The organism is Verrucomicrobiota bacterium, from assembly GCA_019247695.1.
GTDB lineage: Bacteria > Verrucomicrobiota > Verrucomicrobiia > Chthoniobacterales > JAFAMB01 > JAFBAP01.
Genome location: JAFBAP010000115.1, coordinates 1 through 57671, shown reverse-complemented (window position 1 = coordinate 57671; position 57671 = coordinate 1). Strand labels below are relative to the sequence as shown.

Here is a 57671-nt window from a genome sequence, read left to right as displayed (position 1 = left end):
GATGGCGAACCGCCCGTTGGCGCCGGCGCAGCGCCCAGAAAACCACCCCGTGCAGGCCACCGATGACGATCATCGCGGCCATGGCAGCCTGCCACGGCTGACTGAAGGTGGGCTGTAACAACATAAGCGTGCCCCCGATGAAGGCGGTACCGAAACTGCAAAGCCAAACCTCTGCGGTGTCGAGGGAGGGCTTTAATGGGGAACGAACTGAACTGGTCGATCCTTGCATACCAATCTTTGTACTTTTCCTATTTTGTATAAATACTGTAACAAAAAGGTCGAGTGTTCAAGTGATTTGGAAGGCCAGTTAAAAAAAAATTTTTGCGCCCGCCGGGCGGTGCGATTCCCCTCTCGAGGTGTCAACCTTCGAGATTGAAGCCGGCGTGGACGATCTTTGCACCTTCCTCAACCCGGTTTTCATCGACGATGACCGAAATTTTGATCTCGGAGGTGCTGATCATCTGGATATTGATGCCCGCCTTGGCCAGCATGTCGAACATCCGTGCAGCGACGCCCGTATGCGAGCGCATCCCGATGCCGACGACGCTTAGCTTGGCGATCCCGCCCTGGGCGGTGAAACCGCGTGCCCCGATTTCGGTGACCACCGGACCGAGAAAGCTCGTGATTTTTGGAACCTCGTCGGCGTGCGTGGTGAAAGAAATGTCCGTGGTGCCTTCCGCCGAAACATTTTGCACGATCATGTCAACGTTGACGTTGTGGGAAGCGATCTCCGAAAAGATCCGGGAGGCGATTCCGGGCTCGTCGGGTACGTGGCTGATCGTGACCTTGGCCTGCCGGCGATCAACGCTCACGCCGCGGATCACCACCTTTTCCATGCTGCTGGTTTCCTCTTTCACGATGGTGCCTGGCTGATGGTTGAAACTGCTTCGGACTTCAAAAATAACCCCGAATTTTTTTGCAAACTCGACGGAGCGGGACTGCATGACCTTCGATCCGAGGCTGGCCATCTCGAGCATCTCGTCGTAAGAAATCTCGGGGATTTTGCGTGCGGATTTTACGATGCGCGGATCGCAGGTGTAAACGCCGTCGACGTCGGTGAAAATCTGGCAAAGATCCGCCTTGAGCGCTGCGGCGAGGGCAATGGCCGTCAAATCCGAGCCTCCTCGGCCCAGGGTGGTGATCTTTCCCTCCAGACTCTGGCCCTGAAATCCGGCCACGATCACGATTTGCCCTGCCTCCAGCAGCGAAAGGATGCGTTCGGGCGAGATGTTGGCGATCTTGGCTTTGGTGTGGACTCCGTCGGTTACGATTCCGGCTTGCGCGCCGGTGAGGGAGGCGGCGGTTCCGCCGAGCCCGTTGATGGCCATGGCCGTAAGGGCGATCGTCGTCTGCTCGCCGGTGGCAAGCAGGACGTCCATCTCCCGTTCCGTCGGATGCGGCGCGACCTGCCGGGCCAGTTTGATCAGGTTGTCGGTAACGCCGGACATGGCCGAGACGACCGCCACGACGCAGTTGCCGGCGCGCTGGGTGGCCAGAATGCGTTCCGCAACTTTGACGATTCGATCCGGGTTCCCGACCGATGTACCGCCGTATTTTTGAACGATGAGGCTCACCGGCATCTCTCCAGAATTCGTAATACCGCGGCCTTGTCTGCGGCCGCCGGGTACGGCTGGAAACCGGCCGAAAGAATCGTGGCCACGTCCTTGAGACCGTGGCCCGTGACGGTGCAGACCACCGTGGCGCCGGGCGGCAACTGGTGAAACGGGCAGCGCTGGCACCGTCCCGGTGAACAGCAGCGCAGCAACCCGGCGACCGAGGCGGCGCTGGCCGGCTCCACGAACACACCTTCTTCGGCCGCCAGCCACCGTTGGGCCTGCAGAATCTGTTCGTCGGAGACGATGTCGATCGCCCCGCGGGAATCTTGGATGGCTCCGGTTGCGCCGGTCCAGCTCGCCGGATTGCCGATCCGGATAGCCGAGGCGGCGGTTTCCGGCTGCGGCACGACCCGTTCGTAGTAGATCGGCGCGGCGCCGGCCGCCTGGAAGCCGGTCATCCTGGGGAGTTTTTGAGCGCGGCCCGCCCGCTGGTACTCCTGGTATCCGAGCCAGTACGCGGTGATGTTCCCGGCGTTACCGACCGGCAAGAGGTGCAGGTCCGGGGCGTCACCGAGCGCGTCTACAATCTCAAAAGCCGCGGTTTTCTGACCGGCGATCCGGTTGGGGTTGATCGAGTTGACGATCGCGGTGCCAGGTTCCTGAGCGAGCTCGCGGACGAGGCGCAAACAATCGTCGAAATTGCCGTCCACCTCAATGACGGTTGCTCCGTAGATGTAAGCCTGGGCGAGCTTGCCCGGCGCGATCTTCCCGCGCGGCAGCAGTACGGCACACACCAGGCCGGCCCGGGCAGCGTACGCGGCAGCTGAAGCTGAGGTGTTTCCGGTGGACGCGCAGACGATCAGCCGGGCACCGGCCTCCACGGCCTTGCTCATTGCGACCGTCATCCCGCGGTCTTTAAAGGAACCCGTCGGATTCAGCCCTTCAAATTTAAGATAAACCTGGCAGTCTGCGCCCAGAAGCGCGCTCAATTTCGGCGAATGGATGAGCGGAGTGGACCCCTCCCCCAGTGAGATGACCGGGGTGGCGGTGGTGACCGGCAGAAACTCGCGGAACCGGTGGATCACTCCGCCGGTGGCGGTCGCCGGAGAGGCTGGTGTGCAAACGGCTGTGGTCATGACAGAACCCAAAACAAAACGGGTTCGGCTTTGACGCAACTTAAGGCTGCAATTTTTGCCACCGCATCCTGCATTTGGCCGAAAGGCGCGTCGTGGATGATGAGCACCAGCGGCACGGCCGACTTTTCGTGGCTTTCCGGTTGGATGACCGAGGAGATGCCGATCTGGTGCTGGCCCAAAATACCGGCGATCTGGGCAAGGACCCCGGGGCGGTCATCCACGGTCAGCCGCAGGTAAAATCCGGAGCTCACGGAGCGGATCGGGCGGCATTTGCCGTAAAGGGTGTGCTGAGTAAACCCGAAGGCTTTTCCCCGCGTGTTCAACCAGACGGCAGCCTGGGAAAGGTCGCTGATGACGGAGCTTGCCGTCGGATCCTGGCCGGCGCCGCGTCCATAGAACAACGTCTCGCCGACGACGTCACCCCGGACCATGAGCGCGTTAAACACGCCGTTAACCGAAGCGAGAACGTGCTGCTTCGGGACGAGCGTCGGGTGAACCCGCACCTCGATGGACGCATCTGCGTGTGCACGGATGGTAGCGACCAGTTTGATCCGGTAACCCAGACCGTCAGCGAAGCGAATATCGATGGCCGACACTTTTGTGATGCCTTCGACGTAAACGTCTGCCGCCGTGATCCAGAAACCGTAGGCGAGCGACGCCAGAATGATCGCCTTGTGCGCAGCATCCCACCCGCTGATGTCGAGCGTAGGGTCGGCCTCGGCGTAGCCCTCTTTCATCGCCTCTTCCAGCGCCGGCGGGAAATCAATGGCCGCTTCGGTCATTCGCGTCAGGATGTAATTGCTGGTGCCGTTCAGAATGGCATGGATGGCCTGGATGTGATTACCGATGAATCCCTCACGAATCGAGATGATGATCGGAATCCCGCCGGCGACCGCGGCCTCAAAAAAAACCGGCACACCAAGTTCGGCCGCCGCCTCGAACAGCTTTGCGCCGTGCTCAGCCAGCAGCGCCTTGTTGCCGGTAACCACCGGTTTTTTGGCCTTCAGAGCACGCAGACATAAATCGTAAGCCACGTCGACGCCCCCGATAAGCTCGACGACGATTTGCACGTTCGGATCGTCCACCAGGGCATTCAGATCCGTGGTAAGCAGCTTGGGCGAGACCGTGATGGCTCGGGCCCGTACGGGATTACGAACCGCGATACGTTCGACCTGCAGGTCGAGGCCCAGACGCTCCGAGATCAGGACGCGATTCTGCCCGAGATGCCGGTAAACGCCGCTGCCTACCGTACCGAGGCCTGCCAAACCGATGCCGATCTGCCGCATAAAAAAGAGGGCGACTCTCGCGAAACCAAGCGCCGCTGTAAAGGCAATATTTCAAAGGGCATCGAAAGCCCGGGAGCAGCGATCTTCGATCCCTCCCGGCTGTCCGGCACCACCCGGCAGACCATCCTCTGCCGGTGAATGAAAGGTGAATTGGAGTGGAACAACGGTCAACAATGGCGAACAAGCGTGCCCGGGCCGGATTTGTTCTTGGATTCACCCGGCCCGCTAAGGAGTTGTTCACACGGTTATTCGACCGTCAAAGCGGCTTCCAGAGCGGCTTGGCGGCAAATCGGCTGAGTCATTCACACCCTTAAGATGAAGAAGTCTTGGGTGGCTAAACACAAAACTTCTTTCATCAGGATGTGAGTAACCCGGTACTGGTAACGGGTAATTCGTAACGGGTTACTGGTTGCTGGTGCCGGGAAACGATCTGACGCCGGCGTGCAGGTGAACGCTTGATCCGATCGGAGTTCCCTCTCCCACCCGCACCAGTTACCCGCCACGCGTTACTCAGGGGTCCCCTCTCCCATCCGGAACACGCTGCGGGTTACTCGGCGCTCAATGCCTTGCCGGCACCAGTTACGAGTTACCCGCTACCCGTTTCGCGTCACTCAAATGTGGATCGCCAGGTTGAACGCTGCGCCGGTTGCTTCATGGACGGCTTCGCTTAGCGTCGGGTGCGCGTGGATGGTGGCCTCGATTTCCTCGTAAGTTGCCTCCAACGACATCGCCAGGGTTAACTCCGCGATCAATTCGGTCGCCTCCGGGCCGATGATGTGCGCCCCCAGGATCTCGCCGTGCGGTTCGCCGATGATCAGCTTGACGTACCCTTCCGATTCACCAACCGCCAGCGCCTTCCCGCTCGCCGAGAACGGGAACTTGCCGATCCTGTATTTGAGCCCTTTATCCTTGGCGGCTCGCTCCGTCAGACCGGCACTGGCCACCTGGGGCTGGCAATACGTGCAGCCCGGGAAGAGCGTAACTTTCTTCGGGCGATGGTCGGTGAACAGGCCCTCAACCGCCTGGATCGCTTCCCAGCTGGCCACGTGGGCCAGCCAAGGCGGCCCGATGACGTCGCCCGCGGCGTAGATGCCGGGAACGGTGGTCTGATAACGGTCGTCCACCTGAATGTAGCCCCGTTTATCGCGATTGATCTGTTCCGGCATCTTCGGAACCAGCGGAATCACCCCGATGGCGACGATGGTGCAGTCGGCTTCCAGCGTCTGAGCCTTGGCACCTTCGATGCCGATTCTCACGCGTTTTCCGTCGCTCTCAGTTTTGGTAACCTTGGTATTGGTGAAAATCTTGATGCCCTGTTTGGTCAGCGCCTTTTCAAGCGTCTTGCTGATCTCTTCGTCCTCCACAGGGAGAACGTTCGGCAGCATTTCCACCAGCGTTACGTCGGTGCCGTAAGCATTGTAGAAGTAGGCAAACTCAACGCCGATCGCCCCTGCCCCGATGATGATCATTCGTTCCGGACGCGGATCCAGGATCATCGCATCGTGGCTGGTCACCACGGTTTTTCCATCCACGGCCAACCCCGGCAGCTCACGCGCAACCGCCCCGGTGGCGATCAGGATGGCTTGGCCTTCGATGTTCTGGGCCTTGCCGTCGGCACCGCGGTAGCTGACCTTGCCCGGGCCATCGACAACCGCTTCACCCCGCAGATAATCGATCTTGTTCTTTTTAAACAGGAACTCGACTCCCCCTGCCAGTTTGTCGGCTACGCCCCGGCTTCGTCCGATCACCTTCTGCCAGTCGAAGGACAGGTTGTCGAATTTGAAGCCGTAATCCCCTGCCCGGTGCCGGAGGACGTGGTAAATCTCGGCGTTTCGCAGTAACGACTTGGTCGGGATACATCCCCAATTGAGGCAGGTGCCTCCCGCGCGTTCTTTTTCAACACAGGCGACCTTCTTTCCCAGTTGCGCCGCGCGGATCGCGCCGACATAACCGGCGGGTCCGCCGCCGACCACAATCAGATCGTATTTCATAGGTGTACCACGTCAGACCAACAGCAGGACCGGGTTCTCGAGTAATTTCTTGAGTTCGGCGAGGAACTGTGCGCCGATCGCACCGTCCACCACGCGGTGGTCGCAGCTGATGCCCACGGTAATCCGCTGGCCGGCCCGGATCGTACCGTCGCCGCCGACGACCGGTTTCTTCACGATGGTCCCGACCGAAACGATCAGCGATTGCGGCGGATTGATGATCGCGAAGAACTGCTCCACCCCGTAGCCGCCCAGGTTGGAAACGGTGATCGTTCCGCCCTGGTAGTCCTCAGGTTTAAGCTTTTTCGATCGCGCCTTGCCCGCCAGATCTTTGATTTCGGAGCTGATCCGGCCGATCGATTTGGTCTGCGCCTGCCGGATCACCGGGGTGACCAGCCCATCTTCAACCGCCACGGCGCAGGCCAGCTGAACGTTCGCAAACTGGACAACGGCGTCGCCGTCAAAGCTGGCATTGGCTTGCGGTACCTTGGTGGCGGCCTGTGCTGTCGCTTTGAGGAAAAAGTCGTTGACCGTCAGCTTCGGCTGGCCCGCAGCTTCCAGCGTTGCGTTCAGTTCCTGGCGGAGTTTCACCATCGGCTCCGCATCAATGTCGGCCTGCAGGTAGAAATGCGGAATGGTCGTCTTTGCCTCAAGCAGGCGCGTGGCAATCGCGCGCCGCATGCCGGTCAACGGGATCCGTTTGTCTTCCGGCGCCGCCGCAACCGGCTGAGGGGCCGCACTTGGGGCTTTGGCCGGGGCCGGAGCGGCAGCGGGCGGAGCCGCTTCGGGCTGCTTTGCCTTGGCCGGGGCTCGCTCGCCGGCCTGGCGCACGTCGGCCTGCACGATCCGGCCACCCGGACCCGTACCGCTGATCGTGCTCAAATCGACCTTGAGTTCAGCGGCGAGTTTCTTGGCCAAAGGCGACGCCTTGACCCGTTGTTCGTCCTCGGCGCCGGCGGCTTTCGCCGGTGCCTGGCCGCCGTCGGTGGTCCCGACTTTCTCCTCCTCGCGGCTGCGCTTTTCCTCGCGCTGGTCCTCGGCGCCGGCCGCCTGAGCCCCTTGCGCGGAGGCAGGCGGTTGCCCGGCTTCGCCCCCCTTCGGGACAGCCCCTGCGGGCGCCGCTTTTTCCGCTTTCTGTGCAGGACCGGGTTCGCCGGACGGTTTCCCCTCCCCGGGCGCGAGAAGAAGGGCAAGTTTCTGCCCGATCTCAACCTTTTGGCCTTCCTGGACAAACACTTCGCTCAGGATTCCCTCGTCAAAAGCCTCCATCTCCATGGTGGCTTTGTCGGTTTCGACTTCGGCGAGAATGTCGCCGATCTCAACTTGGTCTCCAACGTTTTTCACCCAGCGGACCAATGTGCCTTCGGTCATGGTGTCGCTGAGTTTTGGCATCTCAATCGTGATTGGCATGGCGGGGGTTTAGCTGGCGCTAGCAGATTTGGAGGACTTTGGCGATTACGCGTTGTGACTCGGGCAGTTGGCGGCGTTCGACCGGCGGGCTGTAAAAGGCGGGTGCGTCGATCGTCGAGACGCGGCCGATTGGGGCGTCCAGGTCGTCGAAGGCCTTCTCTTGAATCATGGAAGCCAGCTGGGCGTCTACTCCGCAAAATGGCCGATTCTCCTCGACCAGGACGGCCCGGTGCGTCTTGCGTACCGACGACAGGACCGCTTCTTCATCCAAGGGGCGAATGGAGCGCAGATCGACCACCTCGGCATCGATATCATACTCAGCCGCAAGTAGTTCCGCCGCCTTCAAACAGGTCAGGACGGGACGGCCGTGCGCGATCAGGCTGACGTCCTTGCCTGCGCGTTTTACGTCGGCCTTGCCCAAAGGAATGAGGTAATCTTTTTCGTCCGGCACTTCCCACTTCTCCCCGTAAAGGAGCGTGTTTTCCATGAACATGACCGGATCGTTGTCACGGATGGCGGTTTTGATCAACCCTTTGGCGTCCGCGGCCGTGGCGGGCACCACCACCTTCAAGCCCGGCATGTTCGCCAGCATGTTTTCAGGCGTGTGAGAATGGGTGGCGCCTACGCTGGTGCCGCCGTTGGCCGGACCCCGAATCACGATGGGCACATTGATCAGCCCGCCCGACATGTACCGGACGCAGCCGGCGTTGTTGATGATCTGGTCGAAAGCGACATAAGCGAAGCTCCAGAACATGAGTTCCATTACCGGCCGCAGGCCCAGCATCGATGCGCCGATCCCCATGCCGATAAAGCCGGCCTCGCTGATCGGTGTGTCGACCAGCCGTTTGTCACCCCATTTTTTCCAGAGGCCTTCGGTCACTTTGTAAGCGCCGTTATACTGGGCAACTTCCTCGCCCAGGATCACAACGTTCTCGTCCCGGGCGAGCTCTTCGTCGAGGCCCGCGCGCAACGCTTCACGATAGGTCAGTAACGCCATGTTCTTCTATCTATGTCCGGATCAGGTGTTAAAGAAATAGGCGCCGTGCTTGGCGGCCTCCGTCTGGTGATCAACTTCGTAATACACGTTCTTTTGAATTTCTTCCTCTGACGGGAACGGGCTCTGCTCGGCGAATACCGCCGCGTGGTTGGCCTCTTCGCGAGCCTGGCGGTCGATTTCCTCGTAATCGGCCTCCGTAATCAGCCCTTCCTGCTCCAGGTGCCGCCGCCAGATCTGGATCGGATCGTGCTGCGTCTTGTACCGGTCGATCTCCTCGGGCGTCCGGTACTTTTTCGCGTTGGCATCCGCCACCGAATGGCCGTAGTACCGGTAAGTCCGGACCTCAAGCATCGTGGGCTCGGAACGTTCGTGGGCCCGCTCAATCGCCGGCAGGGTCTTGGCCCGTACCTCATAGATGTCTTCGCCTTCGAAGACGTCCCAGGCGATGTCGTACGCTTCGGCCCGTTGCGCCAGGCTGCCGCGATAAGCCGAAGAGCGCTTCAGGCTGGTGCCCATGGAGTAACCATTATTCTCGATGATGTAGATGACCGGGAGTTTAAACAACGCCGCCAGGTTCAACGACTCATGGAACGGTCCCTGGTTGATCGCGCCGTCCCCGAGATAACAGAGGCAACAGCCTTTCAGGCCTTTGTATTTAAGGGCGTAGGCAATTCCGAGCCCCAGGGGGGTCTGGCCGCCCACGATGCCGTGGCCGCCCCAGAAACGTTTGTCCGGGGCAAAGAAGTGCATGGAACCGCCTTTGCCTCTGGAGCAACCGGTGATCTTGCCGAAAAGTTCAGCCATGCATTCTTCCATGGTCATTCCCATGCAAAGCGCGTGGCCGTGATCGCGGTAGGCGGTGATGACGTGGCCATTCTCGCCTAATAACGAGGTCGTTCCGACGGCAACGGCTTCCTGGCCGGAATAAAGGTGCAGGAACCCGCCCATTTTACCAAGGTTATAATACTTGAGCGACGTCTGCTCGAAGCGCCGGATGCGGCACAAATCACGGAGGAACTTAATTTTTTGCTCCTTTGAGAGGCCTTGGTTGATCGCGGCGTCTGCATGTACGGAAGAGTCGGCCAGGGTATCCATGGTAAGGTCAGTAGGTTAAATGCTCGGCGTAAACGTGAGGGTTTTCGGAGGGAACCAGAAGGTACGGTGAAAAGCCGGAATTGCCAGGGTCCGAAGCCCGGAGCCGGGGATCAACGGGGCGGGGGGAAGGCTGGTGGCTCGAAACATGACGCCGAAATTGTGCAACGGGGCAGGGCGGAAATCAACGCGAGACCCACATTTCCCGCGCCGGAATCGGGCTTCATCCGGGGCAACACAAAACAAAGATGTTTTTTGGGCTGCCATGCCCGCACGATCCATTGTTCCACGTGGAACAAAAGGCGGGCACGGCGGCACGGGGCGGGCACAACGACGGAGTTCACGCGGTCACACCACGGGCACAGCGACTTGGCGGGCACGGCGACTGAGTTCACACGGCGACCACGGCGAACCACGGCGAACACGGCGGGAAGAGGAGAGGGTTCGGAGGTCGGGGTTCGGAGTTCGGAGCGGCAGCCTTGGGGGCAAGCTGCCGACGTCAAGACCCGGGTTGGTGGATCGCTCTCTCCTCCGCCGGCGTGTTCCACGGAAAGGCGGACCCAGGTATACGACGCCTCCGAACCCCAAACCCCGAGCTCCGAACCCCGACCTCCGGACCCTTCCTCTTCCCGCCGTGGTCGCCGTGGTTCGCCGTGGTCGCAGTGTGAACTCAGTCGCCGTGCCCGCCGTGTGAGGGTTTTGCGCTTCCGGACGGGATGGGGCATGTTCAACGCGTGTTTAGGTTTCCGAAATCGTACGACGTCATCATCATCGGTGCCGGCCATGCCGGGCTGGAAGCGGCGGCAGCGGCGGCCCGGCTCGAATGCCGGACGCTGATGCTCACGCAGAACCTGGACACCATCGGCCAGATGTCGTGCAACCCGGCCATTGGCGGCCTGGCCAAAGGGCACATGGTCAGGGAAATCGATGCCCTGGGCGGCTGGATGGGGGAGAACACGGATGCGACCGGGATCCAGTTCCGGATGTTGAACTCCAACAAAGGGCCGAGCGTCCGCGCGCCGCGGGCACAGTGCGACAAAAAAGCTTATCAGTTCCGGATGAAAGCGCTGGCCGAGCGGCAGCCCGGGCTCGACCTGTACCAAGCAAACGCGAGCGAGATCCTGGTCGAGGACGGCCAGGCCGCCGGGGTGCGCACCAACCTGGCGGTGGAGTTCCGGGCCCGCGCAGTCGTGGTAACTACGGGTACTTTCATGCGGGGCCTTCTCCACGTCGGTATGCAAAATCAGGCCGGCGGCAGGATGGGGGATGCGCCGTCGACGCTGAGTGATGCTTTACGCGCCCTGGGGTTCGAGCTTGGCCGGTTCAAGACCGGTACCCCTTGCCGGCTGAACGCCCGCTCAATCGATTTCAGCCGCTGCGAACGCCAGGATGGCGACCTGCCGCCGCCGCCGTTCTCGTTCCTGGACGAAGTGGGAAACGAGGTGGACGAGCTTTTCACCCTGAACTGGCGCCGGGCCGGAATGTTCCATGTGGAACAATTGCCGTGCTGGATCACGTACACTCGGCCGGCCACGCACGACCTGATCCGCGCGAACCTTCACCAGTCGCCGATGTATTCAGGCAAAATCCAAGGCGTCGGCCCCCGATACTGCCCGTCGATCGAAGACAAGGTGGTACGTTTTGCCGACAAAACGCAGCACCAGCTGTTCCTCGAACCCGAAGGGCGCCACACCCACGAATACTACGTTAACGGGCTTTCCACCAGCCTGCCGTTCCCGGTCCAGCACGCGTTCCTCCGGACGATTGCCGGGCTTGAAGAGGCCGAGATTATCCGGCCGGGATACGCCGTTGAGTACGATTACTGCCCTCCGACGCAGGTGCAGCTCACGCTGGAGACCAAACTGGTGCCCGGCCTTTATTTTGCCGGCCAGATCAACGGCACCTCCGGCTACGAGGAAGCCGCTGCCCAAGGCCTGATCGCCGGGATTAATGCGGCCCTCAAGGTCCAGGGTAGATCCCCATTCACCCTGCGGCGGTCCGACGCGTACATCGGTGTCCTGGTCGATGACCTCACCGCGAAAGGAACCCAGGAACCGTACCGCATGTTCACCAGCCGGGCCGAGTATCGCTTGCTGCTGCGGCAGGACAACGCCGACCTGCGGCTGACCCCGCGCGCCTGGGAAGCCGGGCTCGTCCCGGCCGCCCGCTACGAAGCGGTCCGGCGCAAGCTCGCCGCCGTCGAAGAAGCCCAGGAACTGGCCCGGAAAACCCGCATCGGCGAGCACCGGCTGGACCAGTTGCTGAAACGGCCCGATTTTGACGTTGACGCCGTTCCCGACGACCTCCTCAAACGGTTTGGCCGCGAGGCTTGGCTCCAGGTCGAGACCGACCTGAAGTACGCCGGTTATATAAAGCGCCAGACGGATTCCATTGCGCGTTCCGAAAAGAACGAAGGTCGCGCGATCCCGGCTTGGGTCGACTACGGATCCGTTCGCGGACTTCGGGCTGAAGCCCGTCAGAAACTTACCGCCGTGCGGCCCGGTACGTTCGGGCAGGCCGCCAGGGTCAGCGGAATCACGCCTGCCGACATGGCCCTCCTGGCAGTCTACCTCGAAAAAAGCGGCGGCTAGCGTCACACGGCGGGCACGGCGGGTTGGGCGGGCACAACGACTGAGTTCACACGGCGACCACGGAGAGCCACGGCGACCACGGCGGGAAGAGGGAGAAGGGGAAAGGGTTCGGAGTTCGGAGGCGTCGTAGGACCAGGTGCGACTTCCCCCGAGGGTCAGGCGCACCCAGCGGAAAGCAGAATCATCCGCAGAACACGCAGAAGCACGCAGAAAAAAGAATCCCAAACGCTGGACTTGACACCGCCCATGCTGCCGCTCCGAACTCCGAACCCTTTCCCCTTCTCCCTCTTCCCGCCGTGGTCGCCGTGGTCCGCCGTGGTCCGCCGTGGTCGCCGTGTGAACTCAGTCGTTGTGCCCGCCCAACTCGCCGTGTGGCGGTGGAAAAAAAACGTTTGACCAATTATTAGGGGGCTAATAATTAAGTACCTAAATAAATGCCCGGCCAAGTTCCCATCATCAGGCATGTGCCGCGTTATGAGGTGCTACAGGACGCAGCCCACCATTACCCCGGGCTTGACCCGTCCAGCTGCTACGCGTTCCTGCACCTGTTAAAAATTGCGGACGAAATCCTCACCCTTGACGCCGATTTCCTTGCCCAAATGGGAAGCCGTCAGGGCCGGTTTAATCTGATGATGATGGTCGCGCATTGCGCCCATTGCTTTCCGGCAGCGGCCGACCTTGCCGAATGCACCGGCGTTTCGCGGGCCACGATTACCGGGCTCCTCGACGGACTCGAGCGCGACGCCTTGGTTGAACGGCTGAGCGATCCCGAAGATCGCCGCGTCGTCCGGGTCAAGCTGACGTCACAGGGGGAAGCCCTGCTCGAGCGCGTTCGTCCCGCCTATTTCCGCTGGCTTGCCCGAATTCTGGAACCGTTGGCGTTATCTGAACGCGAGCACCTGGTCTACCTCCTGCAAAAGGTTCAGGCCCGGATCACGGAATTGTCGGAGGAACTCCACCGCGAGAAGGTCACCGCCTGATTCCGCTTCCACCCGTATGAAACGCCTTCTAATCTTGATGCTCGTGGCGGGGCTGATCCTGGCGCTGGCCCTCAACCGGCAGAGGCTGTTTCCCACGGAGCGAAACACGTCGAGCCATCCGGCAGGGGATTCGACGGCACCGGCCCTCGCCGCCAGGGGCGCCCCTTTGCAAGTTCAAGTGGCCAGGGCCGAAAAGCTCCGGTGGCAACCGTTTCTCGAAACCGTCGGCAGCATCACTGCCGTAAACGGGGTGACGGTCAGCACGGACCTGGGCGGCAGGGTGGTGGAGATCGGTTTTGACTCCGGTTCGGAAGTCCGTAACGGCGCGTTGCTCGTCCAGCTCGATATCGAGCGGGAGAAAGCGCAACTGGCGCAGGCGGAAGCGAGGCGTGACCTGAGCCGGCTCAACCTTGAGCGCGAGCGTGACCTGCTGAGCCGGCACACGGTTTCGCAATCCGAATACGACTCGGCCGAAGCTGATCTCCGCCAGAACGACGGGGCGGTTGATGAACAGCAGGCAATCATCGCGCGAAAAACGATCCGGGCGCGGTTTGACGGCCTGGCCGGTATCCGGCAGGTCAACGTCGGCCAGTACCTTAACCCGGGCCAGCCGGTCGTCACGCTGCAGAGCGTTGATCCGGTTTACGTCGATTTTGAATTGCCGCAGGAGCAACTAAGCAAGGTCGCGACCGGGCTTGGGGTTGAAGTCATCCTGGACGCCTACCCCGAAGCGTTCCGGGGCACCGTTACCGCCATCAATTCGGAGGTGGAGTCGGACTCGCGCACCTTCAAGGTACGCGCCACGCTGCCGAATCCGGACCGCAAACTGCGTCCCGGTATGTTTGCCAAGGTCAACGTGCAGTCGGGGACCGAACGGGACGTCGTCACCGTGCCGTTGAGTGCCGTTAAATATGCGCCGTACGGCGATTCTGTTTTCGTCGTGAACCGCCCCCAGGAGGGTGGTGCGCCGGGCCAGAGTTTGGAACAGCATTTTGTCAAGTTAGGCCAGATCCGGGGTGACCGGGTGGCCGTCATCTCGGGCGTCCACGCCGGGGATGAAGTGGTCATGGCCGAGGTCTTCCGGCTCCGCAACGGGGCCGCGGTGACCGTGCGCCGGCCTGACGCCGGCGGCACCGGGACCACACCCGCATCTGTACCGGCCGGCGCATCAACCTCGCATTCCTCTTAGCGGCATGAAGCGGTTAATCCTCGCCTTTTTTATCATGTTTCTGGTGATGGGCCTGCTCATCGGCGGGCTGGCCTATTTCAAGGTCAACCAGATCATGGGGTTTATCAGGCTGGCGCAATCAGGCGCGTTTGCACCGCCGCCGACGGCGGTATCCACGCTGGTGATCGGCAAAAGCGCCTGGACCACCAACCTTCGCGCGATGGGCTGGGTCTCGCCCGTCAACGGTGTGACGTTGAGCACCGACCTTGAGGGCATCGTCGACAAGATCGCGTTTGCGTCGGGGACGCGGTTACGCAAAGGCGACCTTTTAGTGCAGGTGGACGTCAGCCAGGAGGAAGCGCAGCTGGCCCAGGCGGTAGCGCACCGCGACCTTGCGCGCCTCACGTTGCAACGCGACCAGGGCCTGCTCGCGCAGCGCACCATCGCCAAATCGGAATACGATTCGGCGGAAGCTGACTACCGCCAGGCGCAGGCCACCGTGGACCTTTACAAGGCCACCATCGATAAGAAAACGATTCGCGCGCCCTTTGACGGGGTTGCCGGCATCCGCCGGGTTGACGTCGGCCAGTACATCGCGCCGGGTGCGCCCGTCGTATCGTTTCACTCGTTTAATCCTGTGTACGTGAACTTTTCAGTGCCGCAGCAGAATCTCGGCCAGGTCAGGTTGGACCAGGACGTCGCCGTTCGGGTCAACGCGTTTCCGGATGAAACGTTCAAGGGAACCGTTACGGCCATCAATTCTCTGGTCGACCCCGGCTCACGCAACGTCCAGGTGCAGGCCACCGTTCGCAGTGACGAAGAAAAGCTGCGCCCGGGAACGTTCGTCAACGTCAGCCTCACGCTTAAGGCTGAGCCGGAGGTGATCGCCGTGCCTGCTTCGGCCGTCGATTACAGCATCAGCGGGACGGCGGTGTACGTCCTTACGGAGGCCAAGGACAAGGCGGGCAAACCTGTGCATGCTGTGAGGCGGCAGGTGGTGACGCTGGGCGACAGCAGAGGCGACCAGATTGCCGTCACGGCCGGCCTGAAGCCGGGAGACGAGGTCGTCACTGCCGGGGTATTCCGGTTGCGCGACGGGGGCAGCGTCGTCGTCAACAATTCCATTCAACCCGAAAACGAGCCCGCCCCCGCGCCCGCGGACAGTTAGGCGACCAGGACCCCGCAGAAGCCAAACCGGCCGGCGTTGAGCCGATCCACACCGACCCAGAGCCCATGAATTTCACCGACCTTTTCATCAAGCGACCGGTGGTCGCAACGGTGGTCAACCTCATCATCCTGCTCGCCGGCTACGCATCCTGGCGCACCCTCAGCGTCCGCCAGTACCCGCGCAGCGATATTTCCGTCATCACCGTCAAGACCGTTTACGTGGGCGCGGATGCAGACCTGGTTCAGGGGTTTGTCACTACCCCGCTCGAGCAGGCGATTGCCGCCGTCGACGGGATCGACTACATGGAATCGCAGAGCGCCCCGGGGCTGAGCACGATTTCGGTCCAGCTGAAAATCAATTACGACCCGTTCAAAGCCCTGACGCAGGTCCAAGCCAAGGTTAACCAGGTCAGGAACGATCTGCCGCCGGAGGCTGAACTACCCACCATCGACATCACTTCGACCGACAACCAGTTCGCGTCGATGTACCTGAGTTTCTATTCCAACGACCTCGACCGCAACCAGATCAGCGATTACCTTGCGCGGGTCGTCCAGCCGAAACTTTCGGCGATCAGCGGCGTTCAGCAGGCGCAGATCCTGGGTGAGCGGAAATTTGCCATGCGGGTCTGGCTCAAGCCTGACCGGATGGGCGCGCTGGGGGTGGCGCCCAGCGACGTCCAGAAAAAGTTAGGTCAAAACAACTACCTGTCCGCCATCGGTTCAACCAAAGGGTCGATGGTGGCGGTGAACCTCAAAGCCAACACCGACCTGCGCAGTGCCGAGGAGTTCCGCGACCTGGTCATTAAACAGTCGGGTAACGCCATCGTGCGGCTGCGCGATGTCGCCGACGTTGAGTTGGGTGCGGAAAGCTACGAGTCGGACGTGCGCTTTTCCGGCAGCACGGCCACGTTCATGGGAATCTACGTTTTGCCTACCGCCAACTCCCTCGAGGTGATCAGGAACGTGCGGGCGGCGTTGCCGGAAATCGAGCGCCAGTTGCCCGTCGGGATGAAGCTCGGGGTGCCGTACGACTCCACTGACTACATCCAGAATGCGTTGCATGAAGTGACCAAGACGCTGACCGAAACCGTCTGCATCGTCATTCTGGTTATCTTCCTGTTTATGGGATCGTTGCGCAGCGTCCTGATCCCGGTCGTCGCGATTCCGCTTTCCTTGATCGGCGCGCTTTTCCTGATGCTCGCGTTCGGCTTCACGCTGAACCTGCTTACTTTGCTGGCCATCGTGCTGGCGGTCGGCCTGGTTGTCGACGATGCAATCGTGGTGGTGGAAAACGTTGAGCGCCACCTGCGGGAAGGTTTAAGCCCGCTGGACGCGGCCTACAAAGGCGCCGGCGAACTGTTCGGCCCGATCGTCGCGATGACGATTACCCTCGCGGCCGTTTACGCCCCGATCGGTATCCAGGGCGGGTTGACGGGGGCTTTGTTTCGGGAGTTTGCGTTCACCCTGGCCGGTGCCGTGGCCGTTTCGGGCTTCGTGGCATTGACGCTTTCACCCATGATGTCGTCCCGCCTGCTCAAGGCGAACCTGACTGAGAAAGGTTTCGCCGGCTGGGTCAATCATCGGTTCGAATCCCTCAAAAAGTTCTACCGCTACGTCCTGCAGGGAACGCTGACCATCCGGCCGGTGATCCTCACGGCGGCCGGGATCGTCATCGTGCTGATCGTGCCATTCTATTTCCTCTCGCAGCGCGAACTGGCTCCGCGCGAAGATCAGGGCGTAATCTTCGGGCTCGTCCAGACCTCACCGAATTCGACCATCGATCAAAACATACTTTTTTCGAAGGAAGTTAATCACGTATTCAAGAGTTTTCCCGAAACGGCGCAGACCTTCCAGATCATTCTGCCCGGCAGCCAGGGCTTCGGATTTTCGGGCATGGTCACCAAACCATGGAACCAGCGGGAACGCACCACGCAAAACATGCTGCCGGAAGTAACCAAAAAATTATCGGTTATTCCCGGCGTCCGCATCGTGACGACGACGCCTCCACCGTTGCCGGGCGGGGCCAATTTTCCGATTGAGTTTGTGATCGCGTCGACGGTGGAGCCGCGGGAGCTGCTCGAGTTTGCCAACCAGTTGGTCGCGGCGGCCGTGCAGAGCGGCAAATTCTTCTTTGCCGACAGCGACCTGAAGATTGATGAACCGCAGGCGAAGGTGCTGTTTGACCGGGACAAAGTCGCGTCGATGGGATTGAACCTGGGCAGCGTCGGCGGTGACCTCGCGTGGCTGCTCGGCGGCAATTATGTTAACCGGTTCAGCATTGAAGGGCGCAGCTACAAGGTAATCCCGCAGGTGAAACGGGTGGAACGTCTCACTCCCGATCAACTCAAGGACGTCTACGTGAGCGGACCCAACGGCCAGTTGGTGCAGCTTGCCACGTTCGCAAAGGTGCAAACGGAAGTGGTGCCTCGGTCCCTGAACCGGTTCAACCAGCTTAACTCGGTCAAGATCCAGGGCGCGGTCCAGGCAGGCATGGAAGATCAGGCGCTCAAAATCCTGGAGCAGGAAGCAGCGAAGATTTTACCCAACGGTTACACCATTGATTACAGCGGCGAATCCCGCCAGTTGCGCCGTGAAGGCGGCGCTTTCATGACCACTTTCTTCCTCGCGCTGATCCTGATCTACCTGGTTCTGGCAGCCCAGTTCGAGAGCTTCCGGGATCCGCTGATCATCCTTTTGGGTTCCGTCCCGTTGGCGCTTTCAGGGGCGCTGGTCTTCAGCTTCCTCGGCTTCACCACCATCAACATTTACAGCCAGGTCGGCCTCATCACCTTGGTGGGTTTGATCGCGAAAAACGGCATCCTGATTGTCGAATTTGCGAACAAACAGCAGGAGGAAGGCCTGGCCAAAGAAGAAGCGCTGGTCGAAGCGGCATCGACGCGGCTGCGCCCGATCCTGATGACGTCGGTGGCTACCGTGATGGGCCATTTCCCCCTGGTGCTGGCGCACGGGCCCGGCGCCGGGGCGCGTAACAGCATCGGCGTCATGCTCGTCTCCGGCATGGTCATCGGAACCTTCTTCACGCTGTTTGTGGTTCCGTCCATCTACATGTTGCTCGGAAGAAATTACCGCAAGGGCGGGTCTGCCGAAGGCGAGAACCCGGCGACGGAAATAGAAAGAAATTTGCAACCCGAGCTTGTCTGACCGGCAGTCGATACGCTTTAATGCGCCCTGAAGTCGATCGACCAGTCCTGTCGACCCGCTTGCAATTAACCATACATGAAGGGCCCTGGATGTGCTTTCGACGACTCTCCGCAAAACGGGGCGGGGAGAAGCCGGAAGTGCGCCAGGAAGCGGCGCGCCAGGAGGACGTCCGGGACGGCCAAATTTCGATTTGGCCGTTCTTGACTTCTATCCGCTTCGGGCTTCGGACATTCCGGCGGGCTGCCGTCACTTAACGGTGGCAAGGTAGTACAACCAGCCATCCCGTAACCGGCTTAAATCTGACCCGGCGGCGACCTCGCAGCCGTCCAGGCGGAAAATCCTGATGTTCTCAAACCCCAGGGCCTCCAGTTGTTCCACCTGTTTACAGGGTTTGATGTAGTACGTCCTCAGGCTGAAGGCGTGAGCTTCGTCTCGTATCCAGGCATAATCCCCCTTGGTATGCCGTGCCCGGTCACCATTAAGAATCCGCAACCACAGGAATTGATAGAACGCGGAGGCCGCACGAGAAGGGTTTTTATCTAACCTGATCTTGAACAGATCGCCGTACAGGAGGTTATGGGTCGAGAAACTTACCAGGCCGCCTTTTCGGCACACGCGCTTCATCTCCTGCAGGGTCTTGAGCCTTTCGTCGTGCGATGCTGAATAATCGATGCAGTTAAAGCTTGCCAGGACAAAATCGAAATAGCCGCTGCGAAACGCACTCAGGTCCTTGGCCTCACCTACCTTGAACGACACGTTTGGGGGTAGAGGATGAAACCGTTGCCAACAGGCTTTAATCATGTTTCCGGCGTAATCAATGCCGAGATATTCCTGCACGAGTGGTGCGAAGTGGAGCGTCGTCCGGCCGCCGCCGACTCCGATGTCCAGCATTTTGCCGTTTTTTATCACTTCCGCCGCGAGGTTCAGGATGGTTTGTTCCGGCGGATGAAGGTAATTGGCGGAGGCGTACTCTTCAACCACATGCCGTGCATTGTATGCTTCCCGGTTGGAGAGCCAGAACCGTGGAATCAAGCGGTCCAGGCGGGTGAGCACGCGGTAAAGTCCCGTTTGGCGCAGTTTCATGTCGTTGTTTGAAGGGCCGCGGCACGAACGCGGGAGCGCGTGCTACCCTCCGGCTCAGCGTTCGGGACCGGCCGGACCCCGCGACGTTCACCGGCTGAAAAGCTCCGGGGGGCGCGGGATCAGCTCACCGGCAGGTCAAACGGCAAGTCGATCGCAAACGGTTCGCACCGGCGCGTCGCCCCAGGGCTGCCAATCGGTGGTTCGACAAACGCCGGCAGCGGCGCAACGAGGTTGGTGCACAACGGGCGGACGCGTTCGATAATCTCGTCGGTGATACGAACCCCATGGTCGTAAGCCGCCGTCATCGTCTCGAACTTGGCGTCGAGGTTATCAACAAAATGAAGCGCCAAAGCTTCCGGCGTCTTTGGTTCAACCGGCGAGCCGAACCCTTTCTCTCCATGGTGGGCCGCGATGACGTGAATGAGGTGCAGGTGTACCACCTCTGAATCCGGCGCGAGGCTGCGCCACCGGTCGTATTCGTCGCTGCTCCGGAGCCGGTTCCAAAGCCGGTTGACCACCTCGATCCCGATTGCGATGTGGCCGAGCAGTTCGCCGCGCGTATCATAGGCCATCACCAGGCTGTCCTTCGGAAAACAGTTTTCCCACATCTTGCCGCAATCGTGGAACAGCACGCCGCCGTATAACAGGTCGGCATTCAGCTTTGGGTACGCCTGAACCAGGGCTTTCGACGTGCGCAGCATCTGGGCCACATGTTCCACCAGCCCGCCGCGGCGCGCGTGGTGATAATGGCGGGCGGCGGCCGTGCGCCGGAAACGTTCACCGTATTCGGCCAGGAAAAGCTCACCCATCCGGCGCAGCCGGGGGTCTTTAAGACGGGCCACCGTGTGTTCGATCTCCCGAAAATCTTCCGCCTGTTTTTGGCGTTGCGCCGCGGGTCCCTCCACCACTTCGGCAACGTCCGGGGGTCCCAGCTCCCGCGTGACGTAATTGCGCACTTCCAGCCCGAAGTGCGGGTTCACGCTGAACTCGCCGGCCAAACCGACGAAGGTGCCGATCGGAGCCGTGAGCAGAAACTGGTAGCTTTCGTGGTCTTGCCAGACGCGAAAGGTGAACAGCCCGGTGCCGTCCCGGAGCTGCATCTCCAGGTAAGGCTTGGAGTCACGCGTCTGTTTCTGAGTCCGTTGTTCAACCTGCCCCAGCACCTCCCCTTGGAGCTTTTCATTGACCGTCTGCTTGCGGATTTCGGCCAGGGTAAAACGCGGTGTGCCCATTGCCGGCCATGTTAGCCGATTGCGGAAATGAGGGAAGTCGGAACAATGCCACAAATGGAAGAGAGTAACGGGTAACGAGTAGCGAGTAACGAATGGCGGGTGTCGGGTGTAAATGCCGCTGAGGGGTGACTTCGACGGCTCGTGCTCATGGCGTTGATTCCATACCGCCGGGAAGGACGGGCGGGGGGCGTCGAGGCCTCCAATTCATTCGTGGCGGTTATTCCTGGGCTGACGCGCGGCACTCTCTACCGGGAACAACTTCGGCTTGTGGTCTTCCATGCGACACCCGTTACCCGTTACCCGACACTCTCTTCCATTTGTGGCATTCGCTCGACACCCGCCACCCGGTACTCGATGTTCCCGGCCATGGACACGATCAACGTTGGCATTGTCGGTCTTGGCTGGCCGGGTGAACGGCACGCCGAGGGCGTACAACGATGTGGCCTGGGTCATCTTTACGCCATCTGCGACCTCAACGATAAGCGCCGCCAGACATTTCAGGAAAAGTACAAGCCGGAAAAGGCCTTTTCCAATTACGAAGAGATGCTGGCCGACCCGCAGTTGCACGCCGTCGTTGTGGCGCTGCCCAACGCGCTGCATTTCCCGGCGACGCTGAAAGCGCTGCACGCGGGCAAGCACGTCCTCTGCGAGAAGCCGCCGACGCTCAACGCAGGCCAGATGCGCGAGCTGCACCATGAGGCGGAGCGTCGCGGGCTGACCTACTGTTTCGGCCGGCAAATGCGTTTTTCGGGTGCGATGCAAGCGGCGCGTCATGCCGTCGCTGAGCGCCGGCTCGGTGAGATTTATTACGCCAACACCAAGTGGGTTCGTTCCCGAGGTACGCCCGGTGGGATTGACGGCTGGTTTACGGATCGTTCCCGGGCCGGGGGCGGCGCGTTGATCGACCTCGGCGTGCACGCCATCGATGCGGCCTGGTACGTGATGGGCACCCCGAAGCCGCGCTCCGTGACGGCGCAGACGTTCCAAAAGTTCCCGCAACTGGTAAAATCGGCCGTCTTTGACGTTGAGGACAGCGCTTACGGCCTGATCCGATTCGAATCAGGCGCCCTGGTTAATTTCGAGGTGGCTTGGGCGGCGAACCTGACGGACGAGATCCCGATGGGTAAATGGGGGCGCCAGGAACTTTTCCAGACCACCCTTTACGGCCCGAAAGGCACGCTCCGCATCATCGACGTCTTTCAATTGCACCCCGAGGTTAAACGGCCGCCCTTGTCCCTTTTCGAAGATCGGGACGGAGCGCTGGTATCGGTTGATTTGCCGTTTGAAGACGTGCCGCACCAGTTCACGCCGCAGATGAAGAACTTCCTGCAAGCCGTTCGCGGCGACGCCCCGCCGATCAACAGTTCCCTTCAGGCCGTCCAGCTCATGGAAATTCTCGACGCGGTCTACCATTCCAGCCAGACCGGCCGCGAGGTGGTGTTCGGGATAGACGATAAGGACCGGTGAGCCGCGGACTTCTTCAGAAGGCAAAACTTTCTATTCTCTGACGCCGCAGGACAGCCAGGCTTGCCTTATCATCTGCCGCCCGTTTTGGAGGATTCTCACTGGCGTCCTACCCGCTTCTGGGAGTAAGTTGACCCGTCTGCTGGAGGCAGCTGAATATGGCTCAGGCCTGTAGAATCGAGAACCCTGAAGGCGGCTTGCCGGAGGGTGAACAGACCGCTTTGGATACGCCAGGGCAGTCCGAAACGGGCGCCGACCTGGATCCGTTCGCTTTGAAACATGGGTCCAGGTTTGCCGGCCGCTTCAAATTGCGCCGCGCGTTAGGCAGCGGTGATGAAGGCGGGGTGTGGCTGGCCACGGATGAGCGGCTCGACCGGCCGGTAACTTTGAAGTTGTTGCCCGAGACGATCTGCGGCAACCTGGGCGCCCTGGCCGAGCTGCGGGAAATCGTCCGCCGCAGCAGCGAACTGGTTCACGCCCACATCGCCCGTACCTATGAATTCGTGGAAGCGGAACAGATCGCCGGCGTGGTGCTGGAATACGTGGATGGCGAGAGCCTGACGCAGTTGCGGCTCGAGCGGCCCCAGCAGATTTTTGAGGTAAATGACCTGACTGCCTGGATACGCTCTCTGTGCGAAGCGCTGGAGTATGCGCACGGCCGGGTGAACCTTGTGCACGGCGGCCTTCGGCCGGACAATGTGCTGGTGGACGCTGCGGGCCAGTTAAAGCTGACCGGCTTCGGGTTAGCGGGGCGGATCAGAAAATGGCTGGGTCGACTGGGGGCCGGAACCGCACCAAACCCGGATTCCGTGCCGGCGCTGCAGCGTGTGGAAACGGAACCGGCCGTGAGCGACGACGTGTATGGAGCCGGCGCCACCGTGTATGAGCTGCTGACCGGTACGGCGCCGTTTGACACTGCGTACTACCCGCAAATGGGGGGTAACGCGTTGCTTGCGTCCATGGCTGATCGCCGGGCGCAGCGGGGGATCAAGAGCGAGCCGATCCCGGTGACCTGGGAGCAAACGGTCGCGGCGTGCCTGGCCCGGGACCCGGTCCAACGACCGCAGAGCGCGACGGAACTGCTGGCGCGTCTGGCCGGCCGGCCCTGATCAGTTCAGGCATTCACCGTTCCGGCCAGAGTCGCCGCCAGCTTCCCGGGCACCAGCCTGATGCCCGGACGTGGAGGAGCTTCCGATACTCGGGAAGACCACCCGTCGCCGGCTCGACGTGACTTCACCGGATGGATGAATCGGAGGGGTTCGTAGCCGCCTGTGACGTGATCGTCTGCACGCGGAAACGGTCGCCACCCAAGTTCACGGTGACGGACTGACGTCCCAGGCTCAGCTTTCCGTCTGTTTGGCCTGCCGGAGCGCCTTAGCCATCTCCAGGTGGTGCGCCACGACCGGCTGGACCGTCGAGATAAATTCCTTCAACTTCGGGTCAGTCGCCCTGCCCGCTTCGGCTTCAAAAGCGTGAAGGGTGTCCTCGTGATCTGCAACCATGGTTTCTATATAAGTCTTGTCGAAAGCGGTTCCCGACTGTTTTTCCAGCTTCTGGTACTTCTCGTTGTTCGCCGGCGGCGGGTTCTCAGGCAGATTTACGCCGTGGTCCGCCGCGATCGGTTGCAGAAGAGAAGTGGACTTGCCGTGGTCGGTAATCATCGTCTGGGCAAAGTCCTTAACTTGCGGACTGCCGGCACGCTCCAAGGCAAGCTTGGAAAGCATGATTTCCGTCTGATCGCTTGTCGCCGCCTTTTCAATGAAAGCCTGTTCGTCGGCCGTCAGACCTTGATCGGCAAAGCTTGAGGCGGCAGCGCAGACCGTGAGCGCCATTGCGAGGATAATCTTCTTCATCATAGGGGGATTGGTGTCCGTCCTTAGATCGCAAATTTTATCCGGCATGGTTCTTTTCGATACGTTTCGGAAAACGTTCTTCCCTGTCACTTGTCAGACAAACGCCAATTTTCTGTTTGCCAGGGGGTGCAATCCCCGGGAAGGGTGAGCATGCGCTTTCATTACCGCGGGTTTGAAGGGGAGGGGCATCAGCTTCACGAGTTGGTGGACGATGAATCGGGCTTCAGGCTGGTCGTGGATAGCCTCGGGGCCGAGATCGTGAGTATCGCGCAACGGCAGGCTGACGGCAGCTGGAAAGGTTACCTCTACCGGGACGGCCTGGTGACGCCGCCTGCCACCGGTTGGAAGAATCACGCGACGGTCATGGGCTACTTCATTCACCGGCTCAGGAATGAACAGACTAACTACGAGGGGGAAATTATCCGGGGCGGCAACCACAGTTTTCTGCGCCACAAAACGTTTACCGCCGCGGAAGCCGGCATCGGCGAGCGCGGAACGCTGAGCTTTCAGCTGGGCGCAAATGAAATCAAGCCGGACGAGTATCCTCGTAAGGTCGATTTTCGAATCGATTACACCCTGTCGGGCAACGAAGTCGAGGTCGTGTTCGGATTTCATAATAAAGAGGCGGATCGTCCCGCGCACGTCAGCTTCGGGCTTCACCCAGGTTTTGCGGTCAGTTCCGTCGACCAGGCGCGGATCATCCTGCCGCGCGGATCTTACCGGCGCCACCTTGCGCCCGGCAATTTCCTGAGCGGCGAGACGGTCGAGTTTGAGTCGGACGGGCGTCATCTGCCGATTAAACCTTTCGAGCTGCCGGATACGTTTCTGCTCGAACCGTTGGAGGTTGACGAACCCGTGGTCCGTTTAAGGGACCTGGCGACTGCGCGTGAGGTGGTGGTCGATGTGTCGGATGCCCCTTATTTTGCGCTCTGGAGTGATCTGAATCCCTTCGTGTGCGTCGAGCCTTGCTGGGGACTCCCGGATCACCAACAACAGGAACCGTTCGAAGAAAAACTCGGTATCCAGGTCATCCCCCCGGAAGGTACGCTTGCCCGGCGTTGCGCGTTTCGCTTCCACGGTTGAGGTCAAATTCCCCGGCGCCCGCCCCTGTAATTTCGGTTGCCGGAAGCCGCGTCCTGGCGAATCCTGGGGTGCGGTTAAGAAGCGCGCCCGTGGATCTGGTATGAACTTTGTCCAAGCGTTTCGGGAAAGAGTCGACCTGCAGCCCGGCGTTCCTGCACTGATCGACCACACGCTGCTGGGGGATCGCGTCCTTAGCTATGCTGCGCTGAACCGGTCGGTGGACACGACCTCGATCCGGCTTCGCGAGGAGAAAGTTCGTCGTGGGGACCTGTTTCTTCTGTTGCTGGAGCCGAGCCAGGAGTTTTACGTGCATTTTCTTGCGGCCCTGCAGATCGGCGCCGTGCCGGTGGTGCACGCCCCCGGGTGCAACCTGCGGCAGATCCTGGCGTGGATTCGCGAAGCGCGTCCGGCCGCTTGCGTACTGTCATTGCTGCAGGCGGCAAATCCGCAATTGGCGGCGGGTCTGCGCCACGTGTCAAAAAAGATTTACCCCGAATCAACTGTTTCCCGAGGCCACTGGCTCAGGATCGGCCACATCGGCGCGGTCGAAGACGTGCCCGACGAGGCACCGGCCCTGCTGCTGTTGACGCACGACCGGTCCGGCCGGACGATGGTGTGGCGCTGGACGCAGGAGCAGCTCGGGAGCACCCTCGGATTCCTCCTTTCAGCATTGCGCCTCAAAGCGGGCGACATCGACTTATGCAGCACGCCCCTGCATCTGCTGGCCAATTTGCGGGCCGGCCTGGCCAGCTTGATTCCTATCGGGTTCGGCTTGCTCAACCGCCTCCAACTGCAGCGGCAACTCGAGAAATTCAAACCGACCCGGACCACGGCGCTGGTCACCGACCTGGTCTACCTTCTCCGTAAGAAATCTTCGCCGTTACACCGCATCTTCGTGCTCGAGGCCCCTTTAGAGGATGCGCAACGGCGCTTCCTGGCCGAGCACAGCTCCCAAGCCACCGTTGAGGTGCTGTTCGGGGACGTGGTGCCGGTCGCCACTATCCCGTTGGATCCGGCCATGGCAACCGATCACGCGTGCTGCGTCGGCAACTTCTTTGACCGCGTCGAAGCCCGTACCCTGCCGGCGCCCGGACGGGGTACACCCGCCGGCACTCCGGGCCATGCCCCGCCCATCGGCGAACTGATCGTGCGCGCCGGTTACCTGCCCACACCTTGTACATTGGAGGGCGGCACTGACTCGGGCCGCCTCTTTATCGAAAGTCCTGGCGACCCATGGTTGCGGACCGGTTGTCACGGGTACTTCGATGCCGATCAGCGTTTCTGGACGGTGCCCGGGACGGCTGACGGGTGAGGCCCCCCCGAAGGTCACGCTCACCGGGCGGGAAGACAGAAATCATCCGCAGAACACGCAGAGAACGCAGAAAAGAGAAAACATCCACAGATTACACGGATTACGCAGATTAAGGGCACACGGCGGCCGCAGCGAGGAGGGCGGGCACGACGTAAGAGTTCACACGGCGAACACGGCGAGCCACGGCGACCACGGCGGAAGAGGAAGAGTTCGGAGTTCGGAGCGGCAACATGGGGGTTAGGCGCGAGTGTCAACCTTGGAGCTGCCGCCAAGTCCGCTTAATCTGTGTCAATCTGTGTAATCTGTGGATGTTTCCTCTTTTCTGCGTTCTTCTGCGTGTTCTGCGGATGGTTCCTCTCTTTTCGCCGTGGTCGCCGTGTTCCGCCGTGGCGCCGTGTGAGTCTTCTCCGCTGTGATCGTGGTGTGACTTGGTTGCGTTCCGGACTGAGCCGGGCAAGTTTTCGCGGGTGACCGATCGGGCCACCGGTTTTCCTGATGCACACCAAACGAATCATTCCCTGCCTCGACGTTACTGCCGGCCGCGTGGTTAAAGGAACGAAGTTTTTGCAACTGCGCGATGCGGGTGACCCGGTTGAGTGCGCGATGGAATACAACCGGCAAGGGGCAGACGAACTCGTCTTCCTGGACATCACCGCCTCGTCGGATAATCGCCGGACGATGATTGACGTCGTCGAGCGAACGGCCGAGCAATGCTTCATGCCGTTAACCGTCGGCGGCGGTATTCGTGAAGTGGCCGATGTCCGGGACATGCTCCTGGCCGGGGCGGATAAAGTCAGCATCAACACCGCCGCGGTGTTCGACCCCGAGCTGATCTCCCGTTGCTCGGACACTTTCGGGGTTCAATGCATCGTCGTCGCGATCGACGCGAAACAAACCGGTTCGGGGCGATGGACCGTCTACACGCACGGGGGCCGTAAACCGACCGAGCTGGATGCCGTTGCATGGGCCAGGCGGGTCGAACGGCTTGGTGCGGGAGAAATTTTGCTGACCAGTATGGATGCCGACGGCACCAAAGACGGGTTCGATGTGGCCCTGAACGCGGCGGTGAGTACGGCGGTCGGCATCCCGGTGATCGCCAGCGGCGGAGCCGGCAAGCTGGAGCATTTTCTGGCGGTTCTGCAGGAAGGAAAGGCGGATGCCGTGCTTGCGGCGAGCATCTTCCATTTCGGCGAGTTTACGGTTCTCCAGGCGAAAGAGTTCCTGCGCGCCCACGGCATCGAGGTGCGGCTCTAACCGGTAACGCCTTACCCGCCGTCACTTGCACCGCGGGCATTTGCCGAAAAACTCGAGCGAATGCTTGAGGTCGGCGTACCCGTATCGGCGCTCGATGGTGCGTTGGTACTCCTGCACCGGGCATGATTCCACCATTAAGGTCACGCGTCCGCACTCGGTGCAAATGATGTGGTCGTGGTGTTCTTCCGGATTAACCAGTTCATAATACCGGCTTGTCCGGTTCAGGTGAACCTTCTGAACCAGCTGAATTTTTTCGAGCGCATTCATGACCCGAAAAACGGTGGTGAAATCCGGTGCCTCTGAACCCGCGGCGGCTCCATCCTGAATTTCGTGCAACGAAAGGGGACGCTTGGCGTTGAGCAACGTAATCAGGATCTGTTGCCGGCTTTTTGTGATCCGCATGCCTGCGGACCGGAGCCGGGCCAGGATCTGGTCCAGCCTGAAGGAGGGGTGAGGATGATCATGCCGCCGGGCTGAGCTCACGGTCACTAAAGGTAGCTGAGATGGAAAAATGCCACAAATGTAGAATCAGAAAATGCCACAAAGCTTGGTTGCCCGGTCCATGCCCCGGTTTACGACCATTTGTCCGCGTCTACCCGCAGACACCTGGAAAACAGTGCGCCAGCCGGGTACGAGCCGCCTGAAAACTTAGCCGCGCGGCGGCCAGTTCCTGCATCTTACGCACTTGCAGCTGATAGAAATCGCTTTCATGCAGCAACCGGCGGGCGCGTTCCAGCAAGGTGGGAAAGTCGCGCCCGTAACCGTTCAGTTCGGGCAGGATGATCCTTTCCGTCGCACCATTTCCGCCGACGGTAGGCAGCCCGCACAGCAAGGCGTCTCCGGCCACCTGGCCGGGAACGGTGCTGTGGTCGAACTGCAGCACCAGGCGATGAGCGGCCATCCGCTCGAGATAAACCGGGTAGGGTAGGGGAGGCAGCACACGGATTTGCTCCGGGGCGAGCCCAGTCGCCGACAGGTTCGCTGCATCCCTGGCGCGGGCGATCACCGTCAGGGGAGTTGCCAGGGATTTTGCAGCCAGGAGGACCAGCAAATGATTCCGGGTCGGTACATCGAACTCACGGGTTCCGATGAAGACGCCTTGTCTCTGATCGAGGGGCCGGGCGAAGTCCCATTTCGGGAGGTCAACCGGGTACGGCGTGGGCACTTCCGCCACGCGGCGGGAGACGACCTGGTAGAGGGTCGCCAGTTCCGGCGTGCTGGCGAGACACAGGTCGGCTTCGGCTGCAAGTGCGCGGAACCGGGTTACAGCGGAGGCGCGCCTGAGCTGGACGGCAACCTGGTGCGTGCCGGCTTCCTTGAACGCGATCGCCACAAAACAGCCGGAAGCTTTGAGCAGCCGGAATGCGTTCTGCGCCGCCTTGAGATCATCCCGCAACAATAGGAGCACATTGCGATGCGCCGCCGCCCGGCGTGACGTCCGGTAAAAGCCGCCCCCGGTACAGGCCGCATAAGCGTGATAATTAACGGGAGCATGAACCGATGGATCGGGCAGACCGGGCCCTGCCTGGTAAGATTGATCCGGGTCGCGCCCGCCCGGATTGAGTACGGCCAGCCCGGGACGCAGGCCGGATTTCATGCCTGGGGGCTTGAAGATTCAGCTCCGGCCAGAGGCACGACGAGGACCGGGCAGCGGGCGCGCCGCAGAATGCCGTCGAGAACGCCGCCGGTAAAAAGGTGATACAGCGGGCTGCGCCCGTGCGTGCCCAGCACGATCAGGTCAACGCGGGTGGTCTCCGCCTGGGTCATGATTTGTTCAACCGGCGGCCCAGTGAGCTCGATGCTGGTGGATTCCAGACCGGCGGAGAGCACCAGATCCTGCAATTCGCCCAGGCGCCGGCGGGCGGCGGACTCGCCGGCTTCGGTTTCGACGACTTCCGGCGGCGCGTCCTCGCGACCGGTCCCGAACGCGAACCTCTGGGAATAACCTTCGGAAACGTGCATCAGCACAACCCTGCTTCCGAACGGTTTGGCCAGGTGCGCCGCCGCTTTTACAACCCGCAGAGTGACGTCCGAAAAATCGACCGGGACCAAGATGGTTTTCATCGGTAGTGAGGTAAAGGGCCAATGAACCGCAACCTGAGGGGTTTGTCATCGACGAGCGCGCGATCGGCTCGCCACCGGACGCCACGAATCATGTGCGGCGTCCCATTAGCCGCGATCGTCGCGAACACTAAATGTCGAACGCTCATTGGCCATTGCCGATCCATCAGCGATCATGGATCATGGGGCGATGGATGATTTGTTCGGGGCCGCCGCGGAGCCTTCCTCCGTCTCAGCCAGCGCGCCGCTGGCGGCGCGGATGCGCCCGCGGACGCTTGCGGAATTCGTCGGCCAGCAGCATCTCCTGGGACCCGGCAAGTTGCTCCGGCGCGCCATTGAGGCCGACCGGTTTTCGTCGGTGCTGCTCTACGGGCCGCCCGGCGTCGGGAAAACGAGTCTGGCGCAAATCATTGCCGCCACCACCCGGGCGCACTTTGAACAGTTGAGCGGCGTAGAGGGGTCGACGGCTGAGATGCGGCGCGTGATCGCGGCCGGTGCCGCCCGGCTGCGTAACAAACAGGTTCGAACCGTGTTGTTTATTGACGAATTGCACCGGTTCAACAAGGCGCAACAGGACGTGCTTTTGCCCGACGTCGAGTCCGGTGTCATCCGGCTGGTTGGAGCTACGACGCACAACCCGTTTTATTACGTGAACAGTCCGCTCGTGTCGCGGTCGCAGATTTTCCAGCTCGAGCCGTTGAGCCGGGCGGACCTTGTGCTCCTGGCGGAGCGAGCCCTGCTTGACCCGGAACGCGGCCTGGGCCGCTACCCGGTCCGGGCCGACCCCGCCGCGCTCTCGTTTCTGGCCGAGGCGAGCGAAGGGGATGCCCGCCGTTGTCTGAACGCGCTCGAGCTGGCTGTGCTGACGACCAGCCCGGATGCCGGCGGCTTCATTCAACTGACAAAAGAGGCCGCCGAAGAGAGTATCCAGAAAAAGGCCGTTCTCTACGATGCCGACGAGGGCGAGCACTACGATACGATCAGCGCCTTCATCAAAAGCATGCGCGGGTCCGACCCGGATGCCGCGCTTTATTGGCTGGCGAAAATGCTTTACGGTGGGGAGGATATCCGGTTCATCGCGCGCCGGATCGTCATTGCGGCCAGTGAGGACGTCGGGCTGGCCGATTCCAACGCGCTGGTGGTGGCCGTGGCCGCGCAGCAAGCCGTCGAATTCATCGGGATGCCGGAGGCCCGTATCCCGCTCGCGCATGCGACGGTTTACGTGGCGACGGCTCCGAAGAGCAACCGGGCGTACGCCGGCCTGGGAAAGGCGCTTGAGGATCTTGAAAAAGGCCGGGTTCTGGCTATCCCGCCGTATCTGCGGGGTGAGGGCTCGAAGCGGTTAGGCGGCGGTGAAGGTTACCTGTACGCCCACGATTACCCGGAAAGTTATGTCCCCCAGGCGTATCTGCCCGAGGGCCGGGTGTACTACGTGCCGAGCGATCATGGAATGGAACGCCGGATCAAGGAACGCCTTGAGCATTGGCGCGGCCTTTTCGAGGGGAAAGGGGAGGTGCCACGGTGAGTGAACCCGTTTCAACCCGGACAAGCCGCGGATCGTTTGCCGGGCTCGGACTCGGCGCCGGTGTTCTGGTCGTGGGCGTTTTCGCGGCAATTGCCTGGATCCAGCTGCGCATCGGTGGCACCCGGCCGATTTTTGCATTTCCAGGTTACCTGGTGCTGGCCGGCACCGGGCTGGTCAGCCTGGGGTTGAGGCGTGGGCCAGCCCGGGCCAACGGCCTTTGCCTGGTGGCAACCGTGGCCTTCGGCGGTTACCTGCTGGCCAGAACCCTGACCTCACCCCTGGAATACCTTGCCCGGACCGATCTCTTCCTGATTCTCGCGGCGCTGGTGGTTTACTCGCTGGCGGCGCTGTTTTGTACGGCACCCCGGCAGCGGCTCCTCTTTCTGAGTGGATCGTTGCTTCTGGCGCTGGGGCACGTCGGGGTCGGCCTGGTCCAGTTCATCAAGGACCACCGTTTTCTGCCGTTCGGTTATGAGCGCGTCGACGACTACGGCACGAGGGCAAGCGGGTTCTACGTGAACCCGAATCACCTGGCGGGGTTGCTGGAATGCGTGGCGACGATGGCCATCGCGGTAGCCGTACTTGGCCGGATCAACGCCTGGGTGCGGATCCTTCTGCTGTACGGTGCCGCGGTATCCCTGGCAGGCCTGTTGATCTCCGGAAGCCGCGGCGGTTACCTGAGCATCGGGGTGAGCGGCCTGGCCCTCGGCTGCTTCGTCGCCTATCACTTGCTCCGGCAAGCTCCGAAAGGGGGGTGGGTGATGCTGGGAGCAGGAGCACTGCTCCTGTTGAGTGCGACCATCGCCACCGCGTGGTTTACCGGCCACAGCGCCCTCCTGACGCAGCGTTTCGGCGCCATCGCCGATTCCGGTGACGTCCGGCTCGAATTATGGCAAGCCGCCGTGCGAGAGTTTCAGCTCCAGCCCTGGACCGGCACCGGTGCCGGCACTTACTATATCTACGGCCGGAAGTTTCGGGATCCGTCGACTCAGACCGACCCGGTGTACGTGCATAACGACTATCTGCAGCTCCTGGCCGAATTCGGCGTGGCCGGGGCCGTGCTCTTCGCCTTTTTTCTTTGCGTCCATCTCTGGGCCGCAATTTCTTTCCTCGGCGAAATGGAAACGAACCTGACCGCGCGCAAGCGGACCTTCTCACTGTCGCTGGCGCTGGTGGCTGGAGCCATTTTCGCCATCGTCGCACTGGCGGTGCACTCCATCTTCGATTTCAACCTGCAGATTCCCGGCAATACGCTCGTCGTCGCCTTCCTGTTTGGGATTCTGGCTAACCCCGGCGTTGCGTTCGCGCGGGGAGCCGGCCAAACCCAGGGCTGGTTATATCCTGCGACCAGGTTCCTGCCCGTCCTCGCAAGCCTGCCGCTGCTTATCCTGTTGCCGGGCCGTTTGCCGGCCGCGGCTGAAGCCGAACAAGCGCGCCAAGCCCTCCGCAAGGAGCAGTACCCCCTGGCTATCCTGCACGCCAAGAAGGGCCTGGACACCGAACCCACCGATCCGGACCTTTGGTATTACCTGGCCGAATCGCGTCGCCAGCTAAGCAGTGATTTTGATGGGCAAGCCCAGGCCGCCCTGCTCGACGCGGCCACCCAGGCATTCGAGTCCGGCCTGAAACTTTTTCCCATGGATGACCGCTTGCTGGTCAAAGCCGCCCTGGCCTACGCGCAACGAGGCGACTTCCGGCGTTCAGACCAGCTGTTTCAAACCGCGTTCGAGTGGAGCCCTTACCTGGCCCAGACCTATGCGTATTACGGGCTGCGCTTCCAACTCGAGCACCGGTGGCCGGAGGCCATTGCCGCCTACCGGCGCTCCAAGGAGTTACAACCCAACGCACTCGCCGTCGCCGGCCTGAACGAAAGCCGCGCGATACAAACGCAACCGGTTCCGGCAAGAAATCCGTAAACCAACCAAACGCACATGAAATCGTTCTTCGGTTCGTTCTTTGGCGCCTTCTTCGCGATTCTCATCTTCCTGGCGAGCGTTGTGGGGTTGCTGTTCCTCGGGCTCGGCGCCCTTCAAAAGGCCGGTCAGAAGGCGGCGGAATTGCCTGAGAACTCGTGGCTTGTATTAGACCTTTCCATTCCCATCACGGACGCGCCGGCCCGTTTTGACGCATCGCAGGTCGTTGCGGGGCTGGAAGGTGGAGGCGAACAGAGGGTCACCCTGCGCGAGATCCTGGGGGGTATTGAACATGCGGCAACCGATAACCGGATCGCCGGCATTTTCCTGACGGGCACGATCGTGCCGGTACGGTACGCCTCCGGCTACGGTACCCTTCGTGAGATCCGCCTGGCCTTACAGCGCTTTAAAGAATCGAAGAAGCCGGTTTACGCCTTTGCTTATTACCCGACGACGAGGGCTTACTACCTTGACTCCGTTGCGGACAGGATCTTTATGGACCCGGACAGCACCCTCGTCATGAGCGGATTGGCGAGCCAGCGGGTTTATTTCCCGGGTTTGCTTAAGAAGTTCGGCGTCGGGGTCCAGGTGACCCGGGTGGGCAAATACAAGTCGTTCGTCGAGCCGTTCATTCTCGATAAGGCGAGCCCGGAGGATCGCGAACAAACCCAGAAGCTGCTCGATGATCTCTGGGGTGAGATCACGTCCGCCATCGAACAATCGCGCGGTTTGCCGCAAGGCGCCGTCCAGCAAATTGTTTCCCAGCTGGGCTTGATTGATGCCGATGCGGCCCTTCAGCGCCGGCTGGTGACGGACCTTACGCCCCTGAGCAGGGTGATCGATCAGCTCCGGCAGCAGTACGGTACCAGCAAAAATAAGAAGGCCGGCACGTTTCGCCAGGTTACCGTCAGCGATTACGTTGAGTCGTTTGAAAGGGCTGGCCGGCCCGACGATGGCAGCGCCACGATTGCCGTGGTTTACGCCGAGGGAGATATTGTGGATGGCGAAGGTAACCCGGACAACGTCGGGGGTGACCGTTATGCCCGCGCCATTCGCAGGTTCCGGCTCGATCCGAACGTGAAGGGCATTGTGCTGCGGGTGAACAGCCCGGGAGGCAGCGTTTCCGGGTCAGGCGTGATCCGTCACGAACTGGAACAGGCCGCCGGGGTGAAACCGGTCGCGATCTCGTTCGGATCCGTGGCCGCTTCCGGCGGTTACTATATTTCTACCGTTGGCGCCCGCATTTTCGCCGAGCCGAGTACCATCACCGGCAGCATCGGCGTGTTCGGGTTGTTCCTGAATTTCCAAAAGCTTGCAAGCGATAACGGCGTTTCGTTCGACACGGTACAAACCGCGCCGTACGCTTCAATCCTGTCGCCGATGCAGCCCAAGACCGATGCGGAACTCGCGATTCTGCAAAAGGCGGTCGACAAGGATTACCAGGAATTCCTGCAGATCGTCGCAAACAGCCGAAAATTGCCTGTGGACCAGGTAAACGAGATCGCGCAGGGCCGGGTCTGGGCCGGTTTGGAGGCGGTTCGTCTGCACCTGGTGGACGAGCTCGGAGGTCTGACGGAGGCGGTAAGCTACTTGGGGAACCAAACCCGGTTGGGAGTTCGTCCGGTGGTAACCGAATTTCCGGCCCGGCAGGATCTGAGCACCAAAGTTCAGGAGTGGTTAAGCGGGAACGAGCGCCCGATAGTGTCCAGGTTGGATCCCTTTCACCGGGAACTGGTGCGTTTCAGCAGGGAATTCTCGCGGTTGGAAAGTCTGAATGACCCGCAGGGCGCTTATGCCTTGATGCCGTTCGGGCTGGAAATCGAATGATGTCCATGTCCACAGATTACACAGATTAACACCGATTTAATTGAGGAAATTGGAGACGGTCAGCCATGCCGTTTCAATGCCCGGCACTCACCGCCACCTCACGGACCACAGCAAAGGAATGATCCGCAGAACACGCAGACAACGCAGAAAGGGATCCATCCACAGATTACACAAATCAGGGGCACACGGTTACACGATGGGCATAGCGTCTCTTTGACCCGACACTCGACACTCGCTTCATTTGTGGCATTTTACTGGCCTCGATACGGCTGGCCGGACGCGTAGAGCCGCAAACGGTTCTGCATCCCGGCGAGCTGCGTTTTCTGATCTTCCGGGCGCAAGTTCTGGATGGCGAGTTGTTCGTAGCGAACCGCCTGGTCGAAGCGGCCGCTCTCCGCGTAGGCAGCTGCCAGCGTGTCGATGGAAAAAGCATTCGTCCATCCGCTCAGCCGGCAGGCTTTGGTGGCGAGGTTCACCGCGCGACGGCCGTCGCGGACCTGTTGATTTTGGGCCGTCGCAAACATCCACGCCAAGTCATTGAGAGTGGTGGGATCGTTGGGCTGCAAATGGACTGCCGTCTCCAGGGCGCGCTTGGCATCCCGGTAACGCCCGTAGTCAATGCAACTGCGGCCTTTGCTCTGGTAAAGTTCGGACAATAGCGCCGGGGACACGTTGCTGTGCTGGGCCAGCCGGATGCTTTCGTCCATCTCACGCAGTGCGTCGTCGCGTCGTTGCGCCAGCACCAGCACGGCTGCCCTTAAAAAGTGCGCGCGCCAGTTTTTAGGATAATTGGCGATGATGCGGTCGATCATTTCGAGCGCCTCATTGACTTTGCCTTGAGCAGCCAGTTTGTAAGCGTCGTCCAGGGCAGCCTGGCCGATGGTCATGCGCTGTTCCCAAACGCTGCCCCAGCCCTGTGCCTCTTTTGGCCAGCAAATCGTGATTCCTTGCGAAAAGAGCGTGCATAACAGCAAAAGAAACGGTACTGGCCTCATAAGACGTATCATGCTCAGAAAGGCGGTTATGGAAAGGGTTCTGTTGTTGCTCGGCCGTACGGCGTTTTTGGGGTTCGCCGCTTTTCTTTGGGTGGTTTGCCCGGCCTGCGCCAGCGAGACGCGAGCGGGAATTGCCCTCAGCCGTAGTACCGGCAATCACTTGTTCGCGCCGGTGCGCATTAATGAAAAGCCGGCGTGGTTTGCAGTCGACACGGGAGCGGCGCTCACGATCGTCGATTCAAGCAAAGCCAAGGCCTTAGGCCTGCAGTACCAGGGCACTGAGGTCCAGGTCCCGCGTCAGATCGAGGTGAACAACCGGGTGGTACCGGTGGCCCACGTGGATGCGTTGGAGGTTGGCTCGACCAATCTCGGGTCGGGGCCGGTAGCGTTGATCGACTTGAAAGATTTCCGCGGCCGGCTGCGGGAGACCGGTCATTACGTGCCCATGGACGGCATCATCGGCCTCGACATCATGCAGCGTTACGGTGCCGTGATTGATTGCGCCAACCAGCGGATTTACCTGCAGACGCAGGATGACCCTTCCCGCGACCTCCTGAGCTACGTGCACGCCAGGCATTTCAAATCGGTGCCCCTCCGGATCGCGCGGTCCGGTGCGCTCGAGGTTGAAACCGTGTTGGGCGGTAACCGTTACAGTTTCGTGGTCGACACCGGCGGATTTGCCACGTTGATCTCGGCGAAGGTGGCAGCGCAGAACGGTGTGCCGGTTTTGGGTACCACCGTTAACGCGAGAGGGATCCATTCGAAGGAAAAGCCGGTGGGTTTAGGCCTGACGCCTATGCTGCAAATCGGTTCTTACCGGCTCGGGCCCACGCTCGTCGGGGTCACGGCCCTGCCGGAGGGCCCGGAAGATTTACGCTACCCGTTCGGGGGCTTGATCGGCGCTGATTTCCTCTTTAACCGGCACGGCGTTATCGACATCAAAAATCAGCGGCTTTACTTCAGGTAACTTCGCCCTCCGACATTGGAAAGCGCGCGCGCGAGACGGCTGGGTAACCGCGCGGCTGCGGACGGTAAGGCCGGGCTTGCAGGGGTGAATGAGTGGCGGGAGGGGCATGTCACACCTGCCCTCTGCCCTTTAACCGCCTTAACGGGCCCGGGCCCGGAGTGGCGTACCCGCCTCCTCCACCAAACGCACCTGCGGTTCAGAAAAGTTGCGCCGGGAACGCACGGCATAAACCGATTTGCCCTGCGATTCGTAGAACGTGCGGGTGATCATCTCGGCCAGAAGTCCCAGCAGGACGCACATCATGGCGATCATGAAGGTCATCACCGCGATCAGCGGCAGGGGCGTCAGGATGAAAGAAACGCCCTCGCTGAGTTTCAACCACACCATGTAGCAAAACGTAAAGAGGCTCAGTCCCAGGCTGAACAACCCGCAGCCGCCAAAGACGTACATAGGTTTCTGAGCGGCTTTATCCAGAAACTTAACCACGAGCAGGTCCAGGATGACCTTGATCACCCGTTCCAGGCCGTACTTGGACCGGCCGGTTCGCCGCGGGTGGTGATTGACGATTACCTCCGTGATCTTGGCACCGTGCCAGGACGCGTAGACCGGCAGGAAACGATGCATTTCGCCGTAAAGCCGGATGCCTTCGACGACGTGCCGCTTGTAAGCCTTCAGCGAACAGCCAAAATCATGAAGCCTAACGCCGGATACCAGGGAGATCAGCTGGTTTGCCAGGATGCTGGGCAAGTTACGTTGGATGTAATTGTCCTGCCGGTCCTTGCGCCACCCTGAAACCACGTCGTACCCTTCGTCCAGCAGCCGCAGCATTTTCTCGATGTCAGCGGGATCATTCTGGCCATCGCCGTCCACCGGGATGATCACGTCTCCGGCCGCATGGTCGAAGCCGGCCATCATGGCTGCGGTCTGGCCGAAATTCCGTTTGAAATGCACCACCCGGACGTGAGCGTCAATCGAGGCGAGCCGGTCGAGAATCGCCGGCGAACTGTCGGTGCTGCCGTCATCCAAGAAGATGATCTCCCATTCGACCCTGAGTCTGGAGAGCTCCGCGCGAACTCCCTCCCAGACGGCGGGTATCGCCTCTTCCTCGTTGAATACCGGAACGATCACGGATACTAGCACCCCGCAGCTTCAGGAAGAATTGAGGAAAGTCAACTGGTTAGCATCGGGCCAAACCCTGAGTACACCCGCGAGCGGATATGGGTGAACGAACCACGTGCTGGTTGCCCGCGCTGCCAGCCGGAACCGGCGACAGCACCGGCGTGAGCGCCCCGAACGGAGATCCGGGCTCGTTCCGGAACGCGAAAACCAAGTGACCATGGGCCCGCGCACGAACGAAAAAACCGTGGAAACCGACGTGGCTTCTCGTTTGGACCGCCTCCCGTTCAGCCGGTGGCATTGGCTGATCGTGGCCGGACTCGGGGTTACCTGGATCCTTGACGGGCTGGAAGTCACCCTGGTGGGCGCGCTCAGCGCCGTGACCCAAACCTGCGCCTGGAGCATCGTGTTCTTTATTGCCCCCTGCGCCGCGAGCCCTGCGTACCTCACCGTGAGCGAAATTTTCCCGCTCGAGATCCGGGGGCTGGCCATCGCGGCCTTTTATGCCTTCGGCACCCTTGCCGGCGGTGTCGCTGCGCCCATCTTCTTCGGTAACCTGATTCAATCCGGATCGAAAGACGCCATGTTTATGGGTTACCTGATCGCGGCAGGGTTGATGATCGTCGGGGCCTTGGCCGAGGTATTCCTGGGAGTGGCGGCGGAACGTAAATCGCTGGAAGACATCGCCACGCCGCTTTCTCACGCGGGCGATGAAAGCGCCCCGTAGCCTGCCTAGGCCGATCGACCCGGCCGGAATGATGGGCGCGAGAGGCCGCCTCGGCTACCAAGCCTTTAGGTCCAGGTCCGGATGGCTTAAGAACATCGGGAGGTTGTATATTGGATCCGGCAGAAACGAAGCGCATCGGAGACCTGCGAAAGGCAAAGGCTCACTGGGTGTCCCGTGACACGATCGTCTGGCCGGGAGCGGAGGCCGGCAGGAATTACCGCCTGTATCACGCCCCGAACGGCGGAATCCACGTGGCCTCGGGCGGCGTCGAGGGTGGCTCAGCGGTTGGCCTGCAGGTCGCCCCTGAAGGTATACCCGTGCCGGTGCTCGAAAAGCTCCCGCAATTGGCGGGGGCAACGGCGCTCAAACTTCCGGAAGAGGCCTTGGGCGACCTTTGCTCCCTGCTCAAAGGACAATTGATCGTGGTCAAAGCGCAGGTTGAACAACCGCTCGGCGCCACGTCCCTCCAGGTCGCGGGCGTTCTGGACGATGAATTCTATTACGCCGGACCGCTGGGGGCCGAGCCGAACCGTAACGGGGTGGTTTTTCGCCTCTGGGCGCCGACTGCCCGGTCGGTTCGGCTCCTGATTTTCGACGAGCCGGCGGCCGGGAAGCCGGAAGCGATCTATCGCCTGACCCCAAGGAGCCGGGGGCTATGGAGCCTGGAGGTGAATGACCCCGCCTGGGTCAATCACAAATACTACCTCTATGAGGTCGAGGTTTTCGCACGCGAACAGGGTAAGGTGGTCACAAACCGGGTGACCGATCCGTATTCGCTGGGCCTTTCGGCCAATTCCACGAAGTCGCTCGTGGTTGATCTGAACTCACCGTTGAGCAGGCCGGCTTCCTGGGGAGCCGTCCCTAAACCGCCGCTCCGGTCGGTCAACGACATTGTGCTTTACGAGCTGCACGTGCGCGACTTTTCAGCCGTTGACGAGACGGTGCCGGAGCAGGACCGGGGCAAGTACACCGCGTTCAATCACCCGTCCTCAAACGGCATGCGCCACCTGGCGAGCTTGGCGGCGGCGGGTCTGACCCACCTCCACCTCCTACCGGCGTTCGATTTCAGCTCGGTACCGGAGCCGGCTTCCGAACAAAAGCGGCCTCAAATCGAGCCATGCCCGGACCCGGCTTCGACCCAGCCGCAAGCTGCCGTTGCCGCCGTCAAGGATCAGGACGCCTATAACTGGGGGTACGACCCCTGCCACTATACCGTGCCTGAAGGCAGTTACGCCACTTCGCCCCACGGGCTCACGCGCATTCGCGAGTTCCGCGAAATGGTGCAGGCCTTGCACGCCGCTGGGCTGCGCGTGGTGATGGATGTGGTTTACAACCATACGGCGGCTGCAGGGCAAGATCCGGCCTCCGTATTGGATCGCATCGTGCCCGGCTATTATCACCGGCTCGACGGAGACGGCGACCCGTACACCAACACCTGCGGCCCCGCTACGGCTTCCGAGCATCGCATGTTTGAGAAGCTCATGATCGATTCGCTCAGCACCTGGGCCGGGCAGTACGGGATCGATGGGTTCCGGTTCGACCTGATGGGCTTCCATTTCAGGCAAAATCTGCTGCGCATCCGGGAAGCATTGCAGAAAATCGATTCGTCAATCTACCTTTACGGCGAAGGTTGGGATTTCGGCGAGGTCGCCCGTAACGCGCTCGGGCTGAACGCAACGCAGGCGAACATGGCCGGTACGGGCATCGGCACATTCAACGACCGCGGCCGCGACGCGATCCGCGGCGGCCTGCCGTTCGACCGGGGAGAGCGATTAATGCTCAATCAGGGATTCGTCAATGGCCTCTGGTACGACAACAACGGGGAACGGCCGCCGAACCGGAGTCAGCAGATAATTCTTCTGCACCTGACTGACCTTGCCCGGCTGGCGCTGGCCGGCACCTTGCAAGATTATGTTCTGGTCGACAAGGACGGAAACCGGGTGACCGGTGCGCAGCTTGAATATTGCGGCCGGCCTGCCGGGTACGCGCTTCAGCCCGGCGACGTCATCAACTACGTCGCGGCGCATGACAACCAGACCTTGTTTGATAACGATCAGTACAAGTTACCCGCCGGCACGCCGATGGCTGATCGCGTCCGGGTGAACAACCTGGCGTTAGCGACCGTCGCCCTGGCTCAGGGCATCCCGTTTTTTCATGCCGGCGACGAGCTGTTGCGGTCGAAATCGTTCGACCGCAACAGCTATAATTCGGGCGACTGGTTTAACCGTCTGGATTTTTCTTACCGGACAAACAATTACGGCGTCGGCCTGCCCCCGGAAGAAGAGAACGGCGCAGAATGGCCCCTGCAAGCCCCGCTCCTCCGGAATCCGGAGCTCAAACCGGCCTACGCTGACATCGTCTCCGCGCACCAATTCTTTCTCGAGTTGCTCCGGATCCGGAGATCGACCCCGCTGTTCCGGCTCCCGACCGGCGATGAAATCAAGGCGCGGGTGGCCTTCGGCAATACCGGGCCCGGCCAGCAGCCCGGACTGATTGTGATGACGATCAGCGACCGCACAGGTGCAGACCTGGACCCGGATCTGCGCAGCGTGGTGGTGTTTTTTAATGCCGATAAGGTGCCGAAGGTGGTGGTTATGCCCGAGTACACGGGGCTTTCACTCGAACTTCACCCGATCCAACGCGCTTCCGCAGCGGACCAGGTCGTCAGGGAATCGGGGTTCGACGCCCGTTCGGGCACGTTCACGATCCCGGCACGGACCACGGCGGTTTTCATTGAGCCGGGGTAGCTTGAGTTTCGAGAGCGCACTTGGCAGTCCCGCACATTCCTGTCATCTTAATTGAACCAGCCGCCATGAAGACCGCCGGCGTTAATGAACTGCACGCCCTAGTCGTTGAGGCCTTGAGTAAGGGCGATGGCCATAAGTTGGCCGACGCCATCGTGCGCGCCACCGAGTTGGCCGAAGCCGAGCTGCGTCCGGTGACCCGCGACTACCTTGACGCGCGCCTGACGGCGGGAGCATCCGACCTGCAGAAGGCCCTGACGGACTTGCGAACTGAATTGAAGCAAGAAATGGCGGATTTGCGAACCGAGCTGAAGCAGCAAATGGCGGACTTGCGGGCCGAACTGAAGCAAGAAATGGCAGACTTGCGGGCCGAATTGCAGCAGCAAATGGCGGACTTGCGAGCCGAGTTGCAGCAGCAAATGGCGGACTTGCGAACTGAATTGAAGCAAGAAATGGCGGACTTGCGGGCCGAATTGCAGCAGCAAATGGGGGATTTGCGGGCCGAATTGCAGCAACAAACGGCGGACTTGCGGGCCGAGTTGCAGCAACAGATTGCCGACGTGCGAGCTGATCTGATCGACAAGATGCGCACGCAGCAAATGTGGACGGTCGGGACCTTTGTCCTGCTTCTCGCGAGCGTCGTCCTGCAGCACTACTGGAAGTAGACCGATCGGGTTTCTTCGTTGCGCGAGGCCCGTTTGCGGCAGGTTGACGCAGCCGGTCCCGGCCAAGCCGGCGGTGTCACCGGATCTGATTCATCGTTGTGCGGACCTGGCCCTCATCCCTTGCCTTTTGAAGATCCTGCTTACGGCCGACTTGCACCTGTTGCGGGCCAGCCGGGAACACACGCTGAGCGTTCTCGCGTCCTGGGTCGACCGGCTTCGTCCGGAGGTCATGGTGATTGCGGGGGACGTAGCCAGTGCACCTCAGGCGGCCGAGGCACTCCTGGCGTTACGCCGCATCTTTTCGCAAGGATGGTTGGCGATCTGTCTGGGCAACCATGATTTCTGGATGCATGACGAGGCGCGGCCACGTTATGCGAGCCTTGAGCAGGTGGTCGAAGAGCACTGGTTGCCCGCCACCCGGCAGGCGGAGGTGGTGTTGCTTGACAGCGGCAACCTGGAACTGCCTGACCTTTACCTGGTCGGCGGTTACGGCCATTATGACCTCGGTTTCGCCGTGCCCGGACTCGCGTACGGCGACCTGAAGATTTCAGAGGCGGATTACCTGCGGGGCGCTTGTCCCGAGGTGTCGGCCATGCGCTGGCGCGATTTCCAGCTCATGCCGGCCATCCAGACCGGCCTGCATGAGGTGGCGGCAGCGCAGGTGACGGGCTTTGAGCGTCGCCTGATCCAGACCGGGATGAAACCCGTGCTGGCCGTCATGCACACGGCGCCCTTCCAGGAGTTACTCGGAATTCCCCCCTTGCCGGTGGGGGTGCCTCCGCCCGAGCGCGCATTTTTTCGGGCGTACCTGGGTAACCGCGGCATGGGCGTGATGCTGCGACGGCACCTGCACCGCCTGTGCGGCATCGTGTGCGGCCACACCCACCGGCCGGCCGGGCCGGTGGATGTCAACGGTGTGCCCGGCGTGAACGTCGGGTCGGATTACGGTGCGCCCAAGGCCGTCGTGTACGAGGTTGCAGAATCCAGGTTCTGGCGGGTACCGGACCGGCTGTCATAACCTCAGCCATTGCCCCGGCGGGCCTGAGTAGTAGATTATTGAGCACCTTCATCTGCCGGGGCCGGCGGATTTCCTGCGGTTGAAAGCTGGGCGTCCGGTTTCCGGTCCGCCTTATGCCCTTTCCGCTCCACTCAGTTGACGATCACGCGCGCTACGGCCATCTTCCCGGTTCCGCAATCCGGCCTATGGACCATATCCGTAACATCGCCATCATTGCTCACGTTGATCACGGGAAGACGACCTTGGTCGATCAACTGCTGCGCCAATCGGGGACCTTCCGCGCCAATCAGAAGGTCGAAGAACGGGTCATGGACTCCATGGACCTGGAGCGCGAGAAGGGCATCACGATCAAGGCCAAAAATGCCGCGTTCCGCTACAAGCATTATCACGTCAACATCGTTGATACCCCGGGCCACGCTGATTTCGGCGGCGAAGTCGAGCGCATAATGAAGATGGTCGACGGCGTCCTGCTGGTGGTCGATGCCCATGATGGGCCGCAGGCGCAGACAAAATTTGTTTTGCGCAAGGCCCTCCAGAATCACGCCAAACCGGTCGTCGTGATCAACAAGATCGATCGGGAGAACGCCCGGCCGCACAAGGTGTTGGACATGGTTTTCGACTTGTTCGTGGAATTGAACGCCACCGACGAGCAACTCGATTTTCCGGTGATCTACGCCAGCGCCAAAGAAGGGTTTGCCGTGCGGGAAATCCACGAGAGCAACGATAACCTGGAACCGTTGTTTGAAGCGATCGTGAAACACATCCCGCCTCCCCCCAAGGTGCCGGAAACTTATTTTCAGCTGCTCGTGTCCAACCTGGATTACAGCGATTACCTCGGCCGCATCGCCCTTGGCCGAATCGTGAGCGGCCGGGTTTGCGTGGGGGATTCCGTGGTGCTGATCCGAAAGGACGGCCAGCGCGAGCGAGCCAATGTGACCGCCCTTTTTGGGCACCAGGGCCTTGAGCGCATCGAGATCAAATGCGCCGGGGCCGGCGACATCATCGGCTTGGCCGGCTTCGAAGAAATTTCGATCGGCGAAACCCTTACCGACCTGGAAGAACGGCCTGCGCTTGAGTTCGTCGACATCGACCCGCCCACGATCCAGATGAACTTCGTCGTGAACGATTCACCCCTGGCAGGGAGGGAAGGAAAGTTCCTGACGGCGCGTCACCTCAAAGAGCGACTGGTACGCGAAACCCGGACCAATGTGTCGCTGGGATTTCAGGAAACCGAGGTCGCAGGAGTCTTTACGGTCAGCGCCCGCGGCGAAATGCAGATTGCCATCCTGGTCGAGCAGATGCGGCGCGAGGGGTTCGAACTACTGGTTTCCCGGCCCGAAGTCATCTTTAAACGGGATCAGGACGGCGAACTTCTGGAACCGTTCGAAACACTGTATGTCGATGTGCCCAACGAAAACCTGGGTGACATCCTCCAGTCACTGGCTGGGCGCAGGGCTGAGATCGCCAATATGGATCACCAGACCAAGAGCGTGCTGGTAAAAGCCGTGATTCCGACCCGCGGCCTCATCGGTTTTGAAGCGGACCTGGTGAATCTGACCCGTGGCCTTGGTTCCATGAGCCACTTGTTCAAGGAGTACGGCCCTTATAAAGGGGAGGTTTCCAGCCGCAACAACGGCGTCCTGGTTGCCATGGAGGGTGGTGTCTCCACGGCTTACGCCTTGAACAACGTGCAGGAACGGGGGCGCTTGTTCGTCGGGCCGCAGGAGGATATTTACGAAGGCATGATCGTCGGCGAGAACTCGCGGCCGGATGACCTGACCGTTAACCCCTGCAAAACCAAGCACCTGACCAATATGCGCAGCCAGGGGGAAGGTAAAGGGGTGCAGCTGGCGCCCCCGTTGAAGATGAGCTTGGAACGCGCCCTGGAATACATCGGCCCGGACGAGTACGTCGAAGTGACCCCTAAAACCCTGCGGTTACGAAAGAAAATTCTGGGTTCAACGGCCCGGAAACGGGCTTCGTCGAAGGTTTTGGTTGCCTGATACGGATCCGCCGGGTCGGTTTACGTTACCGAACGCGCGGTGCATCAGGTCGATGAGCCTTCAGACGCCGCGCGTTTTATATTTTTATGGCGGGCCTGAGAGCCGGCGTTTTGCCCGTAAAACGTTTGCGAGGGTTGACAAACGCGCATAAATGAGGTTTCTTTGCGCCATCGTTGGGTGATGCGCTAATCGGCGGTTCTCCGGGCTGTCTTCTCCTTGGTCGCGAGTGCGTCGCTTTTTAAACCTTAACCACTCAGTTATCGTCTCTTTGCCCGAAATTATGGCGGGTCATAGTAAATGGTCAAAAGTAAAGCGTTTTAAGGGAACGCTCGATGCCAAACGCGGCAAGCTTTTCAGTAAGCTGGCCAAGGAAATCCTTGTATCCGCCCGTATGGGGGGCGGTGATCCCGACCTTAATCCGCGGTTGCGCTCGGCCGTTTTGGCTGCGCGCGCTCAGAACATGCCGAACGACACGATCGAGCGGGCCATTAAGAAGGGAACGGGAGAAATTTCCGGCGGAATCGTCGAGGAGCTTGTCTATGAGGGGTACGGTCCCGAAGGGGTTGCGCTGATCGTCGAAGCGGCCACCGACAACAAAAACCGGACCGCCGCGGATATCCGAAGCATCTTCAGCAAGAATCATGGGCACTTGGCGGCATCCGGGGCGGTGTCCTACATGTTCAAGCGCCGTGGCCAGCTAACGGTGCTGGGCAGCGCCGTTCAAGAAGACCAATTGTTAGAAATCGTGTTGGACGCGGGAGCCGAAGACCTTACCACAGACGAAGATCTGTATGTCGTAACGACCCCGCATGATCGTTTGTATCAGGTCGGCGAAGCCATTCGTAAACAGGGTATCAATATCGAAACCCAGAAACTCACCTTCGTTCCCGACAACGCCATTGCGATCACGAATGAGACGACAGCGACTCAGGTTCTGCGGCTATATGACGCTCTGGATGATAACGATGATGTTCAAAACGTTTACGGCAACTTCGATATCTCGGACGAGCTGCTGACCAAATTATCTAACCATTCCGGTTAAAGGTTAAATAACAGCTTTTATAGAAAACGTTATGGCGGAATTTGACGAACAGCCAACGTTATTGAGCGACGATACGGAAAAGGTTAAAAAGCCTAAACGTACGCGCTCCGTTACCGCTGCGAAGACGACGAAAAAGCCGGTAGCCAAAAAGACCGGCGTCAAACGGACCAAAAAACCTGCTCCGGTGGCCGAAGTGGCTGCCAACGAAGCGAATGGGCAGGCGGTTGCCGTGAATGAAACCGAATCTCTGCCTCTGGAGGCGCCCGGCCGGGAAACGCCTGAGCGGCCGTCCGAAGGCCGGGAGGCGCCCGGCCGCCCGGGTGATGGTAAACTCGGCAGCCGGGGATCGCGCCGCACGGAGGCGCCGCTTTTTGAACCCGCTGAACCAGCCCGGACCGGGGAAGTACGCGTTTGGTCGCCGGAACGCTCCCCCAGGACTTCTCCTGCGCCTGCTGCCGAGGCGGAGCCGGCTGAACCAGCGCCGGTTAAAGATCGAGACGACTCGGCCGTTGTGGTGGAGGCGCCGCGGCCTGAACCGGTCTACGGCGAAGGGTTGATCGAAGTGTCCGGTAAAGGCTTCGGCTTTTTGCGGGATCCGAAACGCAACTACATGCAGTCGCCGCAGGACATCTTTGTTACGCCGGAGGTGGTGCGCAAGCACGCGCTGCGTGACGGTTTGTGGATTAAAGGTGAGATCCGGCGCGGCAGCCGGGGACCGCAGCTCTTCAAACTGGTGTCCATCAACAACGAGGACCCGGACAAATATCGTAATCTCCCTGTTTTCGAGGAACTAACCTCCATTAACCCCATTGAACGTATCCGGCTCGAGACCGTGCCGGACCGATACACCACACGGGTGATGGATTTGATGACGCCGATCGGCAAGGGCCAGCGCGGCCTGATCGTGGCGCCGCCTCGTACCGGCAAGACGACGTTGCTGCAGCACATCGCGGATGCGGTTTGCAAAAACCATCCGGAGATGAACCTGATTATTCTGCTGGTGGACGAACGTCCGGAGGAAGTAACGGAGATCCGGCGAACCGTGCCTAAAGCCGACATCATGGCCAGCTCGAATGACAGCGACCTCAAAAGCCATACGCGGATCGCGCAACTTGCCATCGAGCGTGCCAAGCGTCTGGTTGAAGCGGGCAAGGATGTGTTTGTGCTGATGGATTCGCTGACCCGAATCGGGCGTGCCTTTAACAACGCCATCTCCGGCAGCGGCCGAACCATGAGCGGCGGTATGGATTCGCGGGCGATGGAGATTCCCCGCAAACTGTTTGCCGCTGCACGCAACACCGAAGAGGCCGGTTCCCTGACGATCATGGCCACCGCCCTGATCGAAACGGGTTCGAAGATGGACGAACTCATCTTCCAGGAATTCAAAGGCACGGGTAACATGGAAATGGTCCTCGATCGCCAGATCAGTGACCAGCGCACTTACCCGGCCATCGACATCTTCAAGTCGGGTACGCGCCGCGAAGAACTGCTGCTGCCGGCTCACCAGCTCGATAAGATTAACATGATCCGGCGCGGCTTGGCCGGGCATCGTCCGGCGGAAGCGATTGAGCGGTTGCTCTCGTTCCTGCGGAAGTTTCCGACTAACGCCCAAATGCTGCGCGAAATCCCCGGGTAGACTTACGTTTCCGGCCGGCGGTGGTGCCGGCCGGAGGGCATCTTTGCCGCCGTGCCGAAGGAATCAAAACCTGACTACCTGGACTTTGAGGTCCTGCCAAAGACCGGCTCGCGTGTCAGGAACTCCCCCGAGACGACGACTGACCCGGTCATCTGGCTGGTTAGCCGCGTTCTGGACACGATCTTTCGCATTCCCGGTACCCGCATCCGGTTCGGCCTCGAACCGGTGATCGGCTTGATCCCGGTCCTCGGGGATCAGGTCACCACCCTGATCTCCGCCGCGCTTTTGTTTCGCAGCTTGCAGCACCGTTTGCCGAAAATCGCCCTCGTCCGAATGGGGCTGAATATTGCGATCAACGGCCTGATCGGGATGATTCCGCTCATCGGCGATCTTTTTGTACTCTGGTATAAACCGAATATCCGAAACTACCGGATCCTGCAGCGCCATGTCGGCCAGGCCGGGAAGTCCAGCCGTGCCGACTGGTTTTTCGTGCTTGCAATTGTCGGGGTGACGTTTTTGCTAACGACCCTGTTCGGCGCATTCATCGGTTATGCCGTGATCCGTGCATTGCAAAGCCCATTTTAGCGTCCCCCTATGAACCTCGTCTATTTAGTGGCTAACGGTGATCTGCGTCTTTCTGCAAACCAGCAATGCTGGCCCACGCAGGAGGCAATGGAGCAAACGCTTACCGAGGCAATCGAAAAAGAAGGGTGGACCGTCAGGCGCGGCCATCCGTTCGACCCGCAGAAACGACACGGCTTCATTGATAGCCAGAAAATGGGCATCCAGGTTTTCCAGACGATTCCGAGGCAGGTGCCGTTGGTGGTCGCGGAATCGGTCTGGCAGTACAGCCAACACCTGTTGCCCGGTTTGTCGGCGCACGAGGGGCCGATTCTGACGCTTGCCAATTGGAGCGGCACCTGGCCTGGCTTGGTTGGTCTGCTCAACCTGAACGGCTCGCTCACAAAGGCCGGCGTCGATTACAGCACGCTCTGGAGCGAAGATTTTAAAGATAAATTCTTCGTCAAACACCTGCGCCGGTGGCTGGCGGACGGCACGATCAAGCACGACACCTCGCACGTGACCAAATACAAGGATGTGAAGGTGCCCGGTGCGGCGCGCCGGCTGGGCGAACGGGTTGCCGTTCAGCTTAAACATACGCCTGCCATCCTGGGGATCTTCGACGAGGGCTGTATGGGGATGTACAACGCCATCATCCCGGAGGAACTGTTGCAGCCCCTGGGCGTGTTCAAAGAGCGATTAAGCCAGTCGTCTCTGTACGCCAACATGCAATCTGTCTCCGAAGGCGAGGCGCGCGCGGTCTACGAATGGTTGCTGAATCGCGGGGTCAAGTTTCACTTCGGACCGAATGAAGAAACCGATCTAACCGAAAACCAGGTCCTGCAGCAGTGCAAGATGTACATTTCCGCGCTGCGGATCGCCGAAAGGTTTGGCTGCTCGGCCATCGGGATCCAGTACCAGCAGGGGTTGGCGGATCTCACCCCCGCTTCCGACCTGGTCGAAGGTTTGCTCAACAACGTTGAACGTCCTCCTTCCTGCGCGGAATCGAATGGTAAGGAACTTTTTGCCGGGCAGGCTCTCCCCCATTTCAACGAGGTTGACGAATGCGCCGGCCTGGATGCATTGATTACTAACCGCGTCTGGCGCGAGCTCAGGTACCCGCCGGAAACAACCCTGCACGACCTGCGATGGGGCCGGCGTTATCAGGACGATCACCTTGACGCCTATGTGTGGGTTTTCCTCATCAGCGGCGGGGCGCCGCCCGCCCACTTTACCGGCGGTTATCAGGGCACGCACAGCTACCGCCAACCGCCGATGTACTTTCGTCTCGGCGGAGGTACGTGCCAGGGTGTTAGTAAGCCGGGGTGGGTGGTTTGGAGCCGGGTTTACATCATCAACGGCCAACTCGCGTTCGACACCGGTCTGGCCGAGGTCGTCAGACTTCCGGAGCACGAAACCGAGGAACGTCTTCGGCTTACTTCGCCGCAATGGCCGATCATGCACGCAGTCTTACAAGGCATTACCCGCGACCAGATGATGGCGCGGCATAAATCTAACCACATTCAGGTCGCTTACGCACCAGACCGCAAATCGGCGCAGCACGCCATGTTTGCGAAGGCGGCGGCGATGGCTGAGCTTGGCTTGAAGGTGGCATTTTGCGGGACAATGTAAGCTGCTGCATTCGGAGAAAACCATGAGTGATTCGTCGTCTGCATCCGACGTAGCTCGGCTGCTCGAATTGGCTCACGAGTTTGGCAACAAGGAATTTACCATCCTAGGCGAAGGCAACGTCTCCTGTCGCGCCGGGCAGGATACCTTCCTCGTTAAAGCGAGCGGCAGCACCCTTGGAACTTTGACCGAACTGGAGCTGACGGAGTGCAGGTTTGCGCCGTTGCTGGACGCGATCGCGAAACCCGCGCTGTCCGACGAGGAAGTTGAGCAGGTCTTATTGGGAAGCCGGGTCCGGCCGTCGGCCTTGAAACCGTCCGTTGAGACATTCTTCCACGCTTACCTTCTCTCGCTGCCGGGCGTACGATTCGTGGGGCATACTCACCCGATTCCTATCAACCAGGTCCTTTGCACCTCACATGCGCAAACGTTCGCGGAATGCCGGCAAACACCTGACGAAATTGTGTGCTGCGGACCAGCTTCACTCCTGGTGCCCTACGTGGATCCCGGACTGGTCCTCGCCCAGGAGATTCAGGCGCGTTTGCAGGACCTGCAATCGCGCTCCGAGCGGCGGCCGCGGGTGATCCTGCTCGAAAATCACGGCATCATCACCTTCGGGCCCAGCGTCGAAGCGGTTCGGTCAGCGATGTTGATGGCCGTCAAAGCTGCGCAGATATACCTTGGCGCGCAGCTTCTCGGTGGTTTGCGCCACCTGCCGGACAAGGAAGTCGAACGCATCGACCAGCGGCTCGACGAAAAACACCGGCAAAAAATGCTGCGGATCTAAAATGGCACAAGCGGAATAATTCCACGCCCGGTACGCTGCCGCCCCGAACGCCGAACTTTACCCGCCACCCGCCACTTCTTCATTTGTGGCATTCACCCCTCTTGGATCAGGCTCAGGTAAGCCCCTTCCAGGCGCGCCGCCTGCACCTTGAGATCAAATTTCCGGCGAACGGCCTCGGCCGCGGCTTGCCCCAGGGCGGCACGGAACGCGTCGTCGCGAGTAATCTCAAGAAGGCCCTCCGCCACTTGCCCCGGTGACCGCTCATCCGTCAGAAAACCGTTTACCCGATGTTCAATCGCCTCGGGGATGCCACCGTGACGGGTAGCAACGGCGGGCAAACCGGTCGCCATAGCCTCCAGTAAACTGTTTGGCACGCCTTCCTGGTTGCCGTCTCGAGCCGTCTCGCTTGGGTGCACGAAGAGATGCGCATCGTAATAGAGCCGGCGCAGTTCGTCAGGCGCCAAAAAGCCGGTGAACCGGACGGACTTCGTCACCCCGAGGCGGGCCGCCAATTCGACGAGCGCCGGCCGCAGTTCGCCATCGCCGGCCACCGTCAGAAACGCCTGCGGCCATGCGTCCCGAAACTTCGCGAACGCTTGCAGCGTGGTCTCGAGTCCCTTTTTTTCTATCAACCTGCAAGCCTGCAACAGGTGCCAGCGCCCATCCGGCGGTGCCGGCCGCGCTTGGAACGGATAAAACTCCAAAGGAATGCCGGTTCGCTGGAGTCGAAGCTTTTCAGGGGGACACCCCAGTTCGATGAGCGCTTGGACGAGGGACTCAGACCGGGCTAAAACCAGCCGTGCACCGCCGAACACCCGCCGGAGCCGGCCAAGAGCCGCCGGGGACCGCATATCGACCTGGGTATCGGCGCCGTGGAATGAGACTACAACCGGAAGCTCGATTCGCCGGATCAGTGGTTCCCAAAAGATCGCGTTATTACCGAAATAAATATGGAGCATTCTGCAGCCGTGATTCCGGAGTCGCCGCCGGAAGGCGGCCACTTCGCCCGGGAAAGCCGTTTGCGGAATCCTGAGAACCTGTTTTTGCCAGATCCTTCGCCACCAGCGGAACGCCGAACGCGGAAGGATTTCGCACCGTTCGTACGGAAACCGGCTGGCGCACTCGCGTTTGAAAGCGAAGACGATGGGCTGCGTGCGTTCAAGGCAGGCAATCTGCCGGTACACGTGCAGCATTTCCGGACGCAAAAAGGTCGGGCAGAACACGGCGATGACCGGTCGCCGGGTGAGGGGAGATGCTGGGCCGGCCTTAAGGTCGCCGCCCAGGCTGGTCGAAGATAGAGGTTGATCCGTCACAAAAACAAAAAGGCCGGGGCTCGCTGCCCCAGCCTCTCACGAACCCGCCTGCAAAGGCGCCCTAAAACGGAAACGAGATCAACCGCCAGAAGCGGCCCCGCTCCTGTCGATCGCGCCGGTCAGCCGCAACGACTTGTTCGCCGCTTCCATACCGGCGCGGAGCCAGCGGGTTAAGCAGCTGCAGCTTGTTCGGCGCCGCGATAAACTTCCGTGCGATGTCAGAGTTTGAATTCTGCTCAATCGCAGCACGCGGCGGTTCAGGTTGCGGCACCACCCGCGGGGTGGTCCGGAATTCCTGGATCTGCTGGGCAAGAGCGCCGCTGCTCAGAGCCATCACGGATAAAAACAGGGCGAGAAAAAGTGATTTCATAAAGATACCCCTGATTTCTTACGCTAATATAGCTTGTCTCTTTAGTAACGAAACTGGATCTTTCAGCGGATGTCTGCGGCCGCATCCTTGGGCGGGTACCGGGTTTTTCGCAGTTTTTTCGCATTTCAGAGGCGTTCCGGCAGCACGTTCAGGGTCGCGGCAAGGCGTAACCGCGCCGGAGGAGTTCGCCTGCACTAAACGATTCGATCCGGGGCACGTCACGAACGTGCCGGTCCGGCCCGAAAAAGAAATCATACTTTTTGCGCTGTTCGGGATCATCCCGGTCCAGCGGGCCGGTTCCTTTCTCGACCAGTTTTCCGTCCTGGATGTAGTAGTAAGTCACGTCGCTCAGCAGGTTGGATTGATCCCGGTCCTGATTGTCCAACTCCAGGCTGTAACCCTGGGCCATACCCTCGCGCTGCAATTCCGGGATCGGGCCCACGTAGATTTCTCTGAAGTCAATCAGCACGTCCGCGTTTGCCGGTGTGATCCTTCGGTAACCACCGGAAACCGGGGTATAGCCGGCCCACAACCAAGTGTTGGGCCCGGACCGGCGGTACCAGGTGCCGACAAACACTTCCGGACGGCCGTCGCCATCAACGTCGACGGTAACCTTTTTGAGGATCAGTAACTGCCCGGCGTTCGCCTTCCGGTCCGGCACATTCATCGCCAGATAATCAGCCACCGGGTCCGCGACCACCGCCGGCTCCGCATCGGTTGCAACCAGGGCCAGGGCCAACCGCATCCCGGCAAGCCCGGCCAACACGATCCATCCCCAACGCCATCGAAAACGGGCCGCCCTCATCGCTCGATACGCACAGGTTGAAACCTAAGCGGATCCCGCCATTACGTCCATGCCGGGCCTTCCCCCCTGGAAATACCGGTTCGCCTCGCTTTGTTGTGAACATGAAATATCGATATCTCGGAGGGACTGGCCTGCAGGTCAGCGAGCTTTGTCTTGGCGCAATGACATTCGGTCGCGAGAACGAAGCGACGGAGGCGGAGAGTCACCAGATGCTCGATCGCTTTGTGGAAGCCGGGGGCAATTTCATCGATACCGCCAACGTCTACAGCCGTGGCGTCTCCGAGGAAATTGTCGGCCGCTGGTTGAAACGGCAGAACCGGGATGACCTGATCGTGGCCACAAAGGTCCGGTTTCCCATGGGTGAACGTCCGAACGAGGCGGGCCTGAGCCGAAAACATATCCTCGCTTCGGCGGAGGCAAGCCTGCGCCGTCTGCAGGCGGACTACATCGACCTTTACCAGGTGCACTGCTGGGATCCGAAGACGCCCTTGGAAGAAACCATTTCAACCTTGAACCAACTGGTCCGGCGCGGGGCCGTGAGGTACCTCGGCATCAGCAACTTCACCGGTTGGCAGCTGCAGCGCGCCATTGACCTGACCCGGGAACACAACTGGGAGCCGTTCGTCTGCTTGCAACCCCAATACAACCTCCTGTGCCGCACAACGGAATGGGAGTTGATCCCGATTTCGCTCAAGGAGGGACTTGGCGTCATCCCCTGGAGCCCGCTCCGAGGTGGCTGGTTGTCGGGCAAGTTCCACCGCGGCATGTCCGCGCCCCCGCCCGGCTCCCGCATCGAGACGGCGGAGCAAAAGGGTTGGAGTGAACGGTGGAGTGCCTACAACAACGAATACACCTGGCGCGTCCTGGACGCGCTTCATGCCGTCTCGAAACAGGTGGGCAAAACGCCCGCCCAGGTTGCGATTAACTGGCTGCTTCGCAAACCCGGAGTTACCGCGCCGATCATCGGAGCACGCAACCTCGCCCAGCTTGAGGGCAATCTGGGCTCAGCCGGCTGGGAACTCTCCCCGGAACAAGTGCAGGCGTTGGACGACGCCAGTGACTACCCCCTCGTATACCCGTACGACTTCATCGCAAACGCTTCAGCCGACCGGTAACCGGGCCGCCGGATGGTTCGCCCGACTTGCGTAATCAGCAAAAATCAATTGCGCAGGTGCCGGGCGAACCCCGAGAATGGGATTTAAAAGCCTGTACTGCCCGCAAAATCCCCCAGCAAGCTATGGCCTACCTTGAACTGACTGACATCGAGAAATACTACGACGATTTCCATGCCCTGAAAAACATCAACCTGGCCATCGAGAAGGAGGAATTTGTGGTTTTTGTCGGGCCGAGCGGTTGCGGGAAGACCACCTTGCTTCGCTCCATTTCCGGGCTCGAGAGCATCAGCAGCGGCCGTATCCAGCTTGACGGGAAGGATATCACCTTCGCCCACCCTTCGAAGCGCAACGTCGCGATGGTGTTCCAGAATTACGCGCTGTTTCCGCACCTGAACGTGTTCGATAACATCGCCTTCGGGCTGAAACTGCAGCCGCTCTCCAGGGACGAGGTAAAAAAACGGGTCGACCGCGCAGCGCGGTTGCTGCACCTGGAACAGTTGCTCGCACGGAAGCCGAAACAACTCTCCGGGGGGCAACGCCAGCGCGTTGCCATCGGCCGGGCAATCGTCAAAGAACCGAAGCTGTTTCTTTTCGACGAGCCCCTATCGAACCTGGACGCCAAGCTGCGGGTTCGTATGCGCGTCGAGTTATTAAACCTGCATTACGAGACGCGTAACACGGCCGTCTACGTCACCCACGATCAGGTCGAAGCGATGACCATGGCCGATCGCATCGTCATCCTGAATGAAGGACGCATCGAGCAGGTCGGCTCGCCGCTGGAACTCTACGAAAAGCCGCGAAACCAGTTCGTGGCCGGCTTTATCGGGTCGCCCCAGATGAACATGCTGCCGCTGACGGTGGAATCGCAAAAACCTGCGCAACTGCGTTGCCGTTCCAGCGCCTTCGGCGCGATCACTCTGCCCTGCGAGGTCGACCGTCCGCTTGAAGGTAAGACCGTGACGCTGGGCGTGCGCCCGGAACACGTTCATCTCAGCGCTGCCCCGAGTACGGTTGCCCTGCCCGGGGTCGTCAACATCATTGAAAACCTGGGCAGCGAAACGTTCGTCCATGTTGAGCTCGGCGAGAACGCGATGCTCGTGGCCAAGTCCAAACCGGGTTCGGCTCCCGATCGAAACCACCGCACTCAGGCCGGCTTGGAAGTAGAACACCTCTACCTTTTCGGGGAGGACCACGAGAGCATTCCCATCACGCCTGCGCCGGTTGCAGCCGTGCCATCGAAAAGTTCCAGGAACTGAACCGGTCCAGGATCTGTGTTGGGACGGGTTGTGCCCGGATTCGGCCCACGCGGCTCGGAATCAGGGCTGCGCCTGTACCTTCGGATGGATGGGATCGGCCACGTCAATCAGATAACCCTTGCTGATCACCTCACCGGAACTTAGTTGCGCCGCCAATCGAATTGAAAGTTGGGTCGCAGATTCCCACCCGTGCTGCACGCAAAAGCGCGCCTCCGTCGCGCCGGCCGGCGAAGTGATGAGCCCATCAAACGGGATCGGCCTGGCTTTTCCATTCTGTATCCAGAAAAGGTAAAGGCGGCCGGCACGCCGGAAATTGAACTCGTCCAACGCCACCAGGGTGGAACGGTCGTTCCAATACACGCCCGCGCCCCGGGCATGTCTCACCGCGAGCGCATGCCCTTGATCGGAGAAATAGTCTCTGACGGTCGCGAGAACGCGCCCACTGCCGGCTTCAACCAGTTCATAACGCACGGGGTCGTGAACGTCGACTCTCCATTCATAGCGTTGGTCCGGGCTCGACCGGTCCTGACGCGGGATCGCCGGGGTTTGCGCACGAACCGCAGCAATCACCAGCATGACGCTGAAGAACGTCGGCAGAAGCTCCGCCGCCCGCCTCACCTTGCGGATACCGTGGCAGCTCATGGCGTCAATGTGAGTTTTTCCAGCTGCCGCCCCGGGCCACGATGTAAACCTGGCCGTAATCACTCGATCCGATCCAGGTTTCGAACTGCCGTTCCACTTGCCCGGAGCTCCGGCCCTGAGCCGAACTTTGGATGTCGATGCGTCCCAGGCCGTCCGCGCCATAATCACTTTTGCCAGCGTCGTCGCGTGCCCACTGATTCGTCGCGCCCGTGTCGATTGCCTCCACGAATTGATCGGTCGCCGGGATGTAAAGCAATGAGTGCGGCGGTACCCGGCGGAAATCTACCGCCGCCGTGGTTCCATCGACGCCGAGCGGATTGCCGTTCTCATCAGCACCGCCGCGCCAGCTTTGCAGCGCCACGGTCGAACTCGGCCAATCCGGGTCAGCATCAGAATAAACCGTGAGCCGCGCCTGATAGGCAGTCATTCCGGCCAGTTCATCGGCAGTCGGCGTGTGCAGGCCGAATCGGGCGCGGAAGGCCTGCTGGTTTGCATTGGCGTCGCCGCCGAGCACACCCAGGTCGCGGGCGCCGGCGGTAGTATTTGCACCGGCCGGATCCGAACCGGCCATTGAGGTCCCGGCCGGGCTTAATCCCGGACCGGGCGGCGTTGCGAAAGATCCGTTACCGGAGAGATCGGTCTCGGATTCGTCGCATCCGGTTACCAGCAAGGCAAGTACGCAGGCGCCGAGGGCTGCCTGCTGGGTAAAAGGGCAGGGCGCGAGTTGCGCGCCGGTATGGGAACGCCGGGAGCCGCCGGCGCGGGTGGCGATACGAGTCTGTATCAACATTAAAAAGTGTTATAGCATCCGTCGAACCCGGGGCAAGAAAAAATTAAAACATAAATAGACGATGTATGAGTAACCGCTCTTCACGCCCGCGGTCACACGGCGGGCACAGCGGGTGTGGCGGGCACAACGACTGAGTTCACACGGCGAACACGGCGAGCCACGGCGAACACGGCGGGGAGAGGGGGAAAGAGTTAGGAGGTCGGGTTCGGGGTTCGGAGCGGCAAAGAATGCCACAAATGACATCGGGTGCCGAGTGTCGGGTGTCGAGTGCCGGGTAAGAGAGACGCTATATCCGCCGCGGGCCGTCCCCTTAATCTGTGTAATCTGTGGAGGTTTTCTCTTTTCTGCGT

The 57671-nt window shown here is 60.7% G+C and carries 47 protein-coding genes (1 of these 47 running past the window's edge); 26 read left to right on the top strand and 21 right to left on the bottom strand.

Annotated elements, in window-relative coordinates; translation table 11 throughout:
• From JO015_13640 to pdhA, 8 genes are all read right to left on the bottom strand, one after another.
• Positions 1-229, bottom strand: partial view of a hypothetical protein gene (locus tag JO015_13640; GenBank protein ID MBW0000139.1) — the beginning only. 230 nt of this gene lie to the left of the window's left edge; only the first 229 of its 459 coding nucleotides appear in the window; the start codon lies at positions 227-229; its stop codon lies off the left edge, out of view.
• 130 nt (positions 230-359) lie between these two features.
• On the bottom strand, positions 360-1574 hold the full coding sequence (locus JO015_13635; GenBank protein MBW0000138.1) for an aspartate kinase: 1215 nt from the start codon (positions 1572-1574) through the stop codon (positions 360-362).
• On the bottom strand, positions 1571-2692 hold the full coding sequence (locus JO015_13630) for a threonine synthase (protein MBW0000137.1): 1122 nt from the start codon (positions 2690-2692) through the stop codon (positions 1571-1573). Before JO015_13630 ends, JO015_13635 begins: the two co-directional genes overlap by 4 nt.
• Positions 2689-3978: a homoserine dehydrogenase gene (locus JO015_13625; protein MBW0000136.1), complete on the bottom strand. Its 1290-nt coding sequence runs from the start codon at positions 3976-3978 to the stop codon at positions 2689-2691. The genes JO015_13630 and JO015_13625 overlap by 4 nt, the downstream gene beginning before the upstream one ends.
• A 611-nt stretch (positions 3979-4589) precedes the next feature.
• A complete protein-coding gene (lpdA, locus tag JO015_13620) occupies positions 4590-5969 on the bottom strand; it encodes a dihydrolipoyl dehydrogenase (protein MBW0000135.1) in 1380 nt (459 codons plus the stop codon).
• 12 nt (positions 5970-5981) lie between these two features.
• On the bottom strand, positions 5982-7376 hold the full coding sequence (locus tag JO015_13615; protein MBW0000134.1) for a pyruvate dehydrogenase complex dihydrolipoamide acetyltransferase: 1395 nt from the start codon (positions 7374-7376) through the stop codon (positions 5982-5984).
• 19 nt (positions 7377-7395) lie between these two features.
• A complete protein-coding gene (locus tag JO015_13610; protein MBW0000133.1) occupies positions 7396-8373 on the bottom strand; it encodes an alpha-ketoacid dehydrogenase subunit beta in 978 nt (325 codons plus the stop codon).
• Positions 8374-8394: 21 nt separating this feature from the next.
• Positions 8395-9468 carry a pyruvate dehydrogenase (acetyl-transferring) E1 component subunit alpha gene (gene pdhA, locus JO015_13605; protein ID MBW0000132.1) on the bottom strand — a complete coding sequence of 358 codons (1074 nt, stop codon included), beginning with the start codon at positions 9466-9468 and terminating at the stop codon, positions 8395-8397.
• 713 nt (positions 9469-10181) lie between these two features.
• Between pdhA and mnmG the strand changes: the two genes are divergently transcribed.
• From mnmG to JO015_13580, 5 genes are all read left to right on the top strand, one after another.
• Positions 10182-12056: a tRNA uridine-5-carboxymethylaminomethyl(34) synthesis enzyme MnmG gene (mnmG, locus tag JO015_13600; protein ID MBW0000131.1), complete on the top strand. Its 1875-nt coding sequence runs from the start codon at positions 10182-10184 to the stop codon at positions 12054-12056.
• 434 nt (positions 12057-12490) lie between these two features.
• Positions 12491-13036: a MarR family transcriptional regulator gene (locus JO015_13595; GenBank protein ID MBW0000130.1), complete on the top strand. Its 546-nt coding sequence runs from the start codon at positions 12491-12493 to the stop codon at positions 13034-13036.
• 16 nt (positions 13037-13052) lie between these two features.
• Complete coding sequence (locus JO015_13590) at positions 13053-14225, top strand: efflux RND transporter periplasmic adaptor subunit (protein MBW0000129.1); 1173 nt, start codon at positions 13053-13055, stop codon at positions 14223-14225.
• Between the two features lie 4 nt (positions 14226-14229).
• Positions 14230-15372 (top strand): efflux RND transporter periplasmic adaptor subunit, encoded by a 1143-nt coding sequence (locus tag JO015_13585; GenBank protein ID MBW0000128.1) that lies wholly within the window; start codon positions 14230-14232, stop codon positions 15370-15372.
• Positions 15373-15437: 65 nt separating this feature from the next.
• A complete protein-coding gene (locus JO015_13580; protein MBW0000127.1) occupies positions 15438-18533 on the top strand; it encodes an efflux RND transporter permease subunit in 3096 nt (1031 codons plus the stop codon).
• A 246-nt stretch (positions 18534-18779) separates the two neighbouring features.
• Here JO015_13580 and JO015_13575 read toward each other — a convergent pair whose 3' ends face one another.
• Positions 18780-19616, bottom strand: coding sequence for a class I SAM-dependent methyltransferase (locus tag JO015_13575; protein MBW0000126.1), 837 nt, complete (start codon positions 19614-19616; stop codon positions 18780-18782).
• Between the two features lie 119 nt (positions 19617-19735).
• A complete protein-coding gene (locus JO015_13570; protein ID MBW0000125.1) occupies positions 19736-20848 on the bottom strand; it encodes an HD domain-containing protein in 1113 nt (370 codons plus the stop codon).
• A 147-nt stretch (positions 20849-20995) separates the two neighbouring features.
• On the opposite strand from JO015_13570, the gene JO015_13565 reads away from it, so the two are divergent.
• A complete protein-coding gene (locus JO015_13565; GenBank protein MBW0000124.1) occupies positions 20996-22315 on the top strand; it encodes a Gfo/Idh/MocA family oxidoreductase in 1320 nt (439 codons plus the stop codon).
• 155 nt (positions 22316-22470) lie between these two features.
• Positions 22471-23421: a serine/threonine protein kinase gene (locus JO015_13560; GenBank protein ID MBW0000123.1), complete on the top strand. Its 951-nt coding sequence runs from the start codon at positions 22471-22473 to the stop codon at positions 23419-23421.
• A 231-nt stretch (positions 23422-23652) separates the two neighbouring features.
• Here JO015_13560 and JO015_13555 read toward each other — a convergent pair whose 3' ends face one another.
• Positions 23653-24168 carry a DUF4142 domain-containing protein gene (locus JO015_13555; protein MBW0000122.1) on the bottom strand — a complete coding sequence of 172 codons (516 nt, stop codon included), beginning with the start codon at positions 24166-24168 and terminating at the stop codon, positions 23653-23655.
• Positions 24169-24315: 147 nt separating this feature from the next.
• Here JO015_13555 and JO015_13550 point away from each other — a divergent pair, with 147 nt between their 5' ends.
• The 3 genes from JO015_13550 (at position 24316) to hisF (ending at position 27814) form a co-directional block, all read left to right on the top strand.
• Positions 24316-25248 carry a hypothetical protein gene (locus tag JO015_13550; protein MBW0000121.1) on the top strand — a complete coding sequence of 311 codons (933 nt, stop codon included), beginning with the start codon at positions 24316-24318 and terminating at the stop codon, positions 25246-25248.
• A gap of 100 nt (positions 25249-25348) precedes the next feature.
• Positions 25349-26560, top strand: coding sequence for an acyl--CoA ligase (locus JO015_13545; GenBank protein ID MBW0000120.1), 1212 nt, complete (start codon positions 25349-25351; stop codon positions 26558-26560).
• Positions 26561-27055: 495 nt separating this feature from the next.
• Positions 27056-27814 carry an imidazole glycerol phosphate synthase subunit HisF gene (gene hisF / locus JO015_13540; protein MBW0000119.1) on the top strand — a complete coding sequence of 253 codons (759 nt, stop codon included), beginning with the start codon at positions 27056-27058 and terminating at the stop codon, positions 27812-27814.
• 21 nt (positions 27815-27835) lie between these two features.
• Here hisF and JO015_13535 read toward each other — a convergent pair whose 3' ends face one another.
• The 3 genes from JO015_13535 to JO015_13525 all read right to left on the bottom strand — a co-directional run bounded on the left by JO015_13535 (position 27836) and on the right by JO015_13525 (position 29878).
• Positions 27836-28297: a transcriptional repressor gene (locus JO015_13535; GenBank protein MBW0000118.1), complete on the bottom strand. Its 462-nt coding sequence runs from the start codon at positions 28295-28297 to the stop codon at positions 27836-27838.
• A gap of 109 nt (positions 28298-28406) precedes the next feature.
• The gene (locus JO015_13530) at positions 28407-29411 is read right to left on the bottom strand and encodes a hypothetical protein (protein ID MBW0000117.1); all 1005 of its coding nucleotides are present in this window, start codon (positions 29409-29411) and stop codon (positions 28407-28409) included.
• Entirely contained in the window at positions 29408-29878 is a 471-nt protein-coding gene (locus JO015_13525) for a universal stress protein (GenBank protein MBW0000116.1), read from the bottom strand. The genes JO015_13530 and JO015_13525 overlap by 4 nt, the downstream gene beginning before the upstream one ends.
• A 187-nt stretch (positions 29879-30065) precedes the next feature.
• On the opposite strand from JO015_13525, the gene JO015_13520 reads away from it, so the two are divergent.
• The 3 genes from JO015_13520 to sppA are packed head-to-tail and all read left to right on the top strand — an operon-like array spanning position 30066 to position 35140.
• Complete coding sequence (locus JO015_13520) at positions 30066-31400, top strand: replication-associated recombination protein A (GenBank protein ID MBW0000115.1); 1335 nt, start codon at positions 30066-30068, stop codon at positions 31398-31400.
• Complete coding sequence (locus JO015_13515) at positions 31397-33316, top strand: O-antigen ligase family protein (protein MBW0000114.1); 1920 nt, start codon at positions 31397-31399, stop codon at positions 33314-33316. The genes JO015_13520 and JO015_13515 overlap by 4 nt, the downstream gene beginning before the upstream one ends.
• A 15-nt stretch (positions 33317-33331) precedes the next feature.
• Positions 33332-35140 carry a signal peptide peptidase SppA gene (sppA, locus tag JO015_13510; protein MBW0000113.1) on the top strand — a complete coding sequence of 603 codons (1809 nt, stop codon included), beginning with the start codon at positions 33332-33334 and terminating at the stop codon, positions 35138-35140.
• Positions 35141-35391: 251 nt separating this feature from the next.
• Here sppA and JO015_13505 read toward each other — a convergent pair whose 3' ends face one another.
• Positions 35392-36135, bottom strand: a complete 744-nt coding sequence (locus JO015_13505; protein MBW0000112.1) for a tetratricopeptide repeat protein — start codon at positions 36133-36135, stop codon at positions 35392-35394.
• A 28-nt stretch (positions 36136-36163) separates the two neighbouring features.
• Between JO015_13505 and JO015_13500 the strand changes: the two genes are divergently transcribed.
• Positions 36164-37102 carry an aspartyl protease family protein gene (locus JO015_13500; protein ID MBW0000111.1) on the top strand — a complete coding sequence of 313 codons (939 nt, stop codon included), beginning with the start codon at positions 36164-36166 and terminating at the stop codon, positions 37100-37102.
• A gap of 138 nt (positions 37103-37240) precedes the next feature.
• Here JO015_13500 and JO015_13495 read toward each other — a convergent pair whose 3' ends face one another.
• Entirely contained in the window at positions 37241-38242 is a 1002-nt protein-coding gene (locus JO015_13495) for a glycosyltransferase family 2 protein (protein ID MBW0000110.1), read from the bottom strand.
• A 235-nt stretch (positions 38243-38477) separates the two neighbouring features.
• Between JO015_13495 and JO015_13490 the strand changes: the two genes are divergently transcribed.
• The 10 genes from JO015_13490 (at position 38478) to JO015_13445 (ending at position 51030) form a co-directional block, all read left to right on the top strand.
• Positions 38478-38945 carry an MFS transporter gene (locus JO015_13490; GenBank protein ID MBW0000109.1) on the top strand — a complete coding sequence of 156 codons (468 nt, stop codon included), beginning with the start codon at positions 38478-38480 and terminating at the stop codon, positions 38943-38945.
• 110 nt (positions 38946-39055) lie between these two features.
• Positions 39056-41692, top strand: coding sequence for a pullulanase-type alpha-1,6-glucosidase (gene pulA, locus JO015_13485; protein MBW0000108.1), 2637 nt, complete (start codon positions 39056-39058; stop codon positions 41690-41692).
• Positions 41693-41757: 65 nt separating this feature from the next.
• A complete protein-coding gene (locus tag JO015_13480; GenBank protein ID MBW0000107.1) occupies positions 41758-42354 on the top strand; it encodes an apolipoprotein A1/A4/E family protein in 597 nt (198 codons plus the stop codon).
• 127 nt (positions 42355-42481) lie between these two features.
• Positions 42482-43372, top strand: coding sequence for a metallophosphoesterase (locus JO015_13475; GenBank protein ID MBW0000106.1), 891 nt, complete (start codon positions 42482-42484; stop codon positions 43370-43372).
• A 185-nt stretch (positions 43373-43557) separates the two neighbouring features.
• Entirely contained in the window at positions 43558-45375 is a 1818-nt protein-coding gene (gene typA / locus JO015_13470; protein MBW0000105.1) for a translational GTPase TypA, read from the top strand.
• Positions 45376-45655: 280 nt separating this feature from the next.
• Positions 45656-46417 (top strand): YebC/PmpR family DNA-binding transcriptional regulator, encoded by a 762-nt coding sequence (locus tag JO015_13465; GenBank protein ID MBW0000104.1) that lies wholly within the window; start codon positions 45656-45658, stop codon positions 46415-46417.
• Positions 46418-46448: 31 nt separating this feature from the next.
• Positions 46449-48053: a transcription termination factor Rho gene (rho, locus tag JO015_13460; protein ID MBW0000103.1), complete on the top strand. Its 1605-nt coding sequence runs from the start codon at positions 46449-46451 to the stop codon at positions 48051-48053.
• 51 nt (positions 48054-48104) lie between these two features.
• A complete protein-coding gene (locus JO015_13455; GenBank protein MBW0000102.1) occupies positions 48105-48638 on the top strand; it encodes a DUF4112 domain-containing protein in 534 nt (177 codons plus the stop codon).
• Positions 48639-48647: 9 nt separating this feature from the next.
• Positions 48648-50246 carry a fucose isomerase gene (locus JO015_13450; protein MBW0000101.1) on the top strand — a complete coding sequence of 533 codons (1599 nt, stop codon included), beginning with the start codon at positions 48648-48650 and terminating at the stop codon, positions 50244-50246.
• Positions 50247-50268: 22 nt separating this feature from the next.
• A complete protein-coding gene (locus tag JO015_13445; GenBank protein ID MBW0000100.1) occupies positions 50269-51030 on the top strand; it encodes a class II aldolase in 762 nt (253 codons plus the stop codon).
• A gap of 92 nt (positions 51031-51122) precedes the next feature.
• Here the strand turns inward: JO015_13445 and JO015_13440 are convergent, their stop codons facing one another.
• The 3 genes from JO015_13440 to JO015_13430 form a co-directional block, all read right to left on the bottom strand.
• A complete protein-coding gene (locus JO015_13440; protein MBW0000099.1) occupies positions 51123-52343 on the bottom strand; it encodes a glycosyltransferase in 1221 nt (406 codons plus the stop codon).
• Between the two features lie 61 nt (positions 52344-52404).
• The gene (locus tag JO015_13435; GenBank protein MBW0000098.1) at positions 52405-52713 is read right to left on the bottom strand and encodes a hypothetical protein; all 309 of its coding nucleotides are present in this window, start codon (positions 52711-52713) and stop codon (positions 52405-52407) included.
• Between the two features lie 148 nt (positions 52714-52861).
• Complete coding sequence (locus JO015_13430; GenBank protein MBW0000097.1) at positions 52862-53518, bottom strand: VCBS repeat-containing protein; 657 nt, start codon at positions 53516-53518, stop codon at positions 52862-52864.
• 101 nt (positions 53519-53619) lie between these two features.
• Between JO015_13430 and JO015_13425 the strand changes: the two genes are divergently transcribed.
• Together JO015_13425 and JO015_13420 are read left to right on the top strand one after the other, a co-directional pair.
• A complete protein-coding gene (locus JO015_13425) occupies positions 53620-54633 on the top strand; it encodes an aldo/keto reductase (protein MBW0000096.1) in 1014 nt (337 codons plus the stop codon).
• Positions 54634-54755: 122 nt separating this feature from the next.
• Positions 54756-55889 (top strand): ABC transporter ATP-binding protein, encoded by a 1134-nt coding sequence (locus JO015_13420; GenBank protein MBW0000095.1) that lies wholly within the window; start codon positions 54756-54758, stop codon positions 55887-55889.
• Positions 55890-55949: 60 nt separating this feature from the next.
• Here the strand turns inward: JO015_13420 and JO015_13415 are convergent, their stop codons facing one another.
• Positions 55950-56531: a hypothetical protein gene (locus JO015_13415; protein MBW0000094.1), complete on the bottom strand. Its 582-nt coding sequence runs from the start codon at positions 56529-56531 to the stop codon at positions 55950-55952.
• 4 nt (positions 56532-56535) lie between these two features.
• Positions 56536-57321, bottom strand: a complete 786-nt coding sequence (locus JO015_13410; GenBank protein ID MBW0000093.1) for a hypothetical protein — start codon at positions 57319-57321, stop codon at positions 56536-56538.
• Positions 57322-57671 lie beyond the last annotated feature (350 nt).

What these genes read in the sequence shown, in the direction of transcription:
- JO015_13425 (MBW0000096.1), top strand. Translation starts at nt 53,620, where the DNA reads ATGAAATATCGATATCTCGGAGGGACTGGCCTGCAGGTCAGCGAGCTT.
- typA (MBW0000105.1), top strand. Translation starts at nt 43,558, where the DNA reads ATGGACCATATCCGTAACATCGCCATCATTGCTCACGTTGATCACGGG.
- JO015_13450 (MBW0000101.1), top strand. Translation starts at nt 48,648, where the DNA reads ATGAACCTCGTCTATTTAGTGGCTAACGGTGATCTGCGTCTTTCTGCA.
- JO015_13530 (MBW0000117.1), bottom strand. Translation starts at nt 29,411, where the DNA reads ATGAAATCCGGCCTGCGTCCCGGGCTGGCCGTACTCAATCCGGGCGGG.
- JO015_13570 (MBW0000125.1), bottom strand. Translation starts at nt 20,848, where the DNA reads ATGGGCACACCGCGTTTTACCCTGGCCGAAATCCGCAAGCAGACGGTC.
- lpdA (MBW0000135.1), bottom strand. Translation starts at nt 5,969, where the DNA reads ATGAAATACGATCTGATTGTGGTCGGCGGCGGACCCGCCGGTTATGTC.
- JO015_13625 (MBW0000136.1), bottom strand. Translation starts at nt 3,978, where the DNA reads ATGCGGCAGATCGGCATCGGTTTGGCAGGCCTCGGTACGGTAGGCAGC.
- rho (MBW0000103.1), top strand. Translation starts at nt 46,449, where the DNA reads ATGGCGGAATTTGACGAACAGCCAACGTTATTGAGCGACGATACGGAA.
- JO015_13445 (MBW0000100.1), top strand. Translation starts at nt 50,269, where the DNA reads ATGAGTGATTCGTCGTCTGCATCCGACGTAGCTCGGCTGCTCGAATTG.
- JO015_13580 (MBW0000127.1), top strand. Translation starts at nt 15,438, where the DNA reads ATGAATTTCACCGACCTTTTCATCAAGCGACCGGTGGTCGCAACGGTG.
- JO015_13595 (MBW0000130.1), top strand. Translation starts at nt 12,491, where the DNA reads ATGCCCGGCCAAGTTCCCATCATCAGGCATGTGCCGCGTTATGAGGTG.
- JO015_13610 (MBW0000133.1), bottom strand. Translation starts at nt 8,373, where the DNA reads ATGGCGTTACTGACCTATCGTGAAGCGTTGCGCGCGGGCCTCGACGAA.
- pdhA (MBW0000132.1), bottom strand. Translation starts at nt 9,468, where the DNA reads ATGGATACCCTGGCCGACTCTTCCGTACATGCAGACGCCGCGATCAAC.
- JO015_13545 (MBW0000120.1), top strand. Translation starts at nt 25,349, where the DNA reads ATGAACTTTGTCCAAGCGTTTCGGGAAAGAGTCGACCTGCAGCCCGGC.
- mnmG (MBW0000131.1), top strand. Translation starts at nt 10,182, where the DNA reads ATGGGGCATGTTCAACGCGTGTTTAGGTTTCCGAAATCGTACGACGTC.
- JO015_13420 (MBW0000095.1), top strand. Translation starts at nt 54,756, where the DNA reads ATGGCCTACCTTGAACTGACTGACATCGAGAAATACTACGACGATTTC.
- JO015_13550 (MBW0000121.1), top strand. Translation starts at nt 24,316, where the DNA reads ATGCGCTTTCATTACCGCGGGTTTGAAGGGGAGGGGCATCAGCTTCAC.
- JO015_13520 (MBW0000115.1), top strand. Translation starts at nt 30,066, where the DNA reads ATGGATGATTTGTTCGGGGCCGCCGCGGAGCCTTCCTCCGTCTCAGCC.
- JO015_13555 (MBW0000122.1), bottom strand. Translation starts at nt 24,168, where the DNA reads ATGATGAAGAAGATTATCCTCGCAATGGCGCTCACGGTCTGCGCTGCC.
- JO015_13415 (MBW0000094.1), bottom strand. Translation starts at nt 56,531, where the DNA reads ATGAGCTGCCACGGTATCCGCAAGGTGAGGCGGGCGGCGGAGCTTCTG.
- sppA (MBW0000113.1), top strand. Translation starts at nt 33,332, where the DNA reads ATGAAATCGTTCTTCGGTTCGTTCTTTGGCGCCTTCTTCGCGATTCTC.
- JO015_13505 (MBW0000112.1), bottom strand. Translation starts at nt 36,135, where the DNA reads ATGAGGCCAGTACCGTTTCTTTTGCTGTTATGCACGCTCTTTTCGCAA.
- hisF (MBW0000119.1), top strand. Translation starts at nt 27,056, where the DNA reads ATGCACACCAAACGAATCATTCCCTGCCTCGACGTTACTGCCGGCCGC.
- JO015_13630 (MBW0000137.1), bottom strand. Translation starts at nt 2,692, where the DNA reads ATGACCACAGCCGTTTGCACACCAGCCTCTCCGGCGACCGCCACCGGC.
- JO015_13565 (MBW0000124.1), top strand. Translation starts at nt 20,996, where the DNA reads ATGGCGTTGATTCCATACCGCCGGGAAGGACGGGCGGGGGGCGTCGAG.
- JO015_13590 (MBW0000129.1), top strand. Translation starts at nt 13,053, where the DNA reads ATGAAACGCCTTCTAATCTTGATGCTCGTGGCGGGGCTGATCCTGGCG.
- JO015_13525 (MBW0000116.1), bottom strand. Translation starts at nt 29,878, where the DNA reads ATGAAAACCATCTTGGTCCCGGTCGATTTTTCGGACGTCACTCTGCGG.
- JO015_13435 (MBW0000098.1), bottom strand. Translation starts at nt 52,713, where the DNA reads ATGAAATCACTTTTTCTCGCCCTGTTTTTATCCGTGATGGCTCTGAGC.
- JO015_13465 (MBW0000104.1), top strand. Translation starts at nt 45,656, where the DNA reads ATGGCGGGTCATAGTAAATGGTCAAAAGTAAAGCGTTTTAAGGGAACG.
- JO015_13480 (MBW0000107.1), top strand. Translation starts at nt 41,758, where the DNA reads ATGAAGACCGCCGGCGTTAATGAACTGCACGCCCTAGTCGTTGAGGCC.
- JO015_13615 (MBW0000134.1), bottom strand. Translation starts at nt 7,376, where the DNA reads ATGCCAATCACGATTGAGATGCCAAAACTCAGCGACACCATGACCGAA.
- JO015_13560 (MBW0000123.1), top strand. Translation starts at nt 22,471, where the DNA reads ATGGCTCAGGCCTGTAGAATCGAGAACCCTGAAGGCGGCTTGCCGGAG.
- JO015_13410 (MBW0000093.1), bottom strand. Translation starts at nt 57,321, where the DNA reads ATGTTGATACAGACTCGTATCGCCACCCGCGCCGGCGGCTCCCGGCGT.
- JO015_13575 (MBW0000126.1), bottom strand. Translation starts at nt 19,616, where the DNA reads ATGAAACTGCGCCAAACGGGACTTTACCGCGTGCTCACCCGCCTGGAC.
- JO015_13500 (MBW0000111.1), top strand. Translation starts at nt 36,164, where the DNA reads ATGGAAAGGGTTCTGTTGTTGCTCGGCCGTACGGCGTTTTTGGGGTTC.
- JO015_13585 (MBW0000128.1), top strand. Translation starts at nt 14,230, where the DNA reads ATGAAGCGGTTAATCCTCGCCTTTTTTATCATGTTTCTGGTGATGGGC.
- JO015_13430 (MBW0000097.1), bottom strand. Translation starts at nt 53,518, where the DNA reads ATGAGGGCGGCCCGTTTTCGATGGCGTTGGGGATGGATCGTGTTGGCC.